Here is a 57,671-nt window from a genome sequence, read left to right as displayed (position 1 = left end):
TTAAAAGAATTAGGTTCAATTACACTAGAAGAATTGAAAGGGAGAGACTTAACAAAAGACGAAGCAAATTCTATTGTTAATCAAATCAAACGTAGAGACCTTACAGTTAATAAAACAGGAGCCCTAAATCGATTTAACTGTCCAGATGATTTAATACTACCCTTTGCAACAGCTGCTGTAATTTGTGCTTTAATTGTGACGAGGCGTACAAGCATAATAAGGGATGAACACGAAAATCTTGTAAACCGTAATCTTATTGATTTTGGACTACAGGATAACGAGATTATCTCAAGGAAAGCGCACAATATGTTTTTCGAAGGTATAAAGAGAGGTGAGTTCAGGTTTAAGAGTCTTAAAATGAATCGCACTGTATTAGTAATTATGTATATGGTCCTTGTAAGAAAAGGGCGTGGTAGTGCAGCTTTAGAAATGGCACAGAAATTGAGGGCTCATGAAGACTTTGAATCGACTAATATTTATCTAGTTATCCCCGAGGAAGAACTAGATGATTTGTGTCAGAGTTTATTCAGCAGAAAACACTTTGGTTATATTCCTGATTTGTTGGCTAGTATTTTATTTGACGATAATAATAACAGAGATGAAAGAACGCAAGAAATAATAGCTATTTCGAATACATTGGGAGGAATATACGGAATTCAAGCAACATCTGGTTTCATTAATAGAATCTTATCTGAAAGAAAATTAGTTGCTGAGGAAATTTTGAGGATGGGTATTGATGAAGTAAGTAATTTAATGTTTGATTTAGAAACTAACACTCTACCCAGTCAAAATGAACACTTTCAATGTATTGTATCACCTAATTGTAGAAAACCAGAATTAGATTCATGTAAAGATTGTCCTTTTGCTGTTCCTAATTTCTATGCTATATCTTCTCTTGTCGAGGGGGTTAGAGAAAGCATTTTTAATTTTGTTAGGGAGTTCGAGACGCATTCTTTTGAAGGTGAAAAAACACGTCTTATGAACTGTTTATATAAAGATATGGATAATTTAGAGCGAGCAATGCAAAGATTTGGTCAAGCCGAGGTATTTAATTTTTTTGAAAATGGGGTAGAAGAATATAATCAATTATTGAATCTACTTGATGAACTTCAATCAAAGACAGGAGAAGAATTTGAAAAATATTTAACATTTAACCCAATTTATCTAGAGTAGGAGGAGCTAATGTCAATAATTGAAACTGAAGTGGAGATTGATATAGATGTTTTTTCGGATGAAGAATTTCAAATCGAAGAGAGTGTTAATGAAGCAAAAAAAATAATTGATAGATTAGTTGTAGAAAATCGTTGGATTAAGGGAGATTTTGAAGATGATTATTGGGAAGTAACCCAAATACAGTACAATGAAAATTTTAAAGCATTTGACTTCAATTTATTAGATTCAGCAGCTTTCAATCCTAGTTTACCGTTGTTTTTTAAAGAAATGGTTAAATGTTGGATTGTTAACCTTATTGATAAGTATAAGAAAGGTGCAACTACGTCCCTAATTCTTTTCTTAAAAGGATTCGAGCTGACGAAAGGATTTAAAGTAGATAAGAAGATTACATTATTGAAATTTATTGAACATAGTGATTATAGCAATAAATATAAAGTAGATATGATTAATTCAATTTGTAATTTTTTTGACTACACAGATATAGAAATTGCTGATGATTATGTTCCTAGCCTAGTCCAATTGAAAAGTAAAATACCTTATGAATCAAATATAAGACAACTTCCTCCTTCAAAATATGTACTTTCGTTTTCGTACTATTTAGAAAAGCATTTTGATAAAGTTCTAGATGAAGCTTTTAATGAGGATTCGAAATATAAAGAAGTGTTTCTCATTTTCCCATTAATTATATGGTGGAGACTAACGAATGTTATTCCCATACGTCCAACTGAATTCTGCTTAATAAAAAGAGACTGTATTTCAGATGAAGGTGGTAAGTATTATATTAGATTGCCAAGGAATAAGTTGAAAAATACAAAGAGAATACAAATCCCAGATAAGTTACTAATTGATGAGGAAATGTACGAATTAATTAAACTTTATATCGAATTGACGAATAGATTTGGGCATACTGATACATTAATTTCTTATCGTTCTATTATACATGGGGGGGCATCTAATAGGGCATTTGTAACTAAAAACCTAAATCAATTTAAATCCCTTAATTTGGATAGATTAATAAAAAGGTTTTATAAAGTGATGGAAACAAAGTATGCTTGTCAGATATCAAAGGAATATCAGGTTTTACCCAACGATACTAGACACTTTGCATTTGTCTCACTAATGATGCAAGGATATTCTCCTGTGGAAATAGCAAGATTGGGTGGTCATCAAACTATAAAAGCACAATACCATTACAGCGGTCATACAGAGTACTGGGTTGATTGCGAAGTTTTTAGACTGATGAAAAAAATAAAAAACTCAAAAATTGTAACTATGCAAACTGGAACAATTCCAGACGAGGTTAAACTTAAAGCTTATGATTATAACAACAGCTCCTTTAAAAGGAAGATGAAAGTAGGGCATTGTAAAGATGTAGAACAGAGATGTGAAAGTAAACTATGTTATTTTTGTTCACATTGGGGGATTTCTACAGAAGAATATATTGAGAACAAAGAAAAAATAAGGTCTGATATACTTGCAAAGAAAAATAATATCAACGAGCTAACAGCAACAATTCGTAACATAAACAAGCAAATTGTAAGTGACGAATTATCTAGGAGAGATTCTGGTCTATTCAACAAAGTTAGAAGCAAATCTAATGCTCTACAAAGTGAAATATATAAGTTGGCACTACTATGCTCTAAATTAGGAGGGGGAGAGGTTTTAGATGGCGAACAAGTCCGCTGGTCGTAAGCCGAAGCTGTCTGAAGGTGAAATAAAGAAAGTTATTAAGAAATATAAAGAGAATGTCCAACCAATGGGTAACATTAACTTCTCGGATATTCATCGTTATTCAAATCAACTTTATGCTGAAGGGGAAATATCCGCTTCCACATCGGATTCTTTTTGGAGAAAAAGTGGTCGCCCTGGTAGGCTAGAAGTCGAAAAAGCAAATGAGATTTTTAGTGAAACAGTATCAATTTCAAAAGGAAGAGAAATTAGAGTTCCAAATGTGGTAGATTTAGTTAATAAGAAATATAAAGACAAAGATGACTTATTAAAACATCTCATTTTTATGGAGAAACAGTTTCATAAATCAATAGAAATAGAAGAAAAGTTAGAAAAAAAGATTTCGGTTCTTGAAGAAAATCTTCATAAAACTAAGACCACTTTACAAGAAGCCGAAGAAAAAAATGATAAATTACAGGGACTAGTATATAGACTGTCAAGAATCTTATCAGACATTTCTAATGATGAAATAGAGAAAAGAACTGATTATGCAATGAAAACTGTATTTAGCTCCCCAGTTGCATTTCTTGAGTTTGAAAAAAAGAATAAAACGCTAGAAGAACCGAAAGTTTTGCCCTTTTCCAATAATGAAAAAATATCTAAGTTTTCAGACCGCTTTCGAAAAAAATAAAAGTTTGGTTACTTGGATTATCAATAAAAATAGTAGTTATCAACAAAGAGATTTTCTCTAAAGAGGGTCTACTTTTTTAACTTTCTTAGGTTGGGGCGTTTCTGGAATAACAGAAACGCCTTACTACCGATTTAGGGAATTAAACTATAATCAATTTTGTAAATAGTCTTACCAGAGGCAGCATTTATCTCCGTTGTACAATCAAATGTCCTCCTTTTATCACTTCTACACTACCTTCTCTCTCAACTTTTAAGGATTTCTGACGTTGTTTTTGAACGATTATTCATACTTTTTAAAAGTTATTTTTGCATCTACAGGAATATCATGAAAACTACCATCCTCATTTCTAATAAAGCTTACACACTTCTGATTTTTAACAGAGTAGACACTTTCAAAGTCAATTTCATAAAATTGGGATAAATAGTGATGAAAGATTTTTGCATACTCAAATTCATCCCATTCATCAAAGTAATATGATTTTGACAAACTATAAATTCTAAGAGGCTCATTTTCATCATTAGGAATCTGAAGCATATAATTCGGTGAGTGACGTAATAAGTAATTACTATAAGCACTTTTGGTAGCTATCTCTAAAAATTGAATGTTATGCAGTTTACTACCTTGTAATTTGTTGAAATAATCTTCTTTTTCAACTTGATGTATACCATTGTCTTGTAAATGGGCAATTATAATAACTTTTCCTAAATTAATAGAGAAAGTTAGTGTGTTTAATCCATCGACATAGTTGAATATTTTTTGATTTTCGGATTCTTGCCCCTCTAGAATATGTATAGACCAGGGCTGGAATTCTTTAAATTCTGTTGGGTATCTTACAGACTGTAGAAATGTGTGTGTCATTTTGTATTCTTCTAAGAGTTCTGGTGTTGTGATTGTGCCGATTGAAGGGTTGCTTCTATCGTGAGCTAAAGACAATTCTTTGAAAATTAGTCCATAAAATACCTTAGATATCCATTGGAAAACCACCTTTTTATCAAGTTGTGAGAAGCTTTTATATCCCTCATCTAATCCCCTTTTAATAGTATTTTCTACGTATGATAAGTTGTTATTATTGCATTCGGTGCAGCAGGGAATTTTAAGTAATCTATATGGAATTTTAGTTCCATTTAAAAGAGTTATTTTTTCATCCCATAGATTGTAATTGTCTAAAAGCCACTTGGGAAATACATGTTCTTCTGAATTGTTCGCATCATTTAGTGAAGTGCCACATAAAAAACAAACATCATAAGTGAATCGCATTCTTTCAAACGGGTCGTAGTGTTTATTTTCTTCAAAATTATTCAAGTTATCCCTCCTTAGGTTAATTCTATATTAGAGAATATAATGCAATTATTCCAATACGAAGTAGAAAAAAATGAGTTTTATAAAATTTCTCATACTTTAGAAAAATTAAGTTGTGAGATGGTCTCAATTAAAATCCACAATATGGTAAAATGATTTTTAGAGTAGTCTATTATTCCTAAGTAGTAATACAAATAAAAGGGGGAAAACTTAGTATGATACATAATGAAGATTCAAGAGTAAAGTTACCCGTAATATTGCATTTTATTAGGTTGGGCTATAAATATCAAAGTAAAAAGGGTGCTGAAATCGACAACAGAAATAATATATTTGTAGACGTGTTTAAGGAATCCATTAGAGAGTTAAATTCTAAGGATTACAGTGATAATGTCTTAGAAGGTCTTATAAAGGAAATAGCTGATTTGACAGATAATACACGAGACAAAGGTAAAGCATTCTTTGAAAAGATAACTACTTATAGCCAAATTAAACTAATTGATTTTAACAGACCGGAGAGAAACGATTTTAGAGTAGTGAGTGAATTACGTTTCAAGGGAGAAAGAGAAGAATTCAGACCTGATATTACAATACTTATTAACGGAATACCTATCGGATTCTTGGAAGTGAAGAAACCAAATAACCAAAACGGAGTACAAGCTGAATTCTCGAGAATGAGGTACAGGCTAGGTGTACAAGATTTTTTACACTTTTTCAATCAATTTCAAGTAATAGGATTTAGCAATAATATGCCATACGATGATGATTCACGTATAAAACTTCAAGGCAGCTTTTATACGACACCAAATGGTACTAAGGCCTCATTCAATAATTTTAGAGAAGAAAATGAGATAGCAGTCAATGATTTTATAGCTGAAGATTTAGTAGAAGAGATATTACTTGATAACAATCTAATCTCAATCAAGGATACAAATGAATTTAAAACAAATTTAAGGCCTGATACCCACGCCAATAAATTTGTAACATCACTATTTTCTATTGAGCGTCTGGTTTTCTTTATCAAATATGGCATTGTTTATGTTGATTCAAAAAGAGCAGGGTTAGAGAAGCACATAATGAGGTATCCACAATATTTTGCCATTAAAGAACTTGAAAAGAAACTTAGCAAAGGTATGAGAAGGGGAGTAATATGGCACACACAAGGGTCAGGAAAAACAGCCCTAGCATTTTTTTCTTCTAATGTTTTACGTGATTATTTTCAAAAACAAAAGAAAATAACAAAATTCTATTTTGTAGTAGATAGATTGGACCTGTTATTTCAAGCCTCTGATGAATTTTCAAGTCGAGGAATGACTATAGCTAATATAGATTCAAAAGAAGCTTTCGCAAAGAATCTCAAGTCACCTGTAGTTGCTTCAACTAGTTCACAAACAATGAATGTAATTAATATACAAAAGTTTTCAGAGGATTCAACTGTGGAACTTGAGCTGGAACATGATATACAAAGAATATATTTTCTTGATGAAGTTCACAGAGGCTATAAACCGAAGGGAACTTTTTTAGCAAACTTATTAGGTGCTGACCCAAATGGAATATATATTGGCTTAACAGGTACCCCGATATTGAAAGAAGAATTTAAAACGACTGATTTATTTGATAGTTATATTCACAAGTATTATTATAATAAATCTATTGCCGATGGATATACACTAAAAATAAAGAAAGAGGATATTGCTACTTATTTTAAGAGAGATGTACGTAGGGTATTGGATATGAAAGAAGATGAAAAAATCTCCAAAAAAGAATGGGAAGTTGTGACCCAATCGGACCAGTTTGTTGATACTTTGTGTAAATATATTGAAGATGACTTTGAACAATTTAAAGAAATACAAGAAGACCCTACTCTTGGATTTATGATTGTATCATCATCTTCAGAACAAGCTAGAAAAATCCAAGATTGGTTTACTCAAGAAGGTTCGCTTAAAACTGCCCTTGTACTCTATGATGAGGAAGGGAATAAAGATAAGCAAGAGGAATTTCGGGGGAAGAGAAATAAAGAAAATAATAATGAAATTCAAAGCGAATACAGTGGTGTTATTGTTTATAATATGCTGCTCACTGGTTTTGATGCATCTAGATTAAAAAGACTATATTTATTGAGAGAGAATAAAAAACATAGTCTACTACAAACACTTGCTAGAGTGAATCGCCCGTATAAAAAGTTAAAGTATGGATACATTGTTGATTTCGTTGATATAACTGAGGAATATGAAGAAACAAATAGAAGATATTTAGAAGAGTTAAAAGAGGACATTGGGGAAGATGGGAACGATATTGAGGAGATATTTATTGATAAAGAAAAGGTAAAAGAAAAAATTGTAAACATAGAGAATGCATTGTTTAGCTACGACTTGAGCAATTTGGAAATGTTTCAGTCTCAACTTCAGCCTCTAAATGAGAATGTATTACGAGAAATTAAGGCAAGTTTAACTGAGTATAAAGAATGTTATAACGAGCTTAGGATGGCTCATGAGGATGTTTCTGATATTCCTATTGAGAGAATAAGTAAAGCACTTATTGAGGTGTCTAATAGAATTAATTTGAAAGTCGCAGAGCGTGTATTGGATGATGACGATAACGATAACGATATTACAGATGTCGATTTACAAAACCTAATAATTGAATTTTTAAGGGTTAATGAAATTGACTTAGCTTTTACAACAGAAAATGATATTTTAGAAAGGGTAACTAATGTACGAAATGCATTTTCTTCTAATAATGACCAAGATGATGATGCATTCATAGAACTTCAAAATAGATATAAAGAGATAGTTCGCTCATTTAGAAATGAAACAAGTAGTACACATCAGATTACACAAATTTTAAAAGATTTAGATGCTCTATATAATGATATACTAATCTTAAGTGCATCCAATAACACCTTGACATCGAGATATAATGGTGATGACGCATATATGAGGATACACAAACGTATTAAAAGTAAGTATCGCGAAATTTTAAGTGATTTAAGTACTTTCGAGATTATGAAATTGATAATTAAGAAAATAGATGAATTAATTGGGAACATTCATCAACCTACACAGAATATAATCTTTCGAGAACTAAAGCGCCCAGTACGTGACGCATTTAAAGAAAAAGGAATAGCGATGAATTTAGAAGAGGTTGAGGATATTTTATATCTCTTTACTGATTATAAATTTAAACAGGGCTAATTTATAATTAATTTTTTTAAAAAACAAAATTATCATAATAACGAGATTGATTTGAGATAGACAGTCTTTTGTTTAGGCTGTCTATCTTTTTGATGTTAATTTTCGAATACTTTATCTTCTAGTTTATTTAAACGTAACCAGAAATATTTTATATCAGTCTTAACATCAAATAAAACACTTGAAGTATCAAATACGCGGTTTAAAGCTAACATTTTCAATACTTGTAACATTAATTGTTCATTTTTTGTTAGTTGTTGCTTCTCCAATTCTTGAATAAGGTTATTTATTAATAAGTTATTCATTTTAGTCTCCACCTCTTTTGAGTACTATAGTCTGCGGTGCAAATAAAATATAGCACGAATCTTATAGTTGAAGCAAGTGTGAATACTATAGTCCGTGGACTATTTGTAACAAAGGTATGAAAATTTCATTAAAGAAAATTAATGAATTGAGGAATACTATGACTATAGAGGCAGATTTTGGGTTGATACTTAAAAAATATAGAAATAAGGTGGAGCTCTCTCAAGAAGCTTTAGCTCTTAAGTGCGGATTAGATAGAACGTATATTAGCTTATTAGAAAGAGGGAAGAGAAAGCCAACTATTAACTCATTATTTACTTTAGCTAAAGCACTAGATGTTAAACCAAGTACTCTTATTGAGGAGATAGAGGTTAAGTACTTGTAATTTGTTTTTCTGTAATGCAATCAAGTAGGCTAGGTGATAAAATACTATAGGAGAAAGAATGTCTTAGGAGGAAGTTATGCAGGTAGATTATTTGGATAAGGTAAAGGATATGATAGATGACCTAAAAGCAATGAGTTCTGATTTAGGTCTTAGTAATACCGGTGATGAGTATAAAATAATTGGTGAACTCTTTACTTATAAATTTTTGAATGACAAATTAGTTTATGATTTTGAGAATAGGGAAGATAAAACAGAATCATTTGATGAATTTGTAGAGTTCGCGGATTCCAATACCGCCAAGATGAAAGAAAAACATTTACTTAAAAATTTGTATCATGAACAAAATAAAGATGACTTTCATCAGATTTTAGATAAAACTCTTAAAGAAATTAGTGACATGAATAAAGATGTTTATGCTATAGAAACCGTAACCGGTAAAAAACAATCATTATTTGAACCACTAGCTTCATATATAAGAGACGAGAACAAAGAATATGAATTAGCCAAAAGAGTAATTAACATATTATATCAGTATCAGTTTACAGGAATTTATGATGGTGGTTTTGATTATTTCTCCACAATATTTGAATATCTTATCAAAGACTACAATAAAGACTCTGGTAAATATGCCGAATATTTTACCCCTTTGTTTGCAGGTAATATTATGGCTGATATTCTATATGATGATAAACCAGTATCAAATGTATCTGTTTACGACCCATCAGCGGGGTCGGGAACCTTACTACTGTCTATGGCAAATAAAATTGGAACTGACAAGTGTTCTATCTACTCACAGGATATTTCTCAAAAATCAACTCAGTTCTTAAGAATTAATTTAATTCTGAACAAATTAACACACTCATTAAACAATGTAATTGAAGGTAATACTGTAACAAATCCAGCTCATTTATCTAGTAGTGGTGAACTTAAAACTTTTGATTATATTGTGAGTAACCCTCCTTTTAACATGGACTTTAGCGCTATGGTAGAAAAAGCTAAAACAGATAGGCATAAACGCTTCTTTGCTGGAGTTCCTACAATCCCAAAGAAAAAGAAAGACAGTATGGCAATATATCTTATGTTTCTTCAGCATATTATTTCCTCTCTTTCTGAGAAGGGGAAAGCTGCAATAGTAGTGCCTACAGGATTTGTTACAGCTGCTGCGGGTATTCCTTTAAAAATAAGAAAAGAGTTAATTGATAAAAATATGCTTAGAGGTGTAGTCCATATGCCGTCTAGTATATTCGCTAATACACCTACTTCTGTTAGTATACTTTTTTTAGACAGAACAAAGACAGACGAAAAAGTTATGTTGTTAGATGCATCTAACTTGGGAACTAAAACAAAAGTTGATAACAATCAAAGAATTCTTCTTTCTGACCAAGAAGTAAATAAAATCATAACTTATTTTAAGAATAGAAAAGAAGAGGTAGAGTTTTCAGTTTTAGCTGATAACAGTGACATAAGAAAGAATGGATACTTCATTCAAGCAGGTCAATATGTAGAGTTAAAAGAGGATGAAGTAGACGAGAATTTAGATGACCGTATACTTTTCTTAAAAGATAAATTATTTAACTTGTTAACAGAGTCAAAAGAGTTGGATGATAAACTCTTTAAAAGCTTAAGGGGTGAAAATAATAATGACAGATAAGGTCTTCAAATTATCTGAGGTTATTGATTTAGACCCAACTGAAAAATTGAAGAAAAATCAAGTTGCAAAAAAAATACTAATGGACAACTTGGAGGTTTATACCAGGAAGATTAATGGGTATGAATTAAAGCCTTTTGCTGGTGGTTCTAAATTTAGGAATAAGGATGTATTACTTGCGAGGATAACCCCTTCACTAGAAAATGGAAAAACAGCTCAAGTTTCAATATTAGATGATGGTGAAGTTGCGTTTGGTTCTACTGAATTTATTGTTTTACGTGCAAAAAAAGATAAGATTAACGAAGATTACTTATATTATCTAACCATATCTTCAAGATTTCGGACGAGCGCTATAAATTTAATGACTGGTACATCAGGTAGAAAACGTGTTAATGAAGAGGCTTTAAAAATGGTTGGAGTGACATTACCTTCTTTAGCAGAGCAAAAGGATATAGCCTCAAAGCTTAGTGTATTCGATGAAAAAATAGAGAAAAACAATGAAATAATAGCCTTAACTCAGGAATATTTAGAATTGCTATATGATAAATGGTTCGTGGACTTTAATTTTCCTAATGCTAAGGGTCTGCCTTATAAAGATAACGGTGGTGAAATTCTTATAAGTAACGATAAGAAGGTTCCCGAAGGCTGGATACGTAAACCAATTGGGTACTTGGTATCAGACACTCTGACAGGGGACTGGGGAGAAAATGAGCAACTTGAAGGTTTGTCAGAGGTTCTCTGTATACGAGGTGCTGATATACCTGGCTGGAATAAGGGAGATATCCGTAGTACGCCTATTAGGTATGTAAATTACAGCAAGAAGAAAGCAAAGGAATTAATAAATGGGGATATAGTAATTGAAGCATCTGGTGGAAGCCCTACACAATCTACAGGTAGGACAATTCTAATTAGAGATAGTATTCTAACCTCTCTTGAAAAACCGTTGTTTTGTTCAAACTTCTCTAAAGTAATAAGACCTAAGAATCCTAACCATTCGACATTTCTAAATGCTGTTATGAATAAACTTTATAATAGAGGTGTTTTCTTTCATTATGAAGGTAAAACAAGTGGAATTAAAAACTTATTATTAACAAGGGTTCTGGAAAATATAAATCTAAATATCCCTCCAGATGATGTACTATTAAAATATGATTCAGAAGTTGGTCTTCTTTATGATAAAATTAATTTACTTGGTCGAGAGAATGGGATATTAATGGAACAACGAGATTTACTCATGAAGAAATTAATTAAATAAAATAAACTGAATAACATGATTAAGAAAAATAGAGTGTTCATCTGCTCTATTTGTAGTTTATTCAGTAACCAAAATGAAAACTGAGTTCCTCTTAAGGCACTCAGTTTTTCAATTTCTAAAAAAACAAACATTCGTTCCGTTGTAATTAGAACATTATAAATGTGCGAGTTGGTTCCTTGATTAATTGATATAGGGTAAAATAATAGGATAATACTAATCAAATGTGGTGATGATTATGAAACCAATCCCTATTAAATTGACTGCTACTGATGAATTAACAGGAGAACAGATACATGTTGAATTTGGAATGAAAATACCAGACTTTGAAGGGATGCCAAGAGCGCTGCAGAAATATCTTAAAGGTTTCTCTGTCGAACAAATTAGATTATTTTGGCTTTTACTTAAATTTAACACGATTTATGGTACCGATAATTTAATAAGAAGAAGAGACATTGATTTAAAAATGTTGCTTGAAAAGAAACTAATTACCTTTGAACAAAAGGTTACTCATTCAAAAGGTGATGACCAAATGTTACAAACGGAAATGAATGAATTAATTGAAAAAGCATTGCTTAAAAGAGAAAACAGGTTTATCGTGCCTATGTCTGAAGAGGCTTATTTTGAATTTCGAGAAATGATTCTCCTTGAGTTTGAAGATATCGAAAAAAAGTTTGAGACAATGATAGAATCAGCTTTGGATGAAGAAATTAAAAATTTATCGTTGGGGAAAAAGCTTAAATATTATTTCAAAGTCAAGAAAAAAATACCTGAATTGACCAAAGAGCTGAAAGCTCAATCTTTTCAAACATTAATACAAAAAGCTAAGGAATTGGATAACGAGTTGGTGAAACAAGGCTTTCATGAAGAAGCAATTTCTTTGGTTAAGGACTTTGACCATATGCGTTATCAACTTTTACTGCAAAGAGTAATCAGATATTTTGAGGAGCTAGATGGTGGCGATAGTTTTCATAAACAGGAATTTGAAGTACATGGTGAATTAAGCAATCTTCAATGGATAATTGAAAACACAGCATCTAGAAATGATGCTTTTGATTTAATTTGCATGGATGCTGAAGAAGCATATTTGGACTTCTTAGATTGGTTTTGTAGAGAAGAATATAAGAGATATAAAGATAAAATGAATAAAGCTGAAAGAAGAGCTTTTCAACTATTATTTTTTAGGAGAAAGGCATTTTACGGTAGAATACCCGCATTTGAACCTCTTTTTTTAAATTTCATTTCAGATATAGATAAAGATGTCTTGGGTAAGCTTGTGCTACATTTAGTGCTAAAAAAAGACAGGTTTGGTGGATATGACTTAAAAGGTGATGTATTAAATAAATGGGCAGGTTACTTATCGGTGTATCCGACTTTGGTTGACCGAGATATAGATTACTTTGAATTACTATTCAATAGAGATAAATGTATGGCTGTTGCTGCGGAAGTATGCACAAGAGAAGAGCTTGAAATTCTTAGTTATTGCTTGAAAGATGAAAAGTCGAATGAGCAACCGATATCAAACGAGATACTAGCCACAAAGTATAGGTATACGCTAGAAGAGATGAATGAATTGATTCAGGGGATTTTCAGAAAAATAAAAAGTCAATGTAGTAAAGAAGGTTCCATAGTAAATGAAGTGGTTTAAAGATAAGTCACCGATTATGATTAGAAGACCAAGTACAATGATAGTTTTATTGATAGTTCTTATTGTTATCATTATTTTTTACTCTTGGGAATGGGATGGCTGGGAAAAATTAAGTTACATTGGAAATATGCTTGCTGGTATAGGAATAATCTTCATTGCTCTTCAATATATAACCCAAAAAAATTCTTTCGAAAAAGATAAGTTTTTATTAATTGGTCAATTAAACACAGGATTGACAGAGTTTAGGGACTTGTGGCAGCGTCCTTTGAAAGATAATGATACTAGTGAATATACTAAAAGATATCTAACGCAAGCAAGAGATTGTATTCAATTGTTAAGTCGAATGAATGTTCTTTGTGAGAAGAGCATAATTCATCCTCACGAACTTTATCTTTTTGGTGACCAATCTTTAACCAAACTTATAATTGTTGTGATTAATACAATGTTAGAATATCAAAGTAGTGTGGCTGCAGTTGAAGTTGGATTTGATAGTATGATAAAGGAGCAAAAACATATACAAATAATCTCGCTGTGGGAAAAAATGAGTCAATATGATTCCAATTTAAAGGTTGTAGAAGGTGAAATAGAGAAATTGAAAGAAATAAATTTGGATAAGATGGATTTCTCGTTAATGCTAGGAGGAGGAACCAATAGCAATAATAAATGATTTTAAGCAGTGGTTGGTGAATGCTGCCATTGAAGGTTCGTATTTGCATAACTACTTATGTGCATAATTTATATTGCGATGTAGAATTAACTGGCAAAGTATGATGTAAATCTAATTAATGAAAATTCTACCTGAATATAAATCCTGGTTGACGTCATCAAACTCTCCAATTCCTTTTTCTTTGTTTTGTTTCTATCGGTTAGAAACAAGAAATGATGTGCACCTAAGGTCAAAACATAACGTTTTGGTCTTTTTTTATTTACGAACTCCATAAATGGTTGTGCCTTTTTTCAGACCGAAAAACAAAGAGAAACACTTTTATGATGAAATAAGTTTTTCTCCCCCTGAAAAATTTGGGTTTACATCTGATTACGGCCACTGGAATGTACCACCTCTGACATAGTATTTACCACCAAATGACAAAAGGTGTACCAATGAATGACAGATTGTTTACCACTACACTAGATTAACTATTGCATTACGTAGTAGACTAAAAAATTGTGCAACAAAAGCGCTTTATTAGACCTACCTTTTTGTAAACCTTTATTAAGCTAAACAACTGAAGCAGATTAGTTCAAGAAGGATTTTCATTTTCCTTTGTAGAAGGTAAAATATTTAGAATTGAGTTTGGGTTAAAAGGGGGTTACGAAGATGCCAAAGAGTTTCGGTTGTATGAGCCAAGAAGAATTTAATAATGAATTAGTACCTTTACTTACAGCAATTAAGAAGGATATTAAAAAAATCTTAAAAGGTCAAAAATGGAAAGTGTATGACGAGTTTTCATTGAAACTGATTGATAATTCTAATCTTAATAGAGAAAGTTATATTACTTTTGACTTCTCCTCAACTAAAAGTAGTTATATTAAGAACGGAAATCCCACTGGTAATGAATTGGTAGTATACGCTTCAAACCTAGTTTATACTGAAAAATATACAGAAAAACGTATTAGATTAGGATTAGCTAAAATATTTTTTGAAGAGATATTAAAGAATGTAAAAATTAAAGAAATTGCTAAGTATTTTAATGGAGTACTTACTGACTTTTATAAAGTAATTGATAGCTTTGAAACAGATAAATATATTTGTCTTTTACCACGAAAGATTTCTTTTCAGGACTCGCCATTGCCAGTTTCGCTATTTTCTTCAGACTATATAGTTTTCCCTATAGATGACAAATTGGATGGCAACAATGATGTGAAAATTAATTCCAAAATTGGAAAAAGTACTCTTATTACAAACAAAGCTGACAAAAGTAATTATACAAATTTTAATAAGATACTAAACTTGTACGATTTAATATCACATTTTACAGATTTTAGAGTGTTTAGTCATGATGTATTATTTTTAAAGAAAATAACCCGTATGAAACTTGATAACATCTTATCTTTAATTAATATATTTGAAGAAGATTCTATGTCTGATACAGTATTAAGATTGCAATACGAACTAGTTAATCTCGACTACTCTGACGGAAATGCATTTGAAGTGTTGATTGAAAAAATCCTAAAAGAGTGTTTTCAAGAAAGTTTTGATAGTTTTGATTTACAAATGCAAGTTCCTAATCATGGTGGTATTACTAGGAGAGATTTCGTTATTAAAAATCATAATAGCAACGATGAATTTTTAGAAGCACTTGAACTTAACGGAGTTCGTATGCTACTTTTTGATGCAAAGAACTATTCGAAACCCCTAAGTTCAGACGATTTATCAAGGGTAAGAGATTATCTGGAAGACAATAAATACTTTGGAAACTTAGCAATTATTGTTTCTAGAAAAGGGTGTGACGAAAATTGTGAAGAACAAATCTTTCGGTCCCTTATTAGTAGTAATAGTAAGAAGATTTTAGTCTTAAAAGAAGAAGATATAATTAAAATGTTACAGCGTCTTGATAAAAAATTAAAACCTATAGATATAATAAACGATGCCTATTATAAACTCTTATTGAAAGCATAAAATATAAATTAAAGTAAAAAAGTGTCTATTTAAAGACTAGCTAACGAAACACAGTCATTTGCTGCATGGTACAACGATATAGTTCAATAGGAAATGAAATTCCATAATTGGTGTAAACACGGAAGACTAAAGCCTAATTCTTCGGTACAGAAGGATTAGGCTTATTAACTTCAAAATCGTTGACGTGCATCTATTGGTAAACACGTTAGACAGCAAGTGGTAAATTTCGTGGTGGCAACTGCTGGTAAAAAACATGGCAGAGATGGTACATTTTTGTGGCTGTAATCAACATCTAAAGTTGTGCAACTTGTTCATATGTTAGCTAGTATTAAGAGGGGCGGGCTTTGCGTATTGGGCTAAAGACAAAAAGTTGTTAAATAATCTACTAAAAAGGATAATGCCAAATAAACAATATGTTAATTTAAAGGAAACTTGTATAAGTGAGGGGAGTTAAATGTCAATAATAAGAAATCATGGCTTGAGTCATACTAGGCTATATAAGATTTGGAGTAGAATGAAACAATCTTGTTATAACCCTAACTATAAAGGGTATCGTAAGTGTGGTAGATACGGTATCAATATGTGTGATGAATGGAAAAATAACTTTTTGATGTTCTATCAATGGGCCATAAATAACGGGTACCATGAAGATTTATCAATTGTTAGAAAGTGTAATAAAAATGATTTCAAACCTGAAAATTGTAAATGGGACATTCCTGAGAGAGGGGGGGTTAGTAAACAAGTTGCATATTATCTAGAAATAGATGAAGTAACTAAAACCTTATCAGAGTGGGCTGAATATTTTAACTTTCCTGTTGCTCATGTTTATTACAATTATATTCATGAAAGTGCTAGAACAAAAGAAGAGTTATGTAAAAAAATAGAATGCCAAGTGGATACAGATATTGAAGGGAGAAGATATTCCCTATTAGAGTTATCATTAATGTCAGGTATTTCGATATCTATTTTAGAACAAAGAGTTAAAGCAGGCATGTTCGAAACGGGAATACTAAATACTAAGGGAATAATTCCAAAAACAAGAATCTTTAAAGTAAAGGGTGAGCTACTTAGTCTAAGTCAAATAGCAATGAAATATGGAATTAATAAAGGTACGTTGGAAGGTAGAGCCCGAAGATACTTTGATGGTAATGTATTAATAGCACCCATTAATAAGAGAAATCAACCACTTAAAATCAACATTCGAGGAAAACTCTACACATTAAAAGAATTAGCTAAATATTCTGGAGTGTCCTACAACACAATAAGAACTAGATATTATAGGGAGAGAAAAAGAGGGGAAGAGCTCATTTCCACTCCTTATTTCCAATGAACCGATTACTTAATTAAGGAATGGGAAAGTGAATAAACAAGAGAGCATGGAATTAAAGAAAATTTTGTCTCGGTAGTTATTCTTTAACCCCTTTTAGTTTTTATCACCTGAACTTTCCAAATTAAATCCCCATTGTAATATAATAAGCTTTAAGTTTCCTATAAAAGAATCCAAACATAGGGTTCTTTTACTACGTCGAATTTGGACCTTTTTTATATATTAACGTAATCTTTAATGCAAATCTATTGTAGATGAAGTTTCCCTTATTATTCGATATGATAAGAAGCTCTCTGTTGCAATTAATCTTATTTACTCGGCTAATTATATTAAATTTTGTTCAGTATCGTTGTCTTGTAAAGTTTCTTGCCATTTTCCAAATTAATAATCTCTGTTTTCGTCCTAATTTCTACTCTTGGCCTAGACAAAAGAGAAACTTTTTCAAAGTATTTAAATTCCTGTTTCTTCTTCTGCTTTCTTCTAAATAGATTCCACATCGACATCACCCTGTATCTGTTTCTTCTCAATTTTTCCGTTATGCCAATGGTAAATGATGTAATCACTGCAATCACTCATATATACGATATATCCATCTCTCAAATACGACATCGAACATTGCATATACCGTGCACTCAATTCAGTCTTTCTTGGAATTCATCACAAATCAAGGTTTTTTCATAAGAGATTACAAAGAAAAATATTATTTTATAATTTTATTAATTTTATTAATTTTTAATAAAAACTTAGGTTATCTTAGAGGGATGGAGAAGGAAACTTATATTAAAATAAACTTAGGAATCATTGCCAAGAAAGGCATGGCTATCCTTTTAGGAAAACTCATACCAATTCTTTGGAATTCATAGACTAGAAGGAGTGCACAAGGTGCTGAAGGTTCAACTTCCATTGTCCCTCACTGCCCTTAAGTGTCCTTCTTTTCAAACCATTTTACTGCTCAGTTTTTTATTGTTGGAATGAGAAAGAATGAATGTACTTTTACTTGGATTGTTGCTTTAATATTTGTCCTATAATACTGGTGTCTGGAAACGCAGGAGTACTGTCTCCTTTTAACAACCCTGTGTCCGCGCGACTAAATATTGATTGTAATACTATATTTCGTTCTGAATCAGTAATGCCTTCTTCTTTAAGGAGAGATAAATAGATAAAAGTCAGTTGATATCTCTCATTAGCATCCCTCGAAAGGTGAAATGCACTTGTGGAAAGCTTTATGAAAAAATTAACAAGAAAAATTCCTGTAGAAATAATAATAGTTAGTACAATTGCAAATTTAAGCGAATTTAGATTAAGAGCAGAGTCTATTTGCGGAAAATTCCACAAAAGCAAACCTAACCCAGTCATGAAAAACAAAGCTACTATCAATGTTATAAATGTCCAAATGATTCCTTTTTTATTATAATCGTTAGCAGTTTTTTCCCAATAAGTTGCAGGTCCCTCTAAACGAAGCTTTTGAGTATAGAGAACAGTTAACTCTTCTAACTGCTCCCTAGCTTCAGATAGTAAAGCATTCCTTTTTTCATTAAAAGAGTTTGTAATCTCCTTTATTGTCTCACTTTCTTTTGTTGTTGTCTCTTTAATTTTATCTGTTTCCTTCGTATAAGTATTTATTAGTTCGTTAGCTTGGTTTTGAAAATTACTAAATAATGAAGTTTTTGCTTCTAATGTTGCGCTTATTTCATCATTATTAAAAGAGAATTGATTCTCAAATAAAAAACCTTCGAATAGACCTTCCATAAATTCTTTTTTTGAGAGGTTGTTGGAATTAAAGTCAGAATGATTGCCTTTACGCAAACTTCTAAATAAATAATTACACAAAGCTTCTGCTTTTAATGGTGCTTCTTTATATTTTACTAAAATAAGGTTTCCCATCGTAGTTTCTGAAAAAACACAAGGGAATTCCCCTTTTTTAATCCCCTTAATAGCATTATCGAGTGAATTAATAACGTGGTTATGATTTGCAGGGTTATTTTGTTGCTTAAGAATAGTATCTAAGTTAGATAAAATAGATGTGAAATGACTTTTAATCTGATTTAAACTGGGAGTATCATTTAAATTTTTAACTTCTGACCAAAAGTCTACTTCTGCTTTTACAAAGCGATAAAAAGAAACCAATGAAGTATATTTACCCATCCTTTCGTCAGGATACTTTGTGAACTCAACTCTTTTATCCTTGAAATATTCTTCAACTTCAGGTGTAAAGTTAACCACATCGACACTTCCCAACCATTTAATAATTTTTATTCCAATTTAATTATACAACATTAACCGTCTATCTTCTCTCAAAAAGTTAAACCATTAAAATTTGTTGATTGATATTGTAGTTCCATTAAAGCGTTTATTTCGTAGTACTGTTACACAAGTGGTCTACTGACTATAGTGCAGCTCTTTTCCTTTAAGGTAAAACCTGATACAATTAACCAGAATTGAAGACTATAGTACTCAGAGGAGGGTGTTTGTAGAAGGAGGTATTCGGAGAGTAGACTTGCCTTTTTATTTTCAGACATTGGTTCCTAATTTCGGTTTAATATTGTTTTAAAAAATAATTATCGAAAATGGAACCTCTTTTTTGGGGGTTCCATTCTGCATATAAGGAGTTAAATGTACTTGTGCTGTTCATCCAGGTATCAATAAATCGTTGTATATTGTTCCTCTAAAACTGGATAAACAGTATCTTGAGAATGATAAAAACTATTTTTTGTATAATACATGGTTCTAAAAGCAACCTCTGCAACATGGTTACTAAATTTTGTTAGATAGAAGGGTGAATTAAATGAAAGATTGGTCAAACATGATACGTAATTTCAGATTAGAAACAGAAGACATAAGGGATGGAAATGGTTTATGTGAATTAAAAACATATTATAGTTTTTATGTCCGTTCAGAATTGTATAAAAACAATAATTTACTAACGGATATTGAGAAAATTGAGCTATCGAAGGCGGATTTACTACTTTTACAGAATGTTGAAACGGTTTATAACCACCTTTCTAAAAAATACAACTTCATAACATTAGAGAAACCAATTGAAGAGTGGTGGTGGCACCTCCACAAGATTATATCCGGTGAAATACGATTTGAACCTACTAAAACAGTCAAAACACCTATTGGGAAGTTAGCTAGGTATTCAAAAGGCTTCGTACAAGTAGATTTATCAATTGAAAAGGAAGAAAAATGAATAAAATTACAGGAAGTGTAGTTATGGGGTTTTTTGTTGAAATTCAGAATAGCGAAGGTCACGCTCTGGGAGGAGTCAGTTACGGAGTCTGGAATCCAAATATTAAATTTTTATATGAAGCTTTAGGGTTAGAAAATCCATATGGTGAATGGTCTGGAAATAAAGAAGTGATAGCCTTCAGTCATCAAGATATTATGAGAGCCTATAAGAAAGTTAAAAATGTTGATTTCTTTAAACAACCTGAAGTCTCTAAATTAGACCCTATTGTTAGGTTATTTGAGACGGCATTCCCGAATCAAATCGATGTTGAAGAAGAAAGAGTAAAGTTGCTTCGTTTTTTTAAAACATGTATAAAGGTTGCGAAAGAAGAAGGAAAAATTAGCTTGTACTTTGGATAATAGCCAAGAGGTGAATCTAAGATATTTAACCTTTACAAACGACAAAAATGACCAATACGTCCTTAATGATAAAAAAGGATAGTTAGCAGTGATAACAATTTGCTAACTATCCTTTTTAACAGTTATAAAGAAAAATTTGTTAATTAACTATGTACATTTTTTGACCACATTACATGGGCGAAATATAAAATAACTAATAAAGCACAGTCTTTATTGATTTTGACCTTTCAAATTTGTACCTATAAAGTTCCGGAAAGTTCCTCCTGAAGCATATTGAAATTGCTACTTGCTTTTAAATCTGGATAGGCCTCTCGCAACGCAAAAAGTTGCCTAAGTGCACCAGATAACTCGTTGTTAGCTTCAATTTGTTCTTGACGGCTATTTCCGGGAGCAGTAATTTGATTTCTAAGCTCTACTACTTTAGCTAATGTTTCTTGTTCATGTTTAGCATAGCCTTTTACGGTTTCAACAAGGTTAGGAATTAAGTCAAATCTTCTTTTTAGCTGAACATCAATTTGAGCCCAGGATTCCTCCACCCAATTGCGGTATTTCACTAAACTGTTGTAACTAGAGATCCAAAATAAAACTAAAACAATTATTAAACCAAGTGCGATGAGGAAGCCCATTTCTTATCTCCTTTCAAATACATATTTATGTTTTACGCAGTGCATTGGGTAATGGTTTCAATTTTTTTAGTATTTGCTAAGAGGTTATGTAATATTGTTTTTCGCCTGTTAAAACATAGGCTAGATAAGATTTTAACCAATCGAAAATTTGTTATACTTAAGTAACATTGAATTAGATGAAGGATGGAGTGAAATAAGTGTTAATGTTAATAAAACAAGGTGAAGTTTACTCACCTAATTATAAAGGAAAAAAAGATCTGTTGGTGGCAGGAGGGAAAATTATAGCAATAGAGGACGCTATTGATGTAACTAGCTTAAACATAAATGTTCAAGTAATAAATGGGGAAGGTTCCTATATTGTCCCGGGGTTTATTGATGGCCATGTTCATATTACTGGTGGTGGGGGAGAAGGGGGCTTTCATACTCGTACACCAGAACTGATGCTTAGTCAAGCTACGACAGCAGGAGTAACAACCATTGTCGGGGTAATAGGAACAGATGGAACGAGTAGAACGATGCCAGACTTGATAGCAAAAGCAAAAGGCCTCGAGGAAGAGGGGATTTCTTGCTATGTTCATACAGGCTCTTACCAAGTCCCAATTAAGCCTTTAACCGGCTCGATCCAAAGTGATCTAATGCTCATTGATCAAATTATTGGAGTCGGGGAGGTTGCAATTGCAGACCATCGCTCTTCACAGCCAACCGTTGATGAGATAAGCAGAATTGCAGCAGAGGCAAGAGTGGGAGGGATGTTGGCTGGAAAAGGTGGCAAGGTGAACGTGCATGTCGGTGACAGTTATCAAACTCTTTCTTTATTGGAGGAAGTGATCTCGCAAACCGATATTCCGATCACGCAATTTATCCCAACTCATATTAATCGTAATGCAACTTTATTTAAAGCCGGAGTAGAGTACGCCAAAAAAGGAGGATTTGTTGATTTTACTACAAGTACGGTTCCATCGTTCTTGGAAGAAGGAGAAGTAAAATGCAGCCGTGCCTTAAAGCTTCTTTTGGACGAAGGTGTCCCATTAGAGCAAATTACGTTTACTTCTGATGCCCAAGGAAGTTTACCTGCTTTTGATGATCAAGGAAGATTAATTGGCTTACAAATTGGAGACATAAAATCTCTTTTTGGAGAAGTTCGAGATGCGGTAATGAGTGAAGAGGTACCACTGGAGAAAGCCCTACACGTTATAACAAAAAACCCTGCTAACGCATTGAAATTAAAAGGCAAGGGAGAGCTTGCGGTAGGAAATGATGCTGATATTGTCATTTTAGCAAAAGATTTTCAAATCGAAACTGTTGTCGCAAACGGACAAGTTATGATTGAGAATGGAGAAGTGAAAGTTAAAGGAACTTTTGAATAGACTACAAGTGTATGTAACAAGTTAAATGTTTTATAAGGATAAATGGAAGGTAGGGTTGTTTTTTTAGACAGCTCTACCTTTTTCATAGTGCATCTAAACAAATAGCATTTTTGTGTTAACGCTTACATTATTGTCATGCTATTGGTATGTCTTACGTATAGTTGGATTAGGGACTTCAAAGTGAGCGAGCGCTCAATACATCGAAGGGGGAAAGAGAATGGATTTCGAGTTAACAAAAGAACAAAGCATCGTCCAGGATATGGTACGACATTTTGCTCGATCTGAAATAGCCCCATATGCAGAAAAGTGGGATAAGGATGCAACGTTTCCAAAAGAAGTATTTAAAAAAATGGGAGAGCTAGGTCTTTTAGGTTTGCCTTTTCCTGAAGAATATGGTGGAGCTGGAGCCGATACAATTACGTATGCGATTGCAGTTGAAGAAATTGGGCGTGCCTGTGGGGGGACCGGTTTAAGTTATGCAGCTGCAGTTTCACTTGGAGCAAGTCCGCTTTATTATTTCGGAACAGAAAAGCAGAAACAAAAATTTCTTACCCCACTAGCAAAAGGAGAAGCTCTTGGCTCATTTGGGTTAACAGAACCTAATGCAGGTTCAGATGCTGGAGGGACGAGAACAACTGCAGTCCTTGATGGAGATGAATTCATTATTAATGGAGAAAAGTGTTGGATTACCAATGCAGGCTACGCAAGAAGTGTGATTGTTACTGCTGTAACAGGAGAAGATTCAACGGGGAAGAAAATCATATCTGCATTCATTGTTCCTACAGGTCTTGAAGGCTTTCACATTCGGTGCGATTACGACAAGATGGGAGTTCGAGCTTCTAATACATGTGAATTAGTCCTAGAAGATGTGCGAGTCCCAAAAGAAAACTTATTAGGTGATCCATCAAAAGGCTTTAAACAATTTCTTTACACATTGGATGGTGGAAGGATATCGATTGGCTCTTTAGCAGTTGGTATTGCTCAAGCAGCTTTTGATAAGGCTCTCGCTTATGCAAAAGAACGAAAGCAGTTTGGGAAAACGCTATCGAATTTTCAAGCAATTCAATTTAAGTTAGCTGATATGGCAATGGAAATAGAGTTAGCAAGAAATATGGTTATGAAGGCAGCCTGGCTCAAGGATAAGAATAAGTCGTTTTCTAAAGAAGCAGCTTTTGCAAAATTATTCGCTTCTGAAACAGCGACAAAAGTGTGTAACGCGTCATTGCAGATTCATGGGGGCTATGGATATATGCGCGAATATGGAGTTGAACGGATGTTGAGAGATGCCAAATTAATGGAAATTGGTGAAGGCACTTCTGAGATACAACGTCTTGTCATAGCAAGGCAATTAGGTTGTTTTTGAGATTGGAGGAGTTAGATGTTTACTCGAGTGTTAATCGCTAATCGGGGGGAGATAGCACTTCGCATTCTTCGAACATGTAAAAAACTTGGTGTGAAAACGGTAGCTATTTACTCAGAAGCTGACCAAAATGCTCTACATGTACAAATGGCAGATGAATCATATGTAGTTGGACCTCCCAAAGTACAAGAAAGTTATTTAAATATAAATAAAATCATAGAAATAGCCAAGAAAAGTCAGGTAGATGCCATTCATCCTGGATATGGATTGCTATCTGAAAACGCTGATTTTGCTAGAAGGTGCCAAAACGAAAATATTGTTTTTATTGGACCGAAACCTGAGATGATTGAATTAATGGGGGAAAAAGTAAAAGCACGTAACGCAATGAAAAATGTTGGATTTCCAGTTATTCCGGGTACAGAAACAGCGACAGAAGATGAAGAAGAGTTGGTGCAAGCTATTAGTCAACTTGGATATCCGATTATGCTTAAAGCCTCGGCTGGGGGTGGCGGCATTGGAATGCAGAAAGTGGAGAACGAAGGACAGTTAAGAAAAGTCTTTTCTTCAAACCAGAAAAGAGCTGAAATGTTCTTTGGTAACGGTGAGATGTTTGCTGAAAAAGCAATCGACCGAGCAAGACATATTGAAGTTCAAATTTTAGCAGATCAAAAAGGAGATGTAGTTCACCTTTGGGAAAGGGACTGTTCTGTTCAAAGAAGGAATCAGAAAGTAGTTGAAGAGTCACCATCTCCTTTTTTAGATGAGGAGCTTCGTAGAAAGATGGGGAAATTGGCAACAGATGCTGTAAAAAAGCTAGGGTACACAAATGCTGGGACAATTGAGTGTTTAGTTGATGACGATAAACAAGTGTATTTTCTAGAAATGAACACCCGATTACAAGTAGAACATCCTGTAACGGAGGAAATAACAGGGATCGATTTAGTAGAGTGGCAGCTTCGTATAGCAGCTGGAGAAAGCTTGTCATTTAAACAAAAGGACATTAAGCAACAAGGGCATGCCATTGAGGTTAGGATATATGCTGAAGACCCTAAGACATTTTATCCGTCACCTGGAACTATTTCCAATGTACATTTGCCAATGGTAGAGGGCATTCGCCATGAATGTGCCGTAGAAAAAGGGACTGTTGTAACCCCTTATTACGATCCGATGATCGCGAAACTAATAGCAAAAGGAGATAGTCGATCGGAGGCAATAACTAAAATCTCAACAGTATTAGAACAATACCGAATTGAAGGAATAAAAACAAACATTCCTATGCTTTTAGATGTATTATCCCATCCTGTCTTCCAAGCAGGAGAAGTGACAACTGCTTTTGTTTCTGACTTTTATAAAAAAGGGTGAGTGAGGACAATGAAAAAAGTGACAACTACTATGGCGGGAAATGTGTGGAAAATGCTTGTAGCTGTCGGAGATACCGTTACTGAAGGGCAAGAAATTGCAATTTTGGAATCTATGAAAATGGAAATTCCGATTGAATCAACTGAAAAAGGGATCGTGCGTGCCGTTTTAAAAGAAGAGGGAACATTTGTTGATGAAGGAGAAGCGTTGATAGAGCTTGACTGAATAAGATCTAATTATTAGGGGAAGTGAGTTGATGAGAATAATTGATGTAAACATTCGCGAAGTAGGACCAAGAGATGGTTTGCAAAATGAAAAGGAGATTGTAAGCACAGAAGCTAAAATTGAATGGGTGAATCAATTAGTAAAAACGGGACTTCCTTACATTGAACTAACTTCCTTTGTCCATCCTAAGTGGATTCCAGCACTAGCAGATGCAAGTGAGGTTGTTAAAGGTGTGAAGAAAAAAGAGCATGTAACTTTTGGAGCACTTGTACCAAATGAACACGGGTTAGAACGAGCGCTAGAGGCTGGAATTGATGAGATTGCGGTTTTTCTATCAACAAGTGAGACGCATAATCAAAAAAACATAAATAAAACCATTGATGATACAATTCCTGTTTTGAAGAAAGTCGTTAGGGAAGCTAAAAGCGCTGGAAAATCAGTCCGTGGCTATATCTCAACTGTATTTGGATGTCCGTACGAAGGAGCTGTGACTGTCGATAAAGTTTTGTCTATTTCATCTCAATTAATGGAAATGGGCGTAGACGAAATCTCATTAGGTGACACAATTGGAGTTGCGACACCAAATCAAGTTGTAGAAATAGTAAAAAAAGTTTCAGGGCATATTCCACTTACTAATATTGCCTTCCATCCACATGATACAAGTGGAACTGCATTAGCCAATGTTTATGCAGCATATATGCTTGGAGTCCGTGCTTTTGATGGATCGGTTGGAGGTCTTGGTGGATGTCCATATGCAAAAGGAGCAACAGGAAATCTTGCAACTGAGGATATGATTTACATGTTTAATGGAATGAAAGTAGAGACAGGAGTTGATTTAGAGCAGATTACAGCTTGTGCTGTATGGATTCAAAAAAGATTAAAACGAACATTACCTAGTCATCGCCTGCAAGTAGCAATTGCTCAAAAAAGGTAAGGAGGGCTGTCAAATGAAGTCGCTTTTAGTAGAAGAACATGAACAAGGCGTTATTTTGGCAACTCTTAATCGACCGACGAAAGCCAATTCGCTTTCAATTCAACTATTACGTGAACTTAACGATTTTTTATCAAGTGTAGAAAATTCAAAACAGGCAAGAGTAATTATTTTTACGAGTAAGAATTCAAACGTATTTTGTGCAGGAGCTGATTTAAAAGAACGAAATAAAATGGATGAAAAAGAAGTTCGGTTTGCTGTACAAAAAATAGGAATGACTATAAATCGTATTGCTTCGTTAAAGCAGCCAACCATTGCGGCAATGAATGGCAGTGCCTTAGGCGGTGGTTTAGAGCTAGGATTAGCTTGTGACTTACGAATTGGTAGTGAAACGGCTATTTACGGTTTAACAGAAACCTCTTTGGCGATTATTCCGGGTGCTGGGGGAACCCAGAGACTATCACGATTGATTGGAGTAGGAAAAGCAAAGGAGCTTATTTTTACAGCTTCTAGAGTAACTGGAGTCGAAGCTAAGCAAATTGGGTTAGTTGAACACGTAGAGAAACAAGACAATGTGTTACAGAAAGCATATGAAATTGCCAGAAAGATTGCTAGTAACGGTCCAGCCGCTGTTAGGCAAGCGAAGCGGGCCATTGATCTAGGACTAGAAGTGGATCTACAGACTGCATTAACGATAGAACGGAATGCATATGAAAAATTGATTTCAACAAAGGATCGCCGCGAAGGCTTGCTAGCTTTTCAAGAAAAAAGAAAACCAAATTACCAAGGGGAGTAGGAGGGATACAAGTGTCTCTTGAGAAAAAGTGGAAAAATGAAGCCGACGAAATTAAACAAGGTGGCGCGCCCAAATACCACAGGATGAATGAAGCAAAGGGGAAGTTATTTGTCCGAGACAGACTAAAACTTCTACTTGATAATGGAACGGAGCTTGAAGATGGTTTATTTGCTAATCACAAAGTACCAGGTTTACCAGCAGATGGTGTTATTACAGGGATAGGACAAATTAATGGTCAAACGGTATGCGTGATGGCAAACGATTCAACGGTGAAAGCCGGTTCATGGGGAGCGAGAACGGTTGAGAAAATAATTCGAATTCAAGAAACAGCAGAAAAGCTTCATGTGCCGATGTTGTACTTAGTCGATTCTGCTGGAGCACGCATTACAGACCAAGTGGAAATGTTCCCTGGAAGGAGGGGAGCAGGGCGAATCTTTTATAATCAAGTGAAGTTATCTGGAAGAGTCCCTCAATTATGTTTGTTATTTGGTCCATCAGCAGCAGGAGGAGCATACATTCCAGCCTTTTGTGATACGGTGATAATGGTAGATGGCAATGCTTCTATGTACCTCGGCTCTCCGCGTATGGCTGAAATGGTCATTGGAGAGCGGGTATCCCTTGAGGAAATGGGTGGAGCGAAAATGCATTGTTCTGTTTCGGGCTGCGGAGATATCCTAGCTGCTTCAGAGCAAGAAGCCATTACATTAGCAAGAGACTATTTGAGTTATTTCCCTCCAAGTTATAAAGAAGCTTCCAACATAACAAAGACAAAAGAAGCGAAAGCATTTGAGAAAAGCATTGATGACATTATTCCAGCTAATCAAAATGCCCCTTTTAATATGTACGATTTAATTAACAGAATTATTGACGAGGGTACATTTTTCGAAATAAAAAAGCTATTTGCTCCTGAATTAATTACGGGCTTTGCAAGGTTAGATGGACGTGTAATAGGGATCGTCGCCAACCAGCCAAAGGCAAAAGGAGGCGTTCTATTCCATGACTCAGCTGATAAAGCTGCGAAATTTATTTCACTGTGTGACGCGTACCATATCCCACTGTTATTTTTGGCTGATATTCCTGGATTTATGATAGGAACAAAAGTCGAAAGAGCTGGTATTATTCGTCATGGTGCCAAAATGATTGCAGCAATGTCAGAAGCAACTGTTCCGAAAATCTCAATTATCGTTCGAAAGGCATATGGAGCTGGTTTGTATGCAATGGCGGGCCCCGCTTTTGAACCAGACTGTTGTTTAGCGCTTCCGCAAGCGCAAATTGCCGTAATGGGACCAGAGGCAGCGGTAAATGCTGTGTATGCGAACAAAATAAAGGAGCTTAAAGAAGAAGAACGTGAATCGTTTATTCAGCAAAAGCGTGAAGAATATAAAGCAGATATTGATGTTTTCCGGTTAGCTTCTGAGCTAGTTATCGATGGCATTGTACAAGGTAATGATCTACGTGAAGAGTTAATGAAACGTTTCAATGCATACTCAACAAAGCAAATACAATTTAGTGATCGAAAACATCCTGTTTATCCTGTCTAATGAATTGCTTCCAAACATCATGTAGCTCATTCATTTTGGTGGGTCTTAATGAACTTATCAGGGGATGTCTCAAAAGGTCTTTTTTGATTTTTTTGAGTCACCCCCTTCTTAATAGTGTTAATATTATTTTCCATAAATTATCAATGTTTTTTTTACATATCTATATCGAAAATAACCACACTATAAGTACACAAGGAGGTGAGACACATGGCAAGTAACAACAACAGCAATTCAAACCAATTGCTTGTACCTGGTGTACAACAAGCACTTGACCAAATGAAGTATGAAATTGCTTCTGAATTCGGTGTTAACCTTGGAGCAGACTCTACATCTCGTGCGAACGGGTCTGTAGGTGGAGAGATTACTAAACGCCTAGTTCAAATGGCTGAACAACAAATGGGTGGAACACAACAATAATAAGATTATGGATTAGAAGGGGTGAGTTCGCTCACCTCTTCTTTGTATACAAGGAGATAAAACGATGGGTATGTGTCCTGTTTGTAATGGAATGACTACTTTAGAAATACGATGTACACAATGTCAAGAACAACAAATTGATTACGGGAGAATTATGGATTATTACGAAAAATACGACGCTTATTTGCCAATAGATTTAACTAAAAGAAGCAATGGGGTTGCCACTGATTTAAAAGAAGAACAGTGCCCGCATTATTTAGAGTGCAGCCATTGTGGAATTGCAACGGTACACCTTGTTAGTGAACAATAGGTCTTTTCTCCAAGTACATGGAACAATAGAAAAAGTCGGGAGTGTCTTATCATCTTAGACACTCCCGACTTTAAAATTAAGATTTAGCTGGAGGATCTTCTTGTTCTAAGTCACCACGAGACTCTTCGATAATTCCAGATTGGCGACCGTGAGTTGTGCCCCCACCAAGACCTTCATTTATCATTCGATCAACATCGACGAATTTTTTATCGCGGCCTTCATAATTTGAACCTTTGTCTTTTCCCATATGACCACTCCTTTACCTATTAGAATGTGGTGAGTGGCCAAATTTTATACGTTAGTGTTGTTCATACACATGATAAAGCATTAAGTCATGAACATACGGTTCAAGCTTTTCTTTCTTCTGAGAGGAAACATTAGAGTCCCCCCACTTAATGGAGCCATTCTTATAATAAATACCGCTCATATATTGCCCCTCATGAAAGAATGAAAACGCCCACTCGCGACGTAAAAGGTTATTACGTAATTCTTTCCACTGAAAATGTACTAACAAAGTTACCTCCCTCATTTCACTAAAAGCGCTTTCTTATACTATAGCACCTGAAAGCTAATGGGTGTTATACGAAGCTGCGAAAAAGCACTCTTTTTTCAGTACCATCTGTTAGGCAAAGTCAGAGAAACCCCTGTTATGCTTCTTTTTCAGTAATGTCATCTGTGTGCCAATGTCCCCCTCCAAACCAAAGGTAAATTTGATCCTTGTCTCCTCTTAAATAAGCAAAACAAACAAGTCCAGCTTGAAGAGCATACTTTATTTTTTGTTTGTCATCATAACGAATTTTTGTATAGCAGACCCCTAGATCGTTGATCAGGGAAGTGAAAAGATTGATTTGAATTTCAGTTTGTGAATAATTAGGAGCAATAATAAATGCAGAATGTGTTGTCCCATAATCGGAAACGGCCGCGACTGCAATGATTTTTCCGTCCCAAAGAGCTAACTTAATACAAGTACCAGGCTGGTGTAAATGGTGTTTTTTTAATTTGAAAAGCCAGGAATAACAAGAGCTCACCTCATCTTTATCGTGACGTTTAACAAAGTTCAAGATTGGTCTGCGGTATTGCTCCCATTGGCGACTCCTTAGCGAAATAATCTTCATTTAAAGGACCTCCTTTGATTAGTGAGGGAGAACTTTATAATATAAAGGGTTCGCATTCAATAACTAGCGAGGGAGTATTGTCGTATCGTATACTATGTGATAGGTGCCTATTTGGTGAATGGAAAAGGAGTGTTATCAATTTGCAAACAATGTTGTTAATTGCTTTTATGGTAATAATTGGTGCTGTTATAGGCGGCTTAACCAATTCACTTGCTATAAAAATGTTATTTCGGCCATATAAAGAAGTGAGAATTCGGTCTTGGCGTGTTCCTTTTACTCCTGGATTGATACCAAAAAGACACGATGAACTCGCTAAGCAACTCGGAAAAATGGTCGTTGATTATTTGCTTACAGCTGAAGGTCTTGGGAAAAAGTTGAAAAGCAAGGCTTTTTCTTCAGGAATGATTAGTTGGTTACAAGTGGAAGCACAAAAAATAATGAGAAGTAATGAAAGTATTAAGACTGTCTTTGAACAACGTTTTGGCGGTACAGACCTAAAGGATCGTCTATTAAACAAAACGGAAGTGATAGTTAAGCAGGGCTATAGTCAATTTATTCAACAAAACCGCAATGAATCATTAGAAAAATTAATTCCGTCCTCATTGCAAAATAAAATGGAAGAACAACTTCCAACTGTTACTAATTATATTCTTGAAAGGGGACAATCATTCCTTCAAAGCCCAGAGGGAAAAGAAAGACTAAGTGTGATGATTGACCGCTTCTTAATTCAAAAGGGGACATTAGGGAATATGATTTCTATGTTTCTCGGTAATGAACGATTAGTTGACAAAGTACAGCCAGAGCTTTTGAAGTTTTTAAAAGATGAGGGGACACAGGCTCTCTTGGAACAGTTATTAAGGCAAGAGTGGCTGAAAGTGAAGCAGAAAAAACTTGAAGATGTAGAAGGTTTCTTAAATGAAAAGGAAATTGTCTCGTTTATTACACGAACGATAGAAACACAAGTGCCTTTATTTTCTATGATAGAACAGCCAATGAATGAGTGGACAGGTGCTTATGAGGAGTATGTCGAAACAACAATCATTCCAAAAGGTGTAGAAGTGATTTTGGATATGCTTAGTACTCATTTGGAAACATTGCTCGAACGCTTCCACCTTGATGATATTGTTCGTGAACAAGTACAAACGTTTTCAGTTGAACGTTTAGAGGAGCTTGTACTATCCATTTCCAAGCGAGAATTTAAAATGATTACGTATCTTGGGGCAGTCCTTGGGGGCTTGATTGGTTTCATACAGGGTTTCATTATTTTGCTTTTAGGGTAATAAACTAGGTAAATCGACATTTTTTGTACAAAATAAGCTCGATGGGATGAAATGCTATAGCGAAAATGTTATAGTCGGTAGGACTATTATTTTGAGGAGGACATACATAATGTCAAATGTTTATGATAAGGCCCACGAATTAAAGAAGACACTTGCTGAAAGTGAAGAGTTTACAGCACTTAAATCATTGCATGAACAAATTGCTGCTGATGATATTGCAAAAAGAATGTTAGATAACTTCCGTAAGCTTCAACTTGAACTTCAACAAAAGCAAATGCAAGGAGTTCAAATCACGGAAGAAGAGGCTCAGCAAGCACAGCAGCAATTTGAGCTTGTTCAACAACACGAGCTGATCTCTAAGCTAATGGAAGCAGAGCAACGTTTAAGTGTAATCATTGGAGATGTAAACAAGATTATTACAGAACCTTTAGAGGAAATCTACGGAAATCCTGATCAACAATAAATATGATAATGAGTTTGGGGTTGTTCCAAAGGTCAAAGACCTTTTGGAACAACCCTTTTTCTTTGACGGCACTGAAAAAAAGACTAACAAAACGGGTTCAATTTTGGGAGGGGAAACGCTAATTCACAATATTTAACGGCGAATTTGGTATTCTAATCAGAAACGAATTAACATTACAAATAGCATATAAAAACGCACTAGTTAAAAGTTTATTGAAAGTACCAGTGCGTTTTTGCTCGTATTTTCTTTTCAACTAATGCTTCCGTTACTTGAAGATGCTGTTGTATCAACAAGAATAATTTATATTGGTTTGTATGAAGTATTTTTTTCATGTTTTTTTGTCTATTTGTGTCTTCATCGTCTTTATGAAGGCTCATTCCCATGCTTTTTTGTCTATTTGGGTCTTCATCGTCTTTATGAAGGCTCATTCCCATACTTTTTTGCCTATTTGGGTCTTCATCGTCTTTATGAAGGCTCATTCCCATGCTTTTTTGTCTGTTTGGGTCTTCATCAGCTTTATGAAGACTCATTCCCATACTTTTTTGCCTATTTGTGTCTTCATCGTCTTTATGAAGGCTCATTCCCATGCTTTTTTGTCTGTTTGGGTCTTCATCAGCTTTATGAAGACCTTTTCCTAAAACGTTTAATTACCAAAGAAAACAGGCGTACCAAATCATTGCGAATTGGTACGCTATGTCTATTGTTACTTTTCTAAAACTAAAACCGTTATTCTTTTTTTGTGCCCTCTTTATTTGGATACCTTTTTCTTAACAATCATTGCAATGTGAATAACGAAACCAGTTAAAAGGCCCATACAAGCTGAGCCAAGTATGGTCATGAGAATTGCTTGTAAGGTTTGCCCATATAATTGTGAAGCAGAAAGTAGTAAGAAAAAGACAACAGGTAATAAATAGTAAGATGCAACTTTTTTCATAAGACCCCTCTTAAAATATTTTCTTTTAACAGTAAGTAAGTATAAATAGAAATATAATTCGCTTTTTATGCAGTAATTAAAGTATAGAAAAGATTCGGTACTTCGTCTAGGTTCTAATAAACGAGCTATCTTCATAGTCTTACTTATAAAGAGCAAGCCATTTATTGTTGCTCAAAGCATAGGGACAACATGAAGAAGGGGGACTTACGACAATGACTTATAAACTGCTAGCCCTGAACATCGATGGAACCATATTAAGGTCAAATTCTAAAATTACGAAACAAACCAAGGATGCAATTCAGTATGTTAAGGAAAAAGGAGTGTATGTGACTCTTGCGACGTCAAGACCATACCCATCTGCGAAAAAGATTGCAAAAGCATTGAAAGTAGATGGGTGTCTTATTACAAGTGATGGAGCATTTATTGCTCAAAATGCAGATGAACCTATTTTTGTACGAAGAATACAAGAAGAGAAAGCTCTACAAGTTGTGGATATTTTAGAGAGGTATGATTGTCACATACGAGTGTTACATGAAGATTTCTCGATCGGTAATAAAGTGAAACAGAGGAATCATTTGATAGCAAAAATGACTATTGGGGTAGGGGATCCATTATTTTATCCTATTCGATTCGTAGACTCTGTTTGTGAACAGCTTATGCAAGAGCCAATGGCTCCTCCAAAAATTCAAGTTCAGTTCTTCGAAAAAGAGGATCAAAAGCGAGCTATTAGGCAGATTGAAGAAATGTCTGCTGGAGTTAGAGTGCTTGAATCGGCTCCGGGTAGGTTTGAGATTGTAAGCGCAGGAGTTTCTAAGGCAAGAGGATTACAAACATTAGGCCAGTACCTAGGAATAAGAGCCGATGAAATGGTAGCTGTTGGATCACAAAATACTGATGTTGATATGGTTAATCAAGTAGGTTTAGGTGTGGCGATGGGAAATGCAACTGATTCAGTTAAAGAAGTGGCAGATTGGTTGACTCGTTCAAATGAACAAAATGGGGTTTCCTACATGATTCGGGAAGTATTTCGCAAACAATTGAGAGTGCAATTATAAAATTCTTTTATGTCTACGGGCTTTCTCAAAGGTCAAGAACGGACCTTTTGAGAAAGCCTCTTTTTTATTTTTTAACAGTTCATACAAGGAAACTGTAATAATAGAATTATTTTTATTGACTTGTAGCTAGAAAAGAATAATATATTATAAGGTAGTTCACATTTGTAAAAAAATGTTTTTTAGTGAGAGGAGTAATCGAAATTGGCTGCTAAGGTAAAAGCCGTATTTATTAGACTGAGATTTTTTTTGATAGCTGTCTTTTTTTTATGTTTAAAAACGTATGCACTTTATAAATTGGGCTTTCAAATTCAAACTGATAATCTCCTACAAGAAATACTTTTATTAATGAATCCAATAAGTTCAGCAGTACTCTTAATTGGTATCAGTTTTCTGTTTAGCGGGAAAACAAGAAATCTATTGGTAGTAATATTAAGTTTCATAGGTACATGTATTTTATATTTTAACCTTTTATATTTTCGTTTTTTTAATGACTTTCTTACATGGCCTGTATTGTTTCAAACTAGTAATGCACAGGATGTACAAGGAAGTATCACAGAATTAGTTAGGTGGGGAGATTTAATCCTACTATTAGATATTCTAGTGCTTCTTTTTATTGTGATTAAAAAAGTGGTTCCGTTACAGGTAAGGGGGAAGAGAGAGCCTGTCCTTTTGCTAGGCGTAACAGCACTTTTATTCACCCTAAATATTAGTGTTGCTCAACTGGAAAGACCTCAATTACTAACAAGGGCATTTGACAGAGAGATGTTAGTGAAGAACATTGGGATTATGAATTATCATTTATACGATATTTATGTTCAATCCCATTCAAAAGCACAGCGAGTATTTGCAGAGAGCTCAGATATTGATGAAGTGATTCGTTACAGAAATGAGAACTATAAGGAACCGAACACTGAATTGTTTGGAATTGCAGAAGGAAAGAACGTTATTGTCTTATCTTTGGAATCTCTTCAAAGTTTTGTTATTAATGAAACGATTGACGGTGAAGAAATTACTCCATTTCTTAATCAATTGATTGAGGAAAGCTACTACTTTGATCAGTTTTATCACCAAACGGCACAAGGGAAAACGTCGGATTCAGAATTCTTAGTTGCGAATTCTTTATTTGGTAGAGAGAGTGGATCTGTATTTTTTACTCATGCAGGAAATGAGTATAATAGTTTACCGGAAATTGTTAATGAAGAGGGTTACTACACTGCTGTCATGCATGCAAATAACAAAAGCTTTTGGAATAGAGATATGATGTATTTGCAATTTGGTTATGACAAATTTTATGATATTGCTTCGTATATTGTTAACGAAGAAAACTCAGTTGGTTGGGGGTTAAAGGATTTAGACTTCTTTGAACAATCGATTGACTTATTAAAAACTCAACCAAAGCCTTATTATACAAAGCTGATCACGTTAACGAATCATTTCCCATTTGAATTAGGAGAAGATGATAAACTGATAAATGAATTCAATTCAAACAGTGGGACATTAAATCGTTATTTTCCTACAGTAAGGTATATGGATTACGCAGTCGAACATTTTTTTGAGAGAGTGAAAGAGGAAGGCATCTACGAAGATTCTATTTTTATTCTATATGGTGATCACTATGGCATCTCTGAGTACCATCATAAAGCGATGAGTTTGTTTTTGGGGAAGGAAAAACTCACTCCATTTGATCACATACAATTACAAAGGGTTCCAATGCTTATTCATATTCCGGGACATGAGCCTAAAGTCAGTCATACGGTATCAGGCCAAATTGATATTAAACCTACAATTATGCATTTACTTGGAATTGATTCTATTGCAGATGTTCAATTTGGATCCGATTTATTTTCTGAAGAACGCCAGTCCTTTACTGTATTACGTGACAGAAGTTTTATTACGGATGAGGTCGTCTATACGAAGGGACTGTGCTACGATAAAGGTAGTGAACTTGAAACTCAGCTAGAGAATTGTGAACCATACTTTGAAAAAGCTAAATTAGATTTAGATCTCTCAGATAAAGTGATTTATGGAGACCTTTTAAGATTTTATCAATAATATAAGTTTATATGTGAGGATTGGTTTTAACTGTCTTTTGTTTAGCTAATAATTTTGTGATAAGATGAACGTAATAGAGGAGGTGGATAAGTTGATTGAAATTGTATCTGATATGACCATGGTATGGGTAACAGTCATCATGACAGTCTTAGTAGTAGCTGCTTTTACTAAAGCTAATGTTTTGATGATTGAATGGGAGCTACGAACGAGTTGGAACAGACAGTATATTCATATGGATGATCAAGCAGATGTAAATTCAAGTCTTATCCAACCATCTTCAAAACAGTATCGACCAAAAATTCCTTCGTTTATTGATCATAAAAATCAAGATGATGAAGACCCTATTCTTGTTGTTTTCTAAATGTAAAAACGAAAACAACAAGGAGGAACTTTTGTGAAAAAAATAGCCATTTTGTTATTATTCTTGGGGATCTTAGTGACAATGACAGCTTGTGGAAGTGTAGAGCATGTTCCGATAACAGCGGAGACTGAAGGTATATGGAACCATTTTTTCGTATATCCAATGTCATGGCTACTTATTTATGTTGCTGAGTTATTTAATGGAAGCTATGGTTTAGCAATTGTATTAGTGACGATTGTAGTCAGGTTGTCTTTGCTCCCGTTAGTATTGAAACAACAAAAAAGTACTAGAGCTTTACAAACTCTACGTCCCGAGATGGAAAAATTACAAAATAAGTATAAAGAGGCTACGAAGAAAGACCCGAAAAAACAGCAAGAGATGCAGAAGGAATTATTCTCTCTTTACCAACAACATGGTGTTAATCCTATGGCTGGTTGTCTTCCTTTATTTGTTCAACTACCAGTCATGATGGCATTTTATTTCGCGATTATGAGGACAGAACAAATCGCCCTTCATACGTTTTTATGGTTTGATTTAGGGAATCCTGATCCTTTGTACTTGTTACCTCTAATTGCAGGTGCTACGACATTTATGCAGGTGAGAATGACTGCGGCACAGTTAAATGATCAGATGAAGATGATGATGTATATTATGCCAGTTATGATTATTGTAGCAGGTATGACACTGCCATCAGCGCTTTCATTGTATTGGGTGGTAGGGAATATTTTCATGATTGTTCAAACATATTTTACTGTAACTCGTTTTGAACAACAAACTGCTCAAGTAAGCAAAACGTAAATAACTATTTAAAGCATAGCGATCGCCGCTATGCTTTTTTATATGAAAAGAGAAAAGAGGTAGAGCCAATCAGCATTCACCCAAACTTTCTTTTCTGAATAGGCTATAATTGAAAAGGAGGAGATGAAATGAGTCACCACCAAAATATGAAAATGCAGTGTCAAAACTACTTACATCAGCCAGTTCAATTGCAAGTCAGTGGCCAACATGGATATTCTGGGATTATTGAGCATGTAGATGATCACAACGTCTATGTTATGGTTCCTGTTGATGAAACAGGACAGTATATGGATTTGGCACAATTGATGCAAGGGACAGATGTTCAATCGATGTATCCGTCTGGTCAGGAGTATGATCATGCGTATGCCCATCATCCACAAGAGCCAATGGCTAGACAGGAAAGAAATGAAAGGTATTATCCAGCAGGTTTCTATTCTCCATACCCATACTATTCTCCATACCCATACTATTCTCCATACCCATACTATTCTCCATATCCATATTACCCCTACCCTTATGGTCCATATCCGCGTCCTCTAGGGTGGAATCGTTTAATCTTACCACTTGCTGCTTTAACAGCTATTGCAACGCTAGTGTAATCACACTGTTGAAATAACTAATTTATATTGCGTGTTTTAATAAGCAATCAACGTCATTAGAGGCTTGGTTGCTTTTTGTCGTATTCAATTTATTTTCGTCAGTTTTACCCGGGAAATAGCGAAATGAGGAAATGTTTCCCGAAAAGTATCTAAACTTGCTTGATTATGAGAAAAAGTGTAATTATGTTTGATAGTAGCGGTTCTTATACCTGAAACTCGTTTCATCGATTAAAATAAGATACAATATAAAATAGATTGTATTTAGAGTGTTTTATAAGGAGGAAACAGATATGGGTGAATATCTTGTCTATTTAGTTGAAGATGAAGAGAATTTGTCTGAGGTGTTAAAAGCCTATTTAGAGAAAGAAGGTTGGAATGTTAAAGTCTTTAATGATGGTGATGCAGCTCGTGATGCTATTATGGACAAACCTCATTTATGGATTCTTGATATAATGTTACCAGGAACAGATGGTTATCAATTATTGAAGGCAGTTAAAGAGGAAACGGATACGCCAGTTATATTTATTTCAGCAAGGGATCAAGATTTGGATCGAGTATTAGGGCTTGAAATGGGGAGTGATGATTATTTAGCGAAACCTTTCTTACCACAAGAATTGATTATACGAGCAAAGAAATTACTAAATAGAGTGTACGGGGTTTCAACACAAGAACAAAAGAAAATTGAATTAAATCAATATACTATTGATCCAATTGGACGAACAGTTGTTGATGAAGAGGCAGAAGGAGAGCAATTGGTTGATCTGACCACAAAAGAAATGGATTTAATTTTGCTTCTTACAGGGGAAGTAGGAAAGGCTTTTTCAAGGGAGAAAATAATTGAATATGTTTGGGGCGAGAATTATTTCGGGTCTGAGCGTGCAGTTGATGATGTGGTAAGACGAGTACGTAAAAAAATGCCTAGGGTTCATCTCGAAACGTTGTATGGTTACGGTTATAGGATCTTGTCTTCATGATTAAAGTTAATTTAACGCAGCGCATCTGGCTCGCGTTTATATCGATCATTGTTATCGTCGTTCTATCCATTATAATTATATACCCGATCTCCATTAAAGGGACGATGACTGAAGAAACGTACCGAATCATTGAACATGAACAAATCAGAAGTGCATACCCATTACTTGATTTAATTAACCCTAGGAATGAACATGAGTTTACAGATCGAGACCCAGGAAGGGTAGGACACTTTTTAATATATGATACATTAGGACGTGCGACAGAGGGAGCTCCTCCACCAAAAGAAGTACTTCAGGAAATGGCCCAAAATGCCTATAAACAAGAAGCTAACCGTGGTCGTTATGAGATTCAATATGGTGGTGCAACCGTTTTCTATGTTATTACTAAAGCGCAAATTGATGAACGTCCGGCCTTTCATATCTCCTATATGTGGGATACGTATCGCGATCAAATGGTCAACCGACTCTGGGAGAGGTTGCTTTATATACTCCTTTTGACAAGTTGTTTAAGTTTAATTCCTGCTATTTGGTTAAAGCATTATTTACGCCAACCACTCATTATTTTGGGCAATCATTTAGAACTTATAGCAAATCGTGATTGGCAAGAACCATTGAAGTGGAAAGGTGATGAAGATTTCCAAAGGTTGTCAGATCAATTTGAACGAATGCGTCAAAACTTAAATCTATATGATCGTGCACAGAAAACATTTATTCAACATGCTTCACATGAACTAAAAACACCAATAATGGTTATTAAAAGTTATGCTCATTCCGTTAAGGACGGCATTTTGCCTAAAAATAACATGGAACAAACAATGGATGTAATTATTGAGGAAGCGAATAGGATGGAACGTCGCGTCATTGATATGTTATATTACACTAAATTAGATTCGTTAAAGGAAGAAAGTCCAAAGCATGAAGAGATTATATTTGGACAAATCGCTTTTCAAATAGAAGAAAGGTTCCGTGTGCAAAGGGAAGACGTCAAAATATTAGTCGAAGGTGCTGAAACACGTTTCTCAGGAGATATTGAACAACTTGAAGTTCTATTAGAAAATTTAGTAGAAAATGCGCTCAGGTATGCGAAAGATACCATATGGATGAAAGCTTCCTTAAAAGAAGAGCAGGTACTTATTACAGTAGAGAATAACGGTGATTCGATTCCGACTCAAGATTTACCACAACTTTTTAACCCATTTTACAAGGGGAATAAAGGGAAGTTTGGACTGGGTCTTGCGATTGTAAAAAGAATTACTGAATTACATGGTGGTTCGCCTAAAGTCGAAAATACAAAATCAGGGGTGAGATTTTCCATTTCTTTCCCAAGGAATCCAATGAAAAAGAAGCAGAAGAAATAGAGCTGTCTTATAGTCAGGAATTAGGGGTTATCCGAAAATAGATCATTTTGGATAACCCCTATTCTATAAGAAAGACAATGAAAATATGTGCTATACTAATAGAATATCGAATATTGTAGCTGAGGTGAATGAAGATGAGTAAGGGAATACGATTTCAAAAAGTTGGAGATCGAGTAGAAACGTATTACTTAATAAAATCAGCAGTAAAAGGGGTAGCGAGCAATGGGAAACCTTTTTTAACTTTGATTTTGAGTGATCAAACAGGGGATATTGAAGCAAAGTTATGGGGATGTTCGCCTGATGATGAAGCCGCTTTTTGTAGTCAAGTGATCGTTCACCTTCATGGAGAAGTGTCAGAATATCGTGGAAGATTGCAAATGAAGATAAATAGTATCCGTCCAACGACAGCTATGGATCAAGTAAACATCGCTGACTTCGTTAGATCTGCTCCTTTGGCACCTGCAGATATGCTTGAAGAAATAACACAATGTATCTTTGAAATGAAGAATCCTAATATACAACGTATTACTCGTCATTTATTAAAGAAACATCAGCAAGCCTTTTTAGAAGTACCGGCGGCTACAAAAAATCATCATGAATTTGTATCCGGATTAGCGTACCACGTTGTATCAATGCTAAAAGTAGCAAAAAGCCTCTCTGAGTTATATCCGACTCTTGATACAGACCTTTTATATGCCGGGGTTATTTTACATGATCTTGGGAAGGTTAGAGAGCTTTCTGGTCCAGTCGATACATCCTATACATTAGAAGGAAAGTTAATTGGCCATATTTCCATTATGGTTAGTGAAATTGCAGAGGCTGCAAAAGAGTTGGCTATAGAAGGGGAAGAAGTGCTAATTCTTCAGCATTTAATTTTATCACATCACGGAAAAGGTGAATGGGGAAGTCCAAAAGTACCTGTCATTCGAGAAGCAGAAGTCCTACACATGATCGATAATATTGATGCAAAGATGAATATGATGGATCGTGCATTAGAGCGTGTTCAACCAGGCGAATATTCAGAGCGTGTCATGGCTTTGGATAACAGAAGTTTCTACAAACCTAGCTTTCATGAACCGCCTTTAGATTTTTAGTTCTAACCACGAATGCTTGTACATAAGCTATAGTAAATGGTACAAAGCATGGAGGGGTAAATATGAAAAATAAACCGAGTAAACGATATGCATTCATTCTACTAGCCATCCTTGCAGTTGGGTTTATCCTTACCCAAACAGCAGTTGGGGCCTTTCTCTTATCAAGTCCTTGGTGGGTTTATTTTGTAGTAGCTGGGATTATCTTAAGTGGGTATCTTGCAGTGAAATATTCAATTGAAGACAAACGTACCGAACAAGAATGGATTGAAAACGAAGGGAATATTTATATGAAGCGTCTTGAAGAAGAACGGGAGCGTCGTAGAATAAGTAAAGGCTAGCTAGAGAAAACAGACAGAGAACCAAGTTGACGGTTACTCTGTCTGTTTTTTTTCTAGATTAGAAAAGACCGCATGCGCGGTTTTTCTTATTAGCAAACGTATGCTGCACCTACAATAATAAGTAGAATGAACAACACTACAAGCAATGTGAAGCCAGTGTGATAACCTGGTTTTACAGTTCCTGACATGGTGAAACATCCTTTCTTTGGTTAATTAGGGTCCCCTAGTTTTAGCCTATGCATAGGCTATTGTTTTGCTCTAGGCATGAGCGGAATTTATAAAAAAGGAGGAAGCCCCAAAAGGTTTTTGACCTTTTGAAACTCCCTCAGTGACCTTTAAGACGCCTTTATCCAGTTACTCCGCAGCTTCACTGCCAAATAAGTTAGAAAAACGTGGATCTTTTATATCGATATTGGCATTTTCAATTAGTTCAGCCATTACTTCATCTTGTGACTTAGACTGTTGTTGAATCAAGATTTGCTCAATTTCTTCAATGAAATCCTCGAACTCGTCTCTTTGGTCTGTCACTTTAATAATGTGGAAACCAAAGTCCGATTCAACAGGCTCACTAACTTCGCCAATTTCTAATGAAAAGGCCGCATCTTCAAATGGTTCCACCATTTGGCCTCGTCCAAAGAAATCTAAGTCGCCTCCGCGAGCGCCTGAACCTGGATCAGTAGAGTATTCTCTAGCAAGATCAGCAAAGTCTTCTCCTGCTTCAATTCGTTCAATTAATTCATTTGCAGTTTCTTCATCTTCAACTAAAATGTGGCTAGCACGTACTTGTTCAGCAAATTGGTCTTCATTTTCTTCATAAAATGCTCTAATGTCTTCCTCAGTTACGTCAATGCCTTCTGTAGCTAGTTTTTGCAATACTAATGGTGGAAGAAGGTATTCATTTACAAAGTCATCTAGAGACTCTACATCTAGGTTAAATTGGTTTTGAAGAGCATCTACAATTCCTTCATCATCTTCAATATCATAAGCAGTACGAAACTCGTTTCGTAACATATCTAATTCCTCTTCAATTTCTTCCTCAGGAATTTCAACCGTTTCAATAGCTTGATCAAGGACATGATTTCTAATCATTTCCTGCAAGATTGCGTCTCCATGTCTTGTTTTTAACTCATCCACAAATTGTGCTTCAGTAATTTCTGTTCCATCAACAATAGCAACTGGTGTATTATCTGCAGCTGTATCCTCATTATTACAAGCAGCTAAAGTGATAATACAGGCTACCCCGATAGCGGTCAACATTCGTTTTTTCATTGTTCTCTCACTCCTTGGGCATCATGCTCGGTCAAGCTTGTCTATTTTACAGACCTTACTATACCATACATTTGAGAGTTAGAGAAATGTTTTCGAGCAGCTTCCTAAGGAATTTACCTAACTAGGGCAAGAGCCTAGTACGGAAATTGGTTTTTAGCATAGGATATCGTAACAAAGCATGAGGAGGTGTTATTATGTCTCACGCATACCACGGAGGATTTGCGTTGATCGTTGTGTTGTTCATCTTATTAGTTATTGTAGGTGCAGCTTGGTTATAATACCAAAAACGACATCTCTTTACGGACGACATGTAAGTTAAAAATAAGGAGGGATAATTATGTCTCACACTTATCATAGCGGGTTCGCGTTGCTTGTCGTATTGTTTATTTTACTAGTGATTATTGGTGCATCTTGGATGTACTAGTGAGAACTAACATGTAGTATGAAGAAGAGTGAGGGATTTGAATTGTCCCTCACTCTTCTTATGTGAATAATATTTTTACATATGTGGAAGTCAGTAAAATAGTCATAAGGATGTTAATAGTCCGAAATAACTTAGGTTGTTTTTCGGATGGGATCTCACGCTTCAAACATAATGCGTCAGTCATAGAATTAATAACAAATAAAATAAACAATGCAAAAAATATAATAAAGAAGAGCATGTACGTGCCTCCTGACGAGCAATGATATATAAACTTTATCAAAAATCGGCTAAAAAAGATAGGAGAATGCTAAATTATTTTAAAAAGCAGTTTAAAAGTATGAAGGTTTGTTATATTTTAGATAGGACGTGGAACAAAAAGACAGGATAGGTGTGGATAAACGAATGAGAAAAAGTGAACAAGTATGGAAAGTTGCCTTTCTATCATTACTCGGTTTTGTTATGGTTACTGCTATTGTCGTCTTCATGCTTTTCCAACGGTACTTTCCGGAAGTTGAGGAACAACATTTCTTACCCAAACAACCAACAGGAGAAGAAGCTACGTTTCACATTCAAACTGATAAAACACGGTTAAATTCATTAATCGCATCAAAAATAGCTGAACACCCAGCGGACATCAGATATATTGTTGAATTGATGGATGATCATGTTCAGTTTAGATCAGCGTTCAGAATGCTTGGTCAGGAAGTACCCGTAACTATTAATTTTTATCCAAGTGTTACTCCGAATGGGGACTTATTACTAGAGGTTAGGAATTTCTCAGTTGGTATTCTTAATTTACCGGTCGATCAGGTTATGCAACTATTAACTAACTGGCTTGAGTTAGCAGATTGGATTGTTACTTATCCAAGCGAAAAGCTAGTCGAAGTAAAAATAACGGAAATTCAAATAGATGAAAATGAATCAATTGTGTTTCGTTTTCTCACCTTCGATCTAACTCGAGATAATATTGAGCTTGAAATGATTTTTAAATAGTAAAAGGATGGCTAGTAGGGAAATCACCTATCAGTCATCCTTTTTGCTATACAGCTTGTTTAATTAAAATATGGAACCCTTCTTCGTGGTTTTTCACATAACTGTCTTTCGGTGCCTTAAATAAGTAAGAAGCATACAGAATGTCGTAAAAAGCTAACCCGAAGTGAATAGAGCTTATAATGGAAATATAGGCAATATACATCGGAAACATTGCTGAGGCAACTGCACCTATTGCAGTTATGGTAAGAACAGGTGTTAATAAAGCAGTTAAATATAGGTTACGCGCTAATGGTTTCGACAGTTGTACTGAAAGAACGGGAATGGGTGTTAGCCAGTTCGTCTTTAACATGGCTTTCTTTCCACAAAGCCAAATAGGCAGAAGATGTAAGATTTTATGAACAATTAAGATTGCTATAATACTCATAACAAAAAATGGCAGGCTAACATTAGGCGACTGTGTAGTCGGTAAAAGGCTGCTAACAACTAAATAAGAAAATAAAAAAGTAAAAAGCATCGTGCATCCAGAATACATCATTAGGCGCAACGTACCGTATTCACGGCTTATACGTATTGTTTTCCAGCAGTTCATTGAAGTGCTGCACCTCCTCAATTCACTGACTAATTTACTCTCATTTTTATTAGAAAGCAATAGAATCGACAAAAATAAAATGATTTCGACAATAAAGGTTTTAGCACATTACTAAATTAGAAGATAAAGAACTAAATTCTGATACAACTTTATTATTCTTCAAAAAAAAGAGAGTCTAGTTTTATACTAGGCTCCTTCACTTGAATAGTTTGTTTTATTGTCTGTTTCTAATTTTGTAAGACGACCATTAACTTCTTTGAAGTCTTCATCGAACTTTGATAACGATTGTTCAAAAGTGTCAATAAAGTCAGGTCCGTAAATATGTCTCAAAATACTCATTATTTCAGATAATTCGGGGAATTTCCCATACAAGTCTCTAATTGGCAATGCACCTTCGAACACACCGTACGTATTTGGCTGGTATGATTCAAGTGTTTTAAGGAATAAATCATGTCCTGCATTTGTTAAACATACATAAGTGTTTCGTTTGTCATTTTCCTTTTTTGAAAAATGTAAGAGACCTCTTTCTTCTAATTTCTTTGAGAAGTTAAAGGCAGTAGATACATGCATTACTCCAAATTTTGCAATATCCGAGATAGAGGCACCATCTAAATGATAAGCAATCCATAGAATATGATGCTCATTGATATTAAGATCAAATGGCTTGATCCATGTTTGCCAATCTTTTTCTACGGACTTCCATAGTGCTTTACTTAATTGAGCTACCTTATGACTAAATATGACTGATTGTTTTAAGGAGCTAGGTACTTGTTGATCCATCTTTCTCCCCCTAGGTATGACGTTAGTAAATTCTGTCTTGTTCTTCCAAAAGTTATTTTCCGATATTTTTCTTCTTTACATTATGACAAGAATTGAAATAAAAAGAAAGTAAAAAAAATTGTTAATTATAAACTTTTAGAAAATTGTTATTAAAACATTGCTTTTATTTGTAGAACAATCTAGTCGATTGCTTTTCTAGATTGTTCTACATTTTTTTGAAGAGCCTCAATATCATTTTTCAGTTGATTTAACGCAGGTTCTACATCCTTTTTCCAATCATTAATAGAATCTTTAACTTCTTCACCAACGGTTACAAAGGTTTCCTTGCCAACTTTTGCAGTCGTCTTAAGTTGAATAGAGGCAGTTTGACTATCTTTAGCTAGTTGCTCAAAGCCTTTTTGGACTTTTCTAGCACTTTCTTTACAACTCGTACGTAAGTCTTTTCCTGATGTAGGTGTTGTTAAAAGTGTTATAGCACCGACTATAGTTGAACCTACGAATAAACCTGATAAAAGCGATTTAGTATTCATGATTCGTACCACCTTTCTTAACTTGTTCTGAAACCCCTCCTATAAGCATATATATCAAGGATAAGGAGGGGGGAAGATGGAAGCACTCATTTTATTAATGATATCAGTTTGTTTACTTTCATTGTACGGGCTTGTTTATGTTTCATTGCGATTAGTGGGCAATGTGAAAAGCTGTGAAAAAGCCCAATTCAGAAATTCTCTTCTTGTTATGTTGGTATTATTGCTCATTAGTGGTGTTTCTGCAACTTTTCTCATCATGTCTTAACAAGTGGTTAGGGGGTAATCCTAACCACGTTAATGACTTGCTCGATAAGAATCCATATACTCTCGAAGTGCTACACACGCTTCGAGTGGAACGGCATTGTACGTAGAAGCACGGCAACCGCCTACGGAGCGGTGACCATTTAGTCCAACAAAGCCAAGTTCTTTTGCTTTGGCAAGAAACTTTTGGTTATCGTCCTCGGTAGGAAGGTTAAATGTAATATTCATTAATGAACGAGCATCTTTTTCAGCATGACCTCTATAAAAACCGTTGCTTTCATCGATCGCATCATATATTAATTTAGCCTTTTCCTCATTCCGCTTTTGGATTGCATTTACTCCACCTTGCTCTTTCACCCATGTTAGTACCTGATTTAACATGTAAATAGCAAATGTTGGAGGTGTGTGATAGAGCGAGTTACTATCGGCATGAGTTTTGTAGCGTAAGACGGTAGGAACTTGGTCAACGTTCACCTCAAGTAGATCCTCTTTAATAATGGCAACTGTTACACCTGATGGACCGAGGTTCTTTTGCGCACCTGCATAAATAAGCCCAAATTTCTCTACATCAACAGGGCGAGAAAGAATATCACTAGACATATCCGCAATAAGGGGAGCATGGTTTATTGTAGGGAAATCCTGCCACTGTGTTCCAAAAATTGTGTTATTAGATGTTAAATGAACATAAGCATCATTTTTGTTAAATTGAAAATCGTTTGATGTAGGAATTGATTGATAGTTATTTTCTTTAGTTGATGCTGCAATAGCTGTCTTACCAATTAGTTTAGCTTCTTTTAATGCTTTCTCAGACCATGAACCCGTTAAAATGTAATTTCCGATTGTTCCTTCTTTTAAAAACTGAAGAGGAATCATTGAAAACTGTAAGCTAGCACCGCCTTGCAGAAAAAGAACCTTGTATTGATCGGGAATGTTATAAAGCTCTTTTAGCAGATCAATTGCATTTTGATGAACGGCTTCGTAATCTTTGCTACGATGGCTAAGTTCCATAATCGACATCCCGGTTCCGTTAAAGTTAGTTAACTCAGCTTGTGCTCTTTGTAATACTTCTTTCGGTAACGCAGATGGTCCAGCATTAAAGTTATAAACTGCTGTCATGTTCTCTCCACTCCTTTATCTCTTCACCACGTTAATAACATAGATTGTCATTATCGTACCATAACTAAGCAGATAATGAACTGTTTTTTTAGTGTTTTCTGAAAGTTCCTTTAAAAAATGATTCAGATAAGGCTAATCAGAAATTCTGATTAGCCTTATCTGAATCAGCTTCTTAGTGATACTCAACAATAATACAGAGAAGCTGATTTTCAAGGCCGTTAAAAAAGGTGCGGTTTTTACCTTTTTCAATGGCCTTGAAGCAATGAGGGGAACCGTTGCTTTGTCTTAAAGCCTGCTATGAGTGGGCTTCTCATAGCAGGCGCGCAACGTGTGGAGCCATTGCTGCTTCCTCGAATCCGCTAAGAAAGACTTTTTTAGTGCCATCGATTTTCTTTCTTATTTCTTCATAAAAACAGTTATTTCTTTTGCTATTTGTTGTAAATCTTCAGGTTTGTATTCGGCGCTATGATCTTTCCAAACGGCACCAAATCCGTCACCTTTACCATAACGTGGAATTAGATGGACGTGGAAATGATAGACCGTTTGTCCAGCTAGTTCACCGTTATTGTTAACAATGTTTAAACCTTCTGCTTGATACGTTTTTTTAATTGCTTTTGCAATTTTTGGAACAACGGCAAAAATATGCTTCGAGCTCTCTTCAGTTAAATCAAAAAGATCTTGGTGATGAGCTTTTGGGATAACCAAAGTATGCCCTTTTGTTACTTGGCTAATATCTATAAAAGCTAGTACATGCTCGTCTTCATAAACTTTGGAGGCAGGGATTTCCCCATGTACAATTTTACAAAAGATACAGTTAGAATCAGTTGTCATCGAATCACCCTTCCCATAATTTGTCTAAACCAACTATACATGAGTGCTTGACTGACTTGCAAGTTGCCATTCAACTTATTAAATTTGAAAAAAGTGTGTCGAAGAAAGCAAGCCTTTGTCATTACACTAGAGAACTATTCTGGACTTTTGGTAAGATAAGGGGGTGAAGGAGTTGTTAACTATGTCAGTTTTAAAAATAGAGGGAATAACAGGTGGATACCATCCGAAAAAGCCTGTACTGCATGATGTTAATTTTCATGTTAATAGTTCAGAGATTGTCGGGTTGATTGGGTTAAATGGGGCAGGGAAGAGTACAACGATTAAACATATACTGGGCTTACTTCAACCTGAAAAAGGACAAGTAACGATAGAAGGGAGAACGTTTCAAGATGATGTTAATGAATATCGGCGTTCATATGCCTATATTCCAGAAACACCAATTTTATATGATGAGTTAACGTTGTGGGAGCACTTAGAGCTGACAGCATTGGCATATGGACTTAAGAAAGACATTTTTGAACAGAGAGCAGAGAAGTTGCTTGCTGAGTTCCGGATGGGAAAAATGAGAAAGTGGTACCCAAGTCATTTTTCAAAAGGAATGCGTCAAAAAGTTATGATTATGAGTGCATTTTTAATTGAACCTCCCGTTTATATTGTTGATGAGCCAATTGTTGGATTAGATCCAATTGGTATTCAATCTTTTTTAACATTTTTAAGCGATATGAAAAATAGAGGTGCCGCTGTCTTAATGTCGACACATATCTTAGCGACAGCAGAACGTTACTGTGACCGTTTTGTCATATTGCATCAAGGGAAGGTTGTGTTGGAGGGGACACTGGATGAGATGCGTCATCAATTACAACTTCCTCAAGCGACATTGGATGATATATATATTGAAATGACAAAGGAAGAGCTCGTATGAATGATGGAATGACGTTGTGGAGAGAGCGAGTTAATGCCTATTGGAATATGGCAATACGATATTTGCGTTTAATTGGGAACAGTGGTTTTTTGTTCACAGTCTATGTTCTCATCATAATAGGGAGCTACTATTATAGTGTGTTTTTAGATTGGCTACCCGAATCCTTTCCAGCAGTATGGGTGTTTGTTGCAGTGTTTGCCCATTTGTTAACAAGAAGTGGTGTGCGAACATTTGTAAAGCCCGCGGATGTGGTTTTTCTCTTGCCATATGAATCGAAACTAGGAGCCTATTTTCAATCATCTAAATGGTACAGCATTGGATTGCAAAGTGGAGTCATCCTTCTTGTATTAGTTGTACTTTCTCCTTTATTTTCGGAGTACTTAGCTGCTGACGTTGGAAGCTTGTTTCTCGTGTTAGTACTGTTGATTGTGGCCAAAGGTTGGAATGTGTTTGCAAGTTTTGAAGAGCAACGTTTTCAAAGCGAGTCAGATAGACGTTCTCACTTTTTATTGCGTGGGGGAATAAACATTGCTTTCACCTATTTGCTTTTTTCAGGTGCTAATCTTATATATATTCTTGCCGTTTACGTAATCATGGCAGCTCTGTATTACTTTTATTATCAAAAATTGGCTAAGCAATTATCGATCAAGTGGGATCATTTAATTGAAGTAGAACAAGGAATGTTGTTGTTCTTTTATCGCATTGCTAATGCTTTTACAGATGTTCCACAACTAAGAAATAAAGTGAGACCAAGGAATTATTTGAAAGGGATTTTGCCTGTAATTACAGATTCTAAGAAATCGGTTTATCATTATTTATTTGCGAAATCGTTTATTCGGGCGAACGATTATCTTGGTATCTATGTAAGGCTTGTTATTATATCAGCTGTTATCCTTCTTGCTCTTCCTTCTGGGTGGCTTCAACTAGTCGTCCTTCTCTTATTTATGCATATGGTGACAAATCAATTGTCTACAATTTGGTATCATTACGATACGAATATGTGGGTTGATTTATATCCTGTAAGAAATGATGAAAAGAAGGATGCCCTAACTCAGCTATCCTTTAGGTTGCTATTAATTATGACAGCCGTTCAACTAGGTGTATTACTAGCTTCTTCCTCTCTCTTGATTGCCGGAGCTACCCTTATTCTTGGTGGACTATATAGCTATGTTGGAAGTCATAAACTGATTCATAAAAAAAGGAAAAATTAGTCATCATCATACTAATACGTGCATTAATAGGACTAAGGAGTAACGTCAAAAGGAGAGGCTGTTATGTATGAAAAGGAGATTGCAGAAGAATTGCAAAGGTGGAAGCGGAAGTTGTTAAAACGACCTTCGATGGTAGGGCGTTATACAAAAGGATTGCAATCTAAGATGAACAATCTTATTCCAGAAAAAGTACATTCCGTCGTAACGGCAAGTATAAAGAATATGGTCTACGCTACGTTAGTTGGTTCTGAATATACGACAAAAAAACAACCTGAGGTGGCATTAAGCCTAGAGCAAAGAGAAGAGAAAGTATTCCAAATAATTAAAACGTATAAGCGTACGGCTGCTCTAGAAGGAGCTGGAACAGGTGCAGGAGGCATTTTACTTGGAATGGCTGATTTTCCTTTACTTCTAAGTATAAAAATGAAGTTCCTTTTTGATGTTGCCTCTGCCTATGGTTATGACGTCAGGGACTATCGAGAGCGATTGTTTGTTCTGTACCTTTTTCAGTTAACTTATGCAAGAGAAGAAAAGCGATCTGATTTAATCAAGCAGTTGGAAGAATGGGAATTAAAAAAAGAGCATCTTCCTGAAAAAGAAGAATATTTAGCTACGTTTGATTGGAAGGCATTTCAACTCGATTATCGTGATTATATTGATTTACCCAAAATGCTTCAACTTATCCCAGGGTTTGGAGCAGTAGTTGGTGCGGCCGCTAATTATCGTTTTCTTGACCTGTTAGGAGAAACCGCGATGAACGGCTACCGCATAAGATGGTTGTCGTCACTACCTGAATAAATAAACGAGGTTGATTAAGCCTTAAGGGTTTCGGTTATGAAAACAACACTCTAATAAGTATCTCTATCCGAATATTAATTAACAGTGAAAACGCATTGGTAATAGTATCAATGCGTTTTTATAATCCTTATTAAACTTAAGATACCGTTTAACTGAATACTAAGAGCTTTATCTATATTGTTGTGATTCTATTTTGTTGATACAGTGGCACCCTATTCAGTTCTATTATTAGCAAATAAAACTTGGTTCCCATCTATTTCTATCGACTCTTCATCAATACCATCTTCTTTAGGTTCCTCATGATTAGTTTCCTCCTTATTTAGTTCCTCTCTTTTTTCGACTTCATAACAACTGTAACAAACTAACAATGCTCGTTAGCGCAAGAAGCCAAAGGAGCTATCGTTACGACAGCTCCAGTTCTTCGTTCAATAACTCGATACTTCAATATGTAATGAAACACGGATCCTAATTCCGTTATTTCTTATAAAACCCTTGTTTGATCCATGTTCCCGGTTCTTGTGAGACTAGAATAAAAAGTGGACACCCCTTTAACGAACAGTAAAATTGGATATGATGTTACTAATTAGGAGGGGTTCCCATGGGTGAACAACGGCAACGGTATAGTGAAGAGTTTAAACGGCGTACAGTTAAATTTGCACAAGAACAAAAACTAAAGAAAACGATGAGAGATATTGCACAGGAGCTAGATATTCCTCTTAGCTGCCTCCATCAGTGGATGAATCAATATCGAGAGTTTGATCATGAGCCACTGGTAGTCGAAGATCGCATTCGTCAGTTAGAACAACAGTTACGTGATCAAGAGCGTCAATTAAAGGAAAAAGACAAAAAAATAGCAGAGACAGAAGAAGAATTGCATATTGTAAAAAAGGCGGTGCACATCTTCAGCAGACCCCGTCCATGAAGTTCGAATTCATTGAGAAACATCGCTCCGAATTCTCAGTGGTGAAGATGTGTAGGGTGTTACAAGTCTCTCGGAGCGGGTATTGCAAGTGGAAAAAACAAGAGGTTAGTCAGCAGGAACAGCGAAAAAAAGAGATTCAAGCTCGAATCATTCATCATTTTTAGATAATCAAGAGCGATATGGCAGTCCTAAAATCACACAATTGTTAATGAAAGAGAACTATAAAATTAGTGAGCGAACTATCAGTATTTACATGAAGGAGCTTAGCTTGCGCTCTTGTGTATCAAAACCGTTTAAGGTCACGACAACAGACTCTAACCATGCGAATCCAATCGCCCCTAATACACTGAATCAAAACTTTAAAGTCACAGCTCCTAACAAGGTATGGGTTACAGATATCACCTACATTCCTTGTCGCCTAGGCAAGCTTTATTTAGCAACAGTTCTGGATCTTTGTACACGTGAACTAGTGGGCTGGTCTCTTAAAAGCCACATGACGAACGAACTTGTCCTAGAGGCATTAAACAAAGCTTATGAAAAGAAAAAACCAGCATATGGATTGCTTCATCATTCAGATCGTGGAACACAATATACGTCAAAAGAGTATCGTCAAAGACTTCAAAGTTACAAGATGGAAGCAAGTATGAGTCGTACTGGAAACTGTTATGATAACGCTTGTGCAGAGTCTTTTTTTAGCGTACTCAAAAAAGAATTAATCAGAGGTAATCGGTTCCAGACCAAAGAAGAAGCTTACACAGAAATCTTCGAATATATTGAGTTCTTTTACAATCGCAAAAGAATTCACGGTTCCATTGGCTATCTATCGCCAGTGCAGTATGCGAAGAGGTTTACGAATGTATCTGCCTAACTGATAGTGGTAGAGTGGTCCTTACTTCACCTAACAACGTACCAGATGATGTAGTGTTGGGGTCAAGCGGTTTGGGCTTGACGACTACGCGGAATCATCTATGCTTTTAAAAGGTGAAGTTAGACCAACTAATTATAATAAAAATGGTAAGAATTGAATCCGTTATTTAGGTGTCTACTTTCTTGACATAGGTCCAGTGGTTCCGTTATTTGGTAGTTTCAACCTTTTATTTGGTTGATTCTGTACGGTTAACGGAACCAAGAACCCTTTCAGTCCTTTTAAAAGAGCTTTTCAACAGTTTAACGGAACAAGGATCCGATTCACTGATCTATCGGATCCTCATTCCGTTATCCATACATCAACGTTTAAAGGGAGTCCCATTCATGTGCGAATTAAACTCCCTCCAATGTTTTTATATTGTGTTAAATCGTAAATGGCAGTGATTGAGAGATACGATTTAGGTAAGCAGAGATGACAGCAAATTGTCCTGTGAATAATAAGATACCTAAGATTACCATAATTCCGCCGCTTACTTTTTGGATGGTAGGAAGCCACTTATTTAATGCCCGGACTTTATTTAGGGAACGAGACCAAAGCAGGGCTACTAAAAGAAATGGAATTCCTAAGCCAATCGAATAAATAAATAACATAAAGACTCCTGCCCACATCGTGTCGGCTTGACTTGCCATAAAAAGGATCGAAGAAAGAACGAGCCCGATACAAGGGGACCAGCCAGTCCCAAATAAAAAACCAAGCAAAACTGAATTGGCGAAACTCGCTGTTTTTTTCGGTTTAACTGCTAGCTTTTTTTCGCTTAGCAGCATTCGGATGGAGATAACTCCCATCATTTGTAAACCGAAGACAGCAATAATAATTCCTCCGATTTGTTCGAAAAGCTGTCTATTACCTAAAAAAGCTTGACCAATAAACGTCGAAGACAAACCGAGGAGGAGAAAGATGATCGTGAATCCAAAAATAAAGCCAAGACTTCGTGAGATAATTAATTTTCTATCAGCGTTTATTTGATTATCCGAGATATTGGTTCCAGTTAATTGAGCCAAGTAAGCTGGTACTAACGGGAAAACGCAAGGAGACAAAAACGAAACAATACCCGCTAAAAAGGCAAGCCAAATAGAAACTTCCGTCATGCTAAAACACATCCTTAAAATAAAGTAAATCTAGAACTCGTATTCGCGCTACTTCCTAGTCTATTCTAGTCCATTCTCGATATATGAATCAATTTTTAAACTTGCTTATTTATTATAGCTGATTCTTTACAATGATAATGTTCATTTCCTAAACGTTCACAAAGTAGTAATGAAAGATCAGTCTTAAGGCGGATACAAAACCATTCTACAGGTTGGCTTCAAAAGAATTTATTTCTCCTACAATAAAAGTAGTTAAGAGAAGGAGGAAAATAATATGAAACATTCAGGTAAATTTATCGGTGGAATACTCCTTATTTTCATAGGGATCAATATTCTACTTAGCATGGTTGGAGTCAATATTGGAGGAATTATTGGGCTTCTCATAGGTGGAGCGCTCCTCTATTTTGGGTATACAAAGTGGCAAGATAAAGGACAATGGTCGTTCTCAAGTATTATTCTAGTTACATTTGGTGCGTTAATGCTCCTTGGGGGGCTTGGAGGAATTGTTAGTTTATTGATCGGTGCATTCTTAGTTTATGGTGGCTACAAGCTTATGAAAACAAATAGTGAAAGTAAGGTTGATTTCAAAGAAAATAAAAAAAGCTCGTTTGACACGATCGATGAAGAGTTCGCAAAGCTAATGAAAGAAGGGAGAAATTAATATGATTGGAACAAGAATTAATCAATTAATTAAAGCGTATATAAATGAAGGATTAGAACGTATTGAGGACCCTGCTATTATGGTAAAGCAATACATTCGAGATGTGAGGGAACAGGTCGAACAAGCGGAACAACAATTAGAGAAGGCATTAGTAAGGAAAAAAACATTGGAGAACGACCTAACGTTAGCACGCGTGCTGTTTGAGAAACGAGAAGAGCAGGCGCGCGTTGCTTTACAAGCCGATAATGAAGAGTTGGCACGAAAAATATTGTTAAACAAAAAAGAAGTGTGGAAGCAAATAGCTCAGTTTGAAGAAATGTTAGTGCAGCAAGAGAAATCCATTAGTGAGAAAAGCGCTAAGCTTGAACAACTTCAAACGAAATACAGTCAATTACAAGAAAAACATATGGAATTAATTGTACGCGTTCAAGCTGTGAAAGAGAGTGGGAAAGTGAATTTAAATGAAAAGGAAAAAGGGAAGGCAAATAATTGGAATGATCCAAATGTACTTGACCCTGAATGGGAAAAAGAAAGTGAGATTGAAATAGAAATAAATAAATTAAAGAAACAAATGCAAGGCAATTAATAGTCATCAGTTGTGAGGGAGTAGTGTTAGTTGATGCTATGGTAGCCCACTACTCCTTCATATATAAAAATTTTCTAGGCGAACAACGAAAAGTCTTATATAGTTATAATGTGTAAATGATTGCAAGGAGGGGGAACATGAAGGTGATGTTCGGGATCATTTTGATAGTTATAGGTGCATTTCTTTTAGTAACAACTATTTCCTCACCGTTTACAAACTCCAAAACAAAACACAATGAAGGATCATTAACGACTGACATAAGTTCTGTAAAAAGTATTGACCTATCAAGCACATCTGTAGATTGGGTCATAGAAGGCCATGACGGTGAAATGCTTTCGGTTGAATTAGTTAATCAAAATAAACAAATAGAGTTACATTCTAAAGAACAAAAAGAAATGTTACAAATAGTAGTAAAAGAACCGAGATTCAGGTTCTTTTCATTTGATTTTTTTAGGAAAGCGCAGGCTATAGTTCGTATCCCTAATAGTTATAGTGAGAACGTAAACGTAAATAGTATCTCAGGGGAAATTGAGTTTCGTAATGAATTAAGTGTGAACAATACATTTTCAAAGACTGTTTCCGGAAATGTATTAGGATCAACACTTTCAGGTGAATCTGTTGAAGTGAAAACAACTTCAGGGAATATTAAATTTAACGAAGTAACAGCTACCGATGTTAGGTTAGAAAGTGTTTCTGGCGATCTTATTGTTCAAACTTTATCAGGGGATATTGAAGGAAAAACAGTCTCTGGTAATATTGAAATAGAGTATAGAGATGAAAACGAAAAGGTCTTGCTAAAAACGGTTTCTGGAGATGTTGAGCTATTTATTCCAATAGGCAATGCAGAAGTAAATGTAAGCACTGTTTCAGGTGACGTACATCTTGATTTACAACAATTTATAAAATCTAGGTCCTATACAGGAAGATTAGGTGATGGTTTACATCCACTGAGGATTTCAACAACTTCTGGAGATATTCGCATCCGTGAGGGCTAAATGAAAGGAGATGGAGCATGAAGAAGCAAACATTATTTGGACTTATCTTTGTCATCATTGGTTTCAATATTTTAATTAATACGATGAATCTATCAATAGGAAACTTCGTTGCTCCACTCATTTTCTTCGTAATGGGTCTGTTTTTCTATAAAAGAAACCATAATTTCATTAGCCTCATTTTCTTTTTTATTAGTGCAAGTATTATTTTCGATCAAGTTTTAGGGATGAATTTCATGGGGCTGCTTATCGCGATTGCGGTACTTTATTTTGGCATACGTTTAGTTCGCTCACCAAATAAAAGCAGGCGTGAAAGAGAAGCGAAATACGATAAAGCAGAGAAGAAGATTCGAAAAGCAGAGAAAAAGCTAGATAAAATAAATGAAAAAACTAGTAGAGAAGACGATGAACGAAAAGTTGCAAAAGACAATCGAGTGGTATTCACTCCTACAATGCGAAAAAGCTTAATCGGAGAAATTCATTATTTGGGTGAAGCTTTTGAACTAAATGATTTAACCATTTGGAATGGGATTGGCGAAGTCCGTATTGATTTATCAAAAGCAATCATACCTGAAGGTGAAACCGTCATTGTTGTCCAAACATTAATTGGAGAAATCGACTTTTATG

Annotated in this window: 62 protein-coding genes and 2 pseudogenes (2 of these 64 only partly in view); 46 read left to right on the top strand and 18 right to left on the bottom strand. The window is 35.1% G+C overall.

Features of this window, described 5'->3' with window-relative positions:
- The 3 genes in view from MF646_RS07915 to MF646_RS07905 are tightly spaced (at most 9 nt apart) and all read left to right on the top strand, a layout consistent with a single transcriptional unit that may run on beyond the window.
- On the top strand, positions 1-1,173 hold the end of the coding sequence (locus MF646_RS07915; protein ID WP_250095949.1) for a hypothetical protein. Its footprint begins 1,569 nt before the window's first position; 1,173 of the gene's 2,742 nt are visible here — the last part of the coding sequence; its start codon lies beyond the left edge, outside the window; the stop codon is at positions 1,171-1,173.
- Positions 1,174-1,182: 9 nt separating this feature from the next.
- A complete protein-coding gene (locus MF646_RS07910; protein WP_250095948.1) occupies positions 1,183-2,865 on the top strand; it encodes a site-specific integrase in 1,683 nt (560 codons plus the stop codon).
- Positions 2,840-3,532 (top strand): hypothetical protein, encoded by a 693-nt coding sequence (locus MF646_RS07905; protein ID WP_250095947.1) that lies wholly within the window; start codon positions 2,840-2,842, stop codon positions 3,530-3,532. Before MF646_RS07910 ends, MF646_RS07905 begins: the two co-directional genes overlap by 26 nt.
- 279 nt (positions 3,533-3,811) lie before the next feature.
- Here MF646_RS07905 and MF646_RS07900 read toward each other — a convergent pair whose 3' ends face one another.
- Positions 3,812-4,834 carry a hypothetical protein gene (locus MF646_RS07900; RefSeq protein ID WP_250095946.1) on the bottom strand — a complete coding sequence of 341 codons (1,023 nt, stop codon included), beginning with the start codon at positions 4,832-4,834 and terminating at the stop codon, positions 3,812-3,814.
- A 212-nt stretch (positions 4,835-5,046) separates the two neighbouring features.
- Between MF646_RS07900 and MF646_RS07895 the strand changes: the two genes are divergently transcribed.
- Positions 5,047-8,022, top strand: coding sequence for a type I restriction endonuclease (locus tag MF646_RS07895; RefSeq protein WP_250095945.1), 2,976 nt, complete (start codon positions 5,047-5,049; stop codon positions 8,020-8,022).
- Positions 8,023-8,117: 95 nt separating this feature from the next.
- Here MF646_RS07895 and MF646_RS07890 read toward each other — a convergent pair whose 3' ends face one another.
- Positions 8,118-8,324 carry a hypothetical protein gene (locus tag MF646_RS07890; RefSeq protein ID WP_250095944.1) on the bottom strand — a complete coding sequence of 69 codons (207 nt, stop codon included), beginning with the start codon at positions 8,322-8,324 and terminating at the stop codon, positions 8,118-8,120.
- A gap of 158 nt (positions 8,325-8,482) precedes the next feature.
- On the opposite strand from MF646_RS07890, the gene MF646_RS07885 reads away from it, so the two are divergent.
- The 7 genes from MF646_RS07885 (at position 8,483) to MF646_RS07855 (ending at position 17,205) form a co-directional block, all read left to right on the top strand.
- Positions 8,483-8,707, top strand: coding sequence for a helix-turn-helix domain-containing protein (locus MF646_RS07885; RefSeq protein WP_250095943.1), 225 nt, complete (start codon positions 8,483-8,485; stop codon positions 8,705-8,707).
- Between the two features lie 76 nt (positions 8,708-8,783).
- Positions 8,784-10,358 (top strand): N-6 DNA methylase, encoded by a 1,575-nt coding sequence (locus MF646_RS07880; protein ID WP_250095942.1) that lies wholly within the window; start codon positions 8,784-8,786, stop codon positions 10,356-10,358.
- Positions 10,348-11,610: a restriction endonuclease subunit S gene (locus tag MF646_RS07875; RefSeq protein ID WP_250095941.1), complete on the top strand. Its 1,263-nt coding sequence runs from the start codon at positions 10,348-10,350 to the stop codon at positions 11,608-11,610. Before MF646_RS07880 ends, MF646_RS07875 begins: the two co-directional genes overlap by 11 nt.
- Before the next feature lie 235 nt (positions 11,611-11,845).
- Positions 11,846-13,255, top strand: a complete 1,410-nt coding sequence (locus tag MF646_RS07870; protein ID WP_250095940.1) for a hypothetical protein — start codon at positions 11,846-11,848, stop codon at positions 13,253-13,255.
- A complete protein-coding gene (locus MF646_RS07865) occupies positions 13,242-13,922 on the top strand; it encodes a hypothetical protein (protein WP_250095939.1) in 681 nt (226 codons plus the stop codon). The genes MF646_RS07870 and MF646_RS07865 overlap by 14 nt, the downstream gene beginning before the upstream one ends.
- Before the next feature lie 651 nt (positions 13,923-14,573).
- A complete protein-coding gene (locus tag MF646_RS07860) occupies positions 14,574-15,875 on the top strand; it encodes a hypothetical protein (protein ID WP_250095938.1) in 1,302 nt (433 codons plus the stop codon).
- Between the two features lie 454 nt (positions 15,876-16,329).
- The gene (locus tag MF646_RS07855; protein ID WP_250095937.1) at positions 16,330-17,205 is read left to right on the top strand and encodes a hypothetical protein; all 876 of its coding nucleotides are present in this window, start codon (positions 16,330-16,332) and stop codon (positions 17,203-17,205) included.
- 990 nt (positions 17,206-18,195) lie between these two features.
- On the opposite strand, the gene MF646_RS23395 is transcribed toward MF646_RS07855, so the two are convergent.
- Positions 18,196-19,425: a DUF6161 domain-containing protein gene (locus MF646_RS23395; protein WP_250095936.1), complete on the bottom strand. Its 1,230-nt coding sequence runs from the start codon at positions 19,423-19,425 to the stop codon at positions 18,196-18,198.
- A 562-nt stretch (positions 19,426-19,987) separates the two neighbouring features.
- Here MF646_RS23395 and MF646_RS07845 point away from each other — a divergent pair.
- Complete coding sequence (locus tag MF646_RS07845; protein WP_250095935.1) at positions 19,988-20,392, top strand: hypothetical protein; 405 nt, start codon at positions 19,988-19,990, stop codon at positions 20,390-20,392.
- Positions 20,389-20,790, top strand: a complete 402-nt coding sequence (locus tag MF646_RS07840) for a hypothetical protein (protein ID WP_250095934.1) — start codon at positions 20,389-20,391, stop codon at positions 20,788-20,790. The genes MF646_RS07845 and MF646_RS07840 overlap by 4 nt, the downstream gene beginning before the upstream one ends.
- A gap of 245 nt (positions 20,791-21,035) precedes the next feature.
- Here the strand turns inward: MF646_RS07840 and MF646_RS07835 are convergent.
- A pseudogene (locus MF646_RS07835) lies at positions 21,036-21,416 on the bottom strand (LemA family protein); the annotation flags it as partial.
- Between the two features lie 197 nt (positions 21,417-21,613).
- Between MF646_RS07835 and iadA the strand changes: the two are divergent.
- From iadA to MF646_RS07790, 9 genes are all read left to right on the top strand, one after another.
- Entirely contained in the window at positions 21,614-22,783 is a 1,170-nt protein-coding gene (gene iadA / locus MF646_RS07830) for a beta-aspartyl-peptidase (protein WP_250095933.1), read from the top strand.
- 217 nt (positions 22,784-23,000) lie between these two features.
- Positions 23,001-24,146 carry an acyl-CoA dehydrogenase family protein gene (locus tag MF646_RS07825; protein WP_250095932.1) on the top strand — a complete coding sequence of 382 codons (1,146 nt, stop codon included), beginning with the start codon at positions 23,001-23,003 and terminating at the stop codon, positions 24,144-24,146.
- A gap of 15 nt (positions 24,147-24,161) precedes the next feature.
- A complete protein-coding gene (locus MF646_RS07820) occupies positions 24,162-25,505 on the top strand; it encodes an acetyl-CoA carboxylase biotin carboxylase subunit (RefSeq protein ID WP_250095931.1) in 1,344 nt (447 codons plus the stop codon).
- Between the two features lie 9 nt (positions 25,506-25,514).
- Positions 25,515-25,727, top strand: coding sequence for an acetyl-CoA carboxylase biotin carboxyl carrier protein subunit (locus MF646_RS07815; RefSeq protein ID WP_250095930.1), 213 nt, complete (start codon positions 25,515-25,517; stop codon positions 25,725-25,727).
- Positions 25,728-25,758: 31 nt separating this feature from the next.
- The gene (locus MF646_RS07810; RefSeq protein ID WP_250095929.1) at positions 25,759-26,661 is read left to right on the top strand and encodes a hydroxymethylglutaryl-CoA lyase; all 903 of its coding nucleotides are present in this window, start codon (positions 25,759-25,761) and stop codon (positions 26,659-26,661) included.
- Between the two features lie 13 nt (positions 26,662-26,674).
- Positions 26,675-27,454 (top strand): enoyl-CoA hydratase, encoded by a 780-nt coding sequence (locus MF646_RS07805; RefSeq protein ID WP_250095928.1) that lies wholly within the window; start codon positions 26,675-26,677, stop codon positions 27,452-27,454.
- Between the two features lie 83 nt (positions 27,455-27,537).
- A complete protein-coding gene (locus MF646_RS07800; protein ID WP_250095990.1) occupies positions 27,538-28,995 on the top strand; it encodes an acyl-CoA carboxylase subunit beta in 1,458 nt (485 codons plus the stop codon).
- 207 nt (positions 28,996-29,202) lie between these two features.
- A complete protein-coding gene (locus tag MF646_RS07795; protein WP_034631054.1) occupies positions 29,203-29,412 on the top strand; it encodes an alpha/beta-type small acid-soluble spore protein in 210 nt (69 codons plus the stop codon).
- 64 nt (positions 29,413-29,476) lie between these two features.
- Complete coding sequence (locus tag MF646_RS07790; RefSeq protein WP_250095927.1) at positions 29,477-29,722, top strand: hypothetical protein; 246 nt, start codon at positions 29,477-29,479, stop codon at positions 29,720-29,722.
- Between the two features lie 76 nt (positions 29,723-29,798).
- Here the strand turns inward: MF646_RS07790 and MF646_RS07785 are convergent, their stop codons facing one another.
- From MF646_RS07785 to MF646_RS07775, 3 genes are all read right to left on the bottom strand, one after another.
- Positions 29,799-29,969: a hypothetical protein gene (locus MF646_RS07785; RefSeq protein WP_250095926.1), complete on the bottom strand. Its 171-nt coding sequence runs from the start codon at positions 29,967-29,969 to the stop codon at positions 29,799-29,801.
- Between the two features lie 51 nt (positions 29,970-30,020).
- Positions 30,021-30,236: a YheE family protein gene (locus MF646_RS07780; protein ID WP_250095925.1), complete on the bottom strand. Its 216-nt coding sequence runs from the start codon at positions 30,234-30,236 to the stop codon at positions 30,021-30,023.
- 133 nt (positions 30,237-30,369) lie between these two features.
- Positions 30,370-30,837: a hypothetical protein gene (locus MF646_RS07775; protein ID WP_250095924.1), complete on the bottom strand. Its 468-nt coding sequence runs from the start codon at positions 30,835-30,837 to the stop codon at positions 30,370-30,372.
- Positions 30,838-30,986: 149 nt separating this feature from the next.
- Between MF646_RS07775 and MF646_RS07770 the strand changes: the two genes are divergently transcribed.
- Positions 30,987-32,117, top strand: a complete 1,131-nt coding sequence (locus MF646_RS07770) for a DUF445 domain-containing protein (RefSeq protein WP_250095989.1) — start codon at positions 30,987-30,989, stop codon at positions 32,115-32,117.
- Between the two features lie 109 nt (positions 32,118-32,226).
- Positions 32,227-32,580, top strand: coding sequence for a YlbF/YmcA family competence regulator (locus MF646_RS07765; RefSeq protein ID WP_250095923.1), 354 nt, complete (start codon positions 32,227-32,229; stop codon positions 32,578-32,580).
- 209 nt (positions 32,581-32,789) lie between these two features.
- Here the strand turns inward: MF646_RS07765 and MF646_RS07760 are convergent, their stop codons facing one another.
- On the bottom strand, positions 32,790-33,161 hold the full coding sequence (locus MF646_RS07760; protein WP_250095922.1) for a hypothetical protein: 372 nt from the start codon (positions 33,159-33,161) through the stop codon (positions 32,790-32,792).
- A gap of 167 nt (positions 33,162-33,328) precedes the next feature.
- Positions 33,329-33,514, bottom strand: coding sequence for a hypothetical protein (locus MF646_RS07755; protein WP_250095921.1), 186 nt, complete (start codon positions 33,512-33,514; stop codon positions 33,329-33,331).
- A gap of 212 nt (positions 33,515-33,726) precedes the next feature.
- Here MF646_RS07755 and MF646_RS07750 point away from each other — a divergent pair, with 212 nt between their 5' ends.
- From MF646_RS07750 to MF646_RS07710, 9 genes are all read left to right on the top strand, one after another.
- Positions 33,727-34,569, top strand: coding sequence for a Cof-type HAD-IIB family hydrolase (locus MF646_RS07750; protein WP_250095920.1), 843 nt, complete (start codon positions 33,727-33,729; stop codon positions 34,567-34,569).
- A gap of 201 nt (positions 34,570-34,770) precedes the next feature.
- Positions 34,771-36,621, top strand: a complete 1,851-nt coding sequence (locus tag MF646_RS07745) for an LTA synthase family protein (RefSeq protein WP_250095919.1) — start codon at positions 34,771-34,773, stop codon at positions 36,619-36,621.
- A gap of 91 nt (positions 36,622-36,712) precedes the next feature.
- Positions 36,713-36,982 (top strand): hypothetical protein, encoded by a 270-nt coding sequence (locus MF646_RS07740; protein WP_250095918.1) that lies wholly within the window; start codon positions 36,713-36,715, stop codon positions 36,980-36,982.
- A gap of 81 nt (positions 36,983-37,063) precedes the next feature.
- Positions 37,064-37,780, top strand: coding sequence for a membrane protein insertase YidC (gene yidC, locus MF646_RS07735; RefSeq protein ID WP_275980243.1), 717 nt, complete (start codon positions 37,064-37,066; stop codon positions 37,778-37,780).
- 128 nt (positions 37,781-37,908) lie between these two features.
- Positions 37,909-38,379 carry a hypothetical protein gene (locus MF646_RS07730; protein WP_250095916.1) on the top strand — a complete coding sequence of 157 codons (471 nt, stop codon included), beginning with the start codon at positions 37,909-37,911 and terminating at the stop codon, positions 38,377-38,379.
- A 290-nt stretch (positions 38,380-38,669) separates the two neighbouring features.
- Positions 38,670-39,353, top strand: a complete 684-nt coding sequence (locus MF646_RS07725) for a response regulator transcription factor (protein ID WP_250095915.1) — start codon at positions 38,670-38,672, stop codon at positions 39,351-39,353.
- A complete protein-coding gene (locus MF646_RS07720; RefSeq protein WP_250095914.1) occupies positions 39,350-40,711 on the top strand; it encodes a sensor histidine kinase in 1,362 nt (453 codons plus the stop codon). The genes MF646_RS07725 and MF646_RS07720 overlap by 4 nt, the downstream gene beginning before the upstream one ends.
- 134 nt (positions 40,712-40,845) lie before the next feature.
- Positions 40,846-41,805, top strand: coding sequence for a 3'-5' exoribonuclease YhaM (gene yhaM / locus MF646_RS07715; protein ID WP_250095913.1), 960 nt, complete (start codon positions 40,846-40,848; stop codon positions 41,803-41,805).
- Positions 41,806-41,867: 62 nt separating this feature from the next.
- Positions 41,868-42,143 (top strand): sporulation YhaL family protein, encoded by a 276-nt coding sequence (locus MF646_RS07710; RefSeq protein WP_275980238.1) that lies wholly within the window; start codon positions 41,868-41,870, stop codon positions 42,141-42,143.
- Positions 42,144-42,232: 89 nt separating this feature from the next.
- On the opposite strand, the gene MF646_RS07705 is transcribed toward MF646_RS07710, so the two are convergent.
- Positions 42,233-42,331 (bottom strand): YjcZ family sporulation protein, encoded by a 99-nt coding sequence (locus MF646_RS07705; RefSeq protein ID WP_250095912.1) that lies wholly within the window; start codon positions 42,329-42,331, stop codon positions 42,233-42,235.
- A gap of 166 nt (positions 42,332-42,497) precedes the next feature.
- A complete protein-coding gene (locus MF646_RS07700; protein ID WP_250095911.1) occupies positions 42,498-43,412 on the bottom strand; it encodes a peptidylprolyl isomerase in 915 nt (304 codons plus the stop codon).
- A 194-nt stretch (positions 43,413-43,606) separates the two neighbouring features.
- On the opposite strand from MF646_RS07700, the gene MF646_RS07695 reads away from it, so the two are divergent.
- Both MF646_RS07695 and MF646_RS07690 read left to right on the top strand, forming a co-directional pair.
- Positions 43,607-43,690: a YjcZ family sporulation protein gene (locus MF646_RS07695; protein WP_088102685.1), complete on the top strand. Its 84-nt coding sequence runs from the start codon at positions 43,607-43,609 to the stop codon at positions 43,688-43,690.
- 59 nt (positions 43,691-43,749) lie between these two features.
- Entirely contained in the window at positions 43,750-43,836 is an 87-nt protein-coding gene (locus MF646_RS07690) for a YjcZ family sporulation protein (protein ID WP_250095987.1), read from the top strand.
- Between the two features lie 58 nt (positions 43,837-43,894).
- Here MF646_RS07690 and MF646_RS07685 read toward each other — a convergent pair whose 3' ends face one another.
- Positions 43,895-44,074, bottom strand: coding sequence for a hypothetical protein (locus MF646_RS07685; protein WP_250095910.1), 180 nt, complete (start codon positions 44,072-44,074; stop codon positions 43,895-43,897).
- A gap of 164 nt (positions 44,075-44,238) precedes the next feature.
- Here MF646_RS07685 and MF646_RS07680 point away from each other — a divergent pair, with 164 nt between their 5' ends.
- Positions 44,239-44,829, top strand: a complete 591-nt coding sequence (locus MF646_RS07680; RefSeq protein ID WP_250095909.1) for a YpmS family protein — start codon at positions 44,239-44,241, stop codon at positions 44,827-44,829.
- Positions 44,830-44,875: 46 nt separating this feature from the next.
- On the opposite strand, the gene MF646_RS07675 is transcribed toward MF646_RS07680, so the two are convergent.
- From MF646_RS07675 to MF646_RS07665, 3 genes are all read right to left on the bottom strand, one after another.
- Positions 44,876-45,418 (bottom strand): DUF3267 domain-containing protein, encoded by a 543-nt coding sequence (locus MF646_RS07675; RefSeq protein WP_250095908.1) that lies wholly within the window; start codon positions 45,416-45,418, stop codon positions 44,876-44,878.
- A gap of 186 nt (positions 45,419-45,604) precedes the next feature.
- Positions 45,605-46,198: an HTH-type transcriptional regulator Hpr gene (locus MF646_RS07670; protein ID WP_250095907.1), complete on the bottom strand. Its 594-nt coding sequence runs from the start codon at positions 46,196-46,198 to the stop codon at positions 45,605-45,607.
- A 179-nt stretch (positions 46,199-46,377) separates the two neighbouring features.
- Positions 46,378-46,728 carry a YtxH domain-containing protein gene (locus tag MF646_RS07665; RefSeq protein ID WP_250095906.1) on the bottom strand — a complete coding sequence of 117 codons (351 nt, stop codon included), beginning with the start codon at positions 46,726-46,728 and terminating at the stop codon, positions 46,378-46,380.
- A gap of 76 nt (positions 46,729-46,804) precedes the next feature.
- On the opposite strand from MF646_RS07665, the gene MF646_RS07660 reads away from it, so the two are divergent.
- Complete coding sequence (locus tag MF646_RS07660) at positions 46,805-46,993, top strand: hypothetical protein (protein ID WP_250095905.1); 189 nt, start codon at positions 46,805-46,807, stop codon at positions 46,991-46,993.
- Positions 46,994-47,022: 29 nt separating this feature from the next.
- Here the strand turns inward: MF646_RS07660 and serC are convergent, their stop codons facing one another.
- On the bottom strand, positions 47,023-48,105 hold the full coding sequence (gene serC, locus MF646_RS07655) for a 3-phosphoserine/phosphohydroxythreonine transaminase (protein WP_250095904.1): 1,083 nt from the start codon (positions 48,103-48,105) through the stop codon (positions 47,023-47,025).
- A 396-nt stretch (positions 48,106-48,501) separates the two neighbouring features.
- A complete protein-coding gene (locus MF646_RS07650) occupies positions 48,502-48,936 on the bottom strand; it encodes an HIT family protein (RefSeq protein WP_250095903.1) in 435 nt (144 codons plus the stop codon).
- 181 nt (positions 48,937-49,117) lie between these two features.
- Here MF646_RS07650 and MF646_RS07645 point away from each other — a divergent pair, with 181 nt between their 5' ends.
- From MF646_RS07645 to MF646_RS07625, 5 genes and pseudogenes are all read left to right on the top strand, one after another.
- A complete protein-coding gene (locus MF646_RS07645; RefSeq protein WP_250095902.1) occupies positions 49,118-49,858 on the top strand; it encodes an ABC transporter ATP-binding protein in 741 nt (246 codons plus the stop codon).
- Complete coding sequence (locus tag MF646_RS07640; protein WP_250095901.1) at positions 49,855-51,069, top strand: ABC transporter permease; 1,215 nt, start codon at positions 49,855-49,857, stop codon at positions 51,067-51,069. The genes MF646_RS07645 and MF646_RS07640 overlap by 4 nt, the downstream gene beginning before the upstream one ends.
- A gap of 63 nt (positions 51,070-51,132) precedes the next feature.
- A complete protein-coding gene (locus tag MF646_RS07635) occupies positions 51,133-51,867 on the top strand; it encodes an EcsC family protein (protein ID WP_250095900.1) in 735 nt (244 codons plus the stop codon).
- Between the two features lie 598 nt (positions 51,868-52,465).
- Positions 52,466-52,789 carry a transposase gene (locus tag MF646_RS07630; protein ID WP_250095899.1) on the top strand — a complete coding sequence of 108 codons (324 nt, stop codon included), beginning with the start codon at positions 52,466-52,468 and terminating at the stop codon, positions 52,787-52,789.
- A 169-nt stretch (positions 52,790-52,958) separates the two neighbouring features.
- Positions 52,959-53,657, top strand: a pseudogene (locus MF646_RS07625) (IS3 family transposase); the annotation flags it as partial.
- Positions 53,658-54,079: 422 nt separating this feature from the next.
- On the opposite strand, the gene MF646_RS07620 reads toward MF646_RS07625, so the two are convergent.
- On the bottom strand, positions 54,080-54,805 hold the full coding sequence (locus MF646_RS07620) for a cytochrome c biogenesis CcdA family protein (protein ID WP_250095897.1): 726 nt from the start codon (positions 54,803-54,805) through the stop codon (positions 54,080-54,082).
- Between the two features lie 274 nt (positions 54,806-55,079).
- Between MF646_RS07620 and MF646_RS07615 the strand changes: the two genes are divergently transcribed.
- The 4 genes from MF646_RS07615 to liaF all read left to right on the top strand — a co-directional run.
- Entirely contained in the window at positions 55,080-55,466 is a 387-nt protein-coding gene (locus MF646_RS07615) for a LiaF transmembrane domain-containing protein (protein ID WP_250095896.1), read from the top strand.
- 1 nt (position 55,467) lies between these two features.
- Positions 55,468-56,052: a PspA/IM30 family protein gene (locus MF646_RS07610; protein ID WP_250095895.1), complete on the top strand. Its 585-nt coding sequence runs from the start codon at positions 55,468-55,470 to the stop codon at positions 56,050-56,052.
- Between the two features lie 137 nt (positions 56,053-56,189).
- On the top strand, positions 56,190-57,047 hold the full coding sequence (locus MF646_RS07605) for a DUF4097 family beta strand repeat-containing protein (RefSeq protein WP_250095894.1): 858 nt from the start codon (positions 56,190-56,192) through the stop codon (positions 57,045-57,047).
- A gap of 17 nt (positions 57,048-57,064) precedes the next feature.
- Positions 57,065-57,671 carry the 5' portion of a cell wall-active antibiotics response protein LiaF gene (gene liaF, locus MF646_RS07600; protein WP_250095893.1) on the top strand. The gene runs 188 nt beyond the window's last position, so 607 of the gene's 795 nt are visible here — the first part of the coding sequence; it begins with the start codon at positions 57,065-57,067; its stop codon lies beyond the right edge, outside the window.

Origin of the sequence: Halalkalibacter alkaliphilus, assembly GCF_023555415.1 — a bacterium.
Classification (GTDB): domain Bacteria; phylum Bacillota; class Bacilli; order Bacillales; family Bacillaceae_D; genus Halalkalibacter; species Halalkalibacter alkaliphilus.
The sequence above is the reverse complement of the archived record's forward strand: the minus strand, read 5'-3'. Positions and strand labels throughout refer to the sequence as shown.

Excerpts from the sequence above, each read along its gene's own strand:
- MF646_RS07860 (WP_250095938.1), top strand. The coding sequence starts at position 14,574 with ATGCCAAAGAGTTTCGGTTGTATGAGCCAAGAAGAATTTAATAATGAA.
- MF646_RS07650 (WP_250095903.1), bottom strand. The coding sequence starts at position 48,936 with ATGACAACTGATTCTAACTGTATCTTTTGTAAAATTGTACATGGGGAA.
- MF646_RS07790 (WP_250095927.1), top strand. The coding sequence starts at position 29,477 with ATGGGTATGTGTCCTGTTTGTAATGGAATGACTACTTTAGAAATACGA.
- MF646_RS07675 (WP_250095908.1), bottom strand. The coding sequence starts at position 45,418 with ATGAACTGCTGGAAAACAATACGTATAAGCCGTGAATACGGTACGTTG.
- MF646_RS07875 (WP_250095941.1), top strand. The coding sequence starts at position 10,348 with ATGACAGATAAGGTCTTCAAATTATCTGAGGTTATTGATTTAGACCCA.
- MF646_RS07770 (WP_250095989.1), top strand. The coding sequence starts at position 30,987 with ATGTTGTTAATTGCTTTTATGGTAATAATTGGTGCTGTTATAGGCGGC.
- MF646_RS07680 (WP_250095909.1), top strand. The coding sequence starts at position 44,239 with ATGAGAAAAAGTGAACAAGTATGGAAAGTTGCCTTTCTATCATTACTC.
- yhaM (WP_250095913.1), top strand. The coding sequence starts at position 40,846 with ATGAGTAAGGGAATACGATTTCAAAAAGTTGGAGATCGAGTAGAAACG.
- MF646_RS07805 (WP_250095928.1), top strand. The coding sequence starts at position 26,675 with ATGAAGTCGCTTTTAGTAGAAGAACATGAACAAGGCGTTATTTTGGCA.
- yidC (WP_275980243.1), top strand. The coding sequence starts at position 37,064 with ATGACAGCTTGTGGAAGTGTAGAGCATGTTCCGATAACAGCGGAGACT.
- MF646_RS07685 (WP_250095910.1), bottom strand. The coding sequence starts at position 44,074 with ATGCTCTTCTTTATTATATTTTTTGCATTGTTTATTTTATTTGTTATT.
- MF646_RS07720 (WP_250095914.1), top strand. The coding sequence starts at position 39,350 with ATGATTAAAGTTAATTTAACGCAGCGCATCTGGCTCGCGTTTATATCG.
- MF646_RS07795 (WP_034631054.1), top strand. The coding sequence starts at position 29,203 with ATGGCAAGTAACAACAACAGCAATTCAAACCAATTGCTTGTACCTGGT.
- MF646_RS07910 (WP_250095948.1), top strand. The coding sequence starts at position 1,183 with ATGTCAATAATTGAAACTGAAGTGGAGATTGATATAGATGTTTTTTCG.
- MF646_RS07620 (WP_250095897.1), bottom strand. The coding sequence starts at position 54,805 with ATGACGGAAGTTTCTATTTGGCTTGCCTTTTTAGCGGGTATTGTTTCG.
- MF646_RS07825 (WP_250095932.1), top strand. The coding sequence starts at position 23,001 with ATGGATTTCGAGTTAACAAAAGAACAAAGCATCGTCCAGGATATGGTA.
- MF646_RS07630 (WP_250095899.1), top strand. The coding sequence starts at position 52,466 with ATGGGTGAACAACGGCAACGGTATAGTGAAGAGTTTAAACGGCGTACA.
- MF646_RS07820 (WP_250095931.1), top strand. The coding sequence starts at position 24,162 with ATGTTTACTCGAGTGTTAATCGCTAATCGGGGGGAGATAGCACTTCGC.
- MF646_RS07635 (WP_250095900.1), top strand. The coding sequence starts at position 51,133 with ATGTATGAAAAGGAGATTGCAGAAGAATTGCAAAGGTGGAAGCGGAAG.
- MF646_RS07725 (WP_250095915.1), top strand. The coding sequence starts at position 38,670 with ATGGGTGAATATCTTGTCTATTTAGTTGAAGATGAAGAGAATTTGTCT.
- MF646_RS07885 (WP_250095943.1), top strand. The coding sequence starts at position 8,483 with ATGACTATAGAGGCAGATTTTGGGTTGATACTTAAAAAATATAGAAAT.
- MF646_RS07710 (WP_275980238.1), top strand. The coding sequence starts at position 41,868 with ATGAAAAATAAACCGAGTAAACGATATGCATTCATTCTACTAGCCATC.
- MF646_RS07665 (WP_250095906.1), bottom strand. The coding sequence starts at position 46,728 with ATGAATACTAAATCGCTTTTATCAGGTTTATTCGTAGGTTCAACTATA.
- MF646_RS07765 (WP_250095923.1), top strand. The coding sequence starts at position 32,227 with ATGTCAAATGTTTATGATAAGGCCCACGAATTAAAGAAGACACTTGCT.
- MF646_RS07660 (WP_250095905.1), top strand. The coding sequence starts at position 46,805 with ATGGAAGCACTCATTTTATTAATGATATCAGTTTGTTTACTTTCATTG.
- MF646_RS07855 (WP_250095937.1), top strand. The coding sequence starts at position 16,330 with ATGTCAATAATAAGAAATCATGGCTTGAGTCATACTAGGCTATATAAG.
- MF646_RS07750 (WP_250095920.1), top strand. The coding sequence starts at position 33,727 with ATGACTTATAAACTGCTAGCCCTGAACATCGATGGAACCATATTAAGG.
- MF646_RS07695 (WP_088102685.1), top strand. The coding sequence starts at position 43,607 with ATGTCTCACGCATACCACGGAGGATTTGCGTTGATCGTTGTGTTGTTC.
- MF646_RS07760 (WP_250095922.1), bottom strand. The coding sequence starts at position 33,161 with ATGAGCCTTCATAAAGACGATGAAGACACAAATAGGCAAAAAAGTATG.
- MF646_RS07800 (WP_250095990.1), top strand. The coding sequence starts at position 27,538 with ATGAATGAAGCAAAGGGGAAGTTATTTGTCCGAGACAGACTAAAACTT.
- MF646_RS07730 (WP_250095916.1), top strand. The coding sequence starts at position 37,909 with ATGAGTCACCACCAAAATATGAAAATGCAGTGTCAAAACTACTTACAT.
- MF646_RS07785 (WP_250095926.1), bottom strand. The coding sequence starts at position 29,969 with ATGGGAAAAGACAAAGGTTCAAATTATGAAGGCCGCGATAAAAAATTC.
- MF646_RS07865 (WP_250095939.1), top strand. The coding sequence starts at position 13,242 with ATGAAGTGGTTTAAAGATAAGTCACCGATTATGATTAGAAGACCAAGT.
- MF646_RS07610 (WP_250095895.1), top strand. The coding sequence starts at position 55,468 with ATGATTGGAACAAGAATTAATCAATTAATTAAAGCGTATATAAATGAA.
- MF646_RS07670 (WP_250095907.1), bottom strand. The coding sequence starts at position 46,198 with ATGGATCAACAAGTACCTAGCTCCTTAAAACAATCAGTCATATTTAGT.
- MF646_RS07880 (WP_250095942.1), top strand. The coding sequence starts at position 8,784 with ATGCAGGTAGATTATTTGGATAAGGTAAAGGATATGATAGATGACCTA.
- MF646_RS07775 (WP_250095924.1), bottom strand. The coding sequence starts at position 30,837 with ATGAAGATTATTTCGCTAAGGAGTCGCCAATGGGAGCAATACCGCAGA.
- MF646_RS07810 (WP_250095929.1), top strand. The coding sequence starts at position 25,759 with ATGAGAATAATTGATGTAAACATTCGCGAAGTAGGACCAAGAGATGGT.
- MF646_RS07755 (WP_250095921.1), bottom strand. The coding sequence starts at position 33,514 with ATGAAAAAAGTTGCATCTTACTATTTATTACCTGTTGTCTTTTTCTTA.
- MF646_RS07840 (WP_250095934.1), top strand. The coding sequence starts at position 20,389 with ATGAATAAAATTACAGGAAGTGTAGTTATGGGGTTTTTTGTTGAAATT.
- MF646_RS07905 (WP_250095947.1), top strand. The coding sequence starts at position 2,840 with ATGGCGAACAAGTCCGCTGGTCGTAAGCCGAAGCTGTCTGAAGGTGAA.
- MF646_RS07640 (WP_250095901.1), top strand. The coding sequence starts at position 49,855 with ATGAATGATGGAATGACGTTGTGGAGAGAGCGAGTTAATGCCTATTGG.
- MF646_RS07895 (WP_250095945.1), top strand. The coding sequence starts at position 5,047 with ATGATACATAATGAAGATTCAAGAGTAAAGTTACCCGTAATATTGCAT.
- MF646_RS07815 (WP_250095930.1), top strand. The coding sequence starts at position 25,515 with ATGAAAAAAGTGACAACTACTATGGCGGGAAATGTGTGGAAAATGCTT.
- serC (WP_250095904.1), bottom strand. The coding sequence starts at position 48,105 with ATGACAGCAGTTTATAACTTTAATGCTGGACCATCTGCGTTACCGAAA.
- MF646_RS07690 (WP_250095987.1), top strand. The coding sequence starts at position 43,750 with ATGTCTCACACTTATCATAGCGGGTTCGCGTTGCTTGTCGTATTGTTT.
- MF646_RS07605 (WP_250095894.1), top strand. The coding sequence starts at position 56,190 with ATGAAGGTGATGTTCGGGATCATTTTGATAGTTATAGGTGCATTTCTT.
- MF646_RS07645 (WP_250095902.1), top strand. The coding sequence starts at position 49,118 with ATGTCAGTTTTAAAAATAGAGGGAATAACAGGTGGATACCATCCGAAA.
- MF646_RS07870 (WP_250095940.1), top strand. The coding sequence starts at position 11,846 with ATGAAACCAATCCCTATTAAATTGACTGCTACTGATGAATTAACAGGA.
- MF646_RS07845 (WP_250095935.1), top strand. The coding sequence starts at position 19,988 with ATGAAAGATTGGTCAAACATGATACGTAATTTCAGATTAGAAACAGAA.
- MF646_RS07615 (WP_250095896.1), top strand. The coding sequence starts at position 55,080 with ATGAAACATTCAGGTAAATTTATCGGTGGAATACTCCTTATTTTCATA.
- MF646_RS07890 (WP_250095944.1), bottom strand. The coding sequence starts at position 8,324 with ATGAATAACTTATTAATAAATAACCTTATTCAAGAATTGGAGAAGCAA.
- MF646_RS07700 (WP_250095911.1), bottom strand. The coding sequence starts at position 43,412 with ATGAAAAAACGAATGTTGACCGCTATCGGGGTAGCCTGTATTATCACT.
- MF646_RS07705 (WP_250095912.1), bottom strand. The coding sequence starts at position 42,331 with ATGTCAGGAACTGTAAAACCAGGTTATCACACTGGCTTCACATTGCTT.